Source organism: Ewingella sp. AOP9-I1-14 (genome assembly GCF_052375995.1).
In the GTDB taxonomy this organism is placed as follows: domain Bacteria; phylum Pseudomonadota; class Gammaproteobacteria; order Enterobacterales; family Enterobacteriaceae; genus Ewingella; species Ewingella allii.
Genome location: NZ_JBQSVA010000009.1, coordinates 1 through 57,097, shown reverse-complemented (window position 1 = coordinate 57,097; position 57,097 = coordinate 1). Strand labels below are relative to the sequence as shown.

53 protein-coding genes (1 of these 53 cut by a window edge) are annotated in these 57,097 nt (G+C 52.0%); 26 read left to right on the top strand and 27 right to left on the bottom strand.

The features are described 5' to 3' along the window. Together ACT3RT_RS19900 and ACT3RT_RS19895 are read left to right on the top strand one after the other, a co-directional pair. Positions 1-871, top strand: the 3' portion of a protein-coding gene (locus tag ACT3RT_RS19900; protein WP_353503831.1) for an O-antigen ligase family protein. Its footprint begins 392 nt before the window's first position; 871 of the gene's 1,263 nt are visible here — the last part of the coding sequence; its start codon lies beyond the left edge, outside the window; it ends in the stop codon at positions 869-871. Beyond that, entirely contained in the window at positions 858-1,847 is a 990-nt protein-coding gene (locus ACT3RT_RS19895; protein WP_441656054.1) for a glycosyltransferase family 2 protein, read from the top strand. The genes ACT3RT_RS19900 and ACT3RT_RS19895 overlap by 14 nt, the downstream gene beginning before the upstream one ends. A gap of 6 nt (positions 1,848-1,853) precedes the next feature. On the opposite strand, the gene ACT3RT_RS19890 is transcribed toward ACT3RT_RS19895, so the two are convergent. Both ACT3RT_RS19890 and ACT3RT_RS19885 read right to left on the bottom strand, forming a co-directional pair. Then, entirely contained in the window at positions 1,854-2,954 is a 1,101-nt protein-coding gene (locus ACT3RT_RS19890) for a glycosyltransferase family 9 protein (RefSeq protein ID WP_353503829.1), read from the bottom strand. Next, entirely contained in the window at positions 2,947-3,912 is a 966-nt protein-coding gene (locus tag ACT3RT_RS19885) for a polysaccharide deacetylase family protein (RefSeq protein ID WP_496203621.1), read from the bottom strand. Before ACT3RT_RS19885 ends, ACT3RT_RS19890 begins: the two co-directional genes overlap by 8 nt. A gap of 215 nt (positions 3,913-4,127) precedes the next feature. On the opposite strand from ACT3RT_RS19885, the gene rfaQ reads away from it, so the two are divergent. From rfaQ to ACT3RT_RS19870, 3 genes are read left to right on the top strand one after another with little or no spacing between them, the layout of a single operon-like run. Continuing rightward, positions 4,128-5,210: a putative lipopolysaccharide heptosyltransferase III gene (rfaQ, locus tag ACT3RT_RS19880; RefSeq protein ID WP_496203620.1), complete on the top strand. Its 1,083-nt coding sequence runs from the start codon at positions 4,128-4,130 to the stop codon at positions 5,208-5,210. Next, positions 5,207-6,334, top strand: a complete 1,128-nt coding sequence (locus tag ACT3RT_RS19875; RefSeq protein WP_485903815.1) for a glycosyltransferase family 4 protein — start codon at positions 5,207-5,209, stop codon at positions 6,332-6,334. The genes rfaQ and ACT3RT_RS19875 overlap by 4 nt, the downstream gene beginning before the upstream one ends. 2 nt (positions 6,335-6,336) lie before the next feature. Beyond that, positions 6,337-7,437 carry a glycosyltransferase gene (locus tag ACT3RT_RS19870; RefSeq protein WP_485903817.1) on the top strand — a complete coding sequence of 367 codons (1,101 nt, stop codon included), beginning with the start codon at positions 6,337-6,339 and terminating at the stop codon, positions 7,435-7,437. 26 nt (positions 7,438-7,463) lie between these two features. Here the strand turns inward: ACT3RT_RS19870 and ACT3RT_RS19865 are convergent, their stop codons facing one another. Further along, positions 7,464-8,480 carry a glycosyltransferase family 9 protein gene (locus tag ACT3RT_RS19865; RefSeq protein ID WP_496203619.1) on the bottom strand — a complete coding sequence of 339 codons (1,017 nt, stop codon included), beginning with the start codon at positions 8,478-8,480 and terminating at the stop codon, positions 7,464-7,466. 123 nt (positions 8,481-8,603) lie between these two features. On the opposite strand from ACT3RT_RS19865, the gene waaA reads away from it, so the two are divergent. From waaA to coaD, 3 genes are read left to right on the top strand one after another with little or no spacing between them, the layout of a single operon-like run. Continuing rightward, a complete protein-coding gene (waaA, locus tag ACT3RT_RS19860) occupies positions 8,604-9,881 on the top strand; it encodes a lipid IV(A) 3-deoxy-D-manno-octulosonic acid transferase (protein ID WP_353503823.1) in 1,278 nt (425 codons plus the stop codon). After that, on the top strand, positions 9,881-10,651 hold the full coding sequence (locus ACT3RT_RS19855) for a glycosyltransferase family 2 protein (protein ID WP_353503822.1): 771 nt from the start codon (positions 9,881-9,883) through the stop codon (positions 10,649-10,651). Before waaA ends, ACT3RT_RS19855 begins: the two co-directional genes overlap by 1 nt. Positions 10,652-10,657: 6 nt before the next feature. Beyond that, positions 10,658-11,143: a pantetheine-phosphate adenylyltransferase gene (coaD, locus tag ACT3RT_RS19850; RefSeq protein WP_353503821.1), complete on the top strand. Its 486-nt coding sequence runs from the start codon at positions 10,658-10,660 to the stop codon at positions 11,141-11,143. Positions 11,144-11,154: 11 nt separating this feature from the next. Here the strand turns inward: coaD and mutM are convergent, their stop codons facing one another. The 4 genes from mutM to radC form a co-directional block, all read right to left on the bottom strand. Beyond that, a complete protein-coding gene (gene mutM, locus ACT3RT_RS19845) occupies positions 11,155-11,964 on the bottom strand; it encodes a bifunctional DNA-formamidopyrimidine glycosylase/DNA-(apurinic or apyrimidinic site) lyase (RefSeq protein ID WP_496203618.1) in 810 nt (269 codons plus the stop codon). A 127-nt stretch (positions 11,965-12,091) separates the two neighbouring features. After that, positions 12,092-12,259 carry a 50S ribosomal protein L33 gene (rpmG, locus tag ACT3RT_RS19840; RefSeq protein WP_004392084.1) on the bottom strand — a complete coding sequence of 56 codons (168 nt, stop codon included), beginning with the start codon at positions 12,257-12,259 and terminating at the stop codon, positions 12,092-12,094. A gap of 11 nt (positions 12,260-12,270) precedes the next feature. After that, on the bottom strand, positions 12,271-12,507 hold the full coding sequence (gene rpmB / locus ACT3RT_RS19835; RefSeq protein ID WP_004931195.1) for a 50S ribosomal protein L28: 237 nt from the start codon (positions 12,505-12,507) through the stop codon (positions 12,271-12,273). A gap of 267 nt (positions 12,508-12,774) precedes the next feature. Then, the gene (radC, locus tag ACT3RT_RS19830; RefSeq protein WP_353503819.1) at positions 12,775-13,455 is read right to left on the bottom strand and encodes a RadC family protein; all 681 of its coding nucleotides are present in this window, start codon (positions 13,453-13,455) and stop codon (positions 12,775-12,777) included. Positions 13,456-13,634: 179 nt separating this feature from the next. Here radC and coaBC point away from each other — a divergent pair, with 179 nt between their 5' ends. From coaBC to slmA, 3 genes are all read left to right on the top strand, one after another. Continuing rightward, the gene (gene coaBC, locus ACT3RT_RS19825) at positions 13,635-14,843 is read left to right on the top strand and encodes a bifunctional phosphopantothenoylcysteine decarboxylase/phosphopantothenate--cysteine ligase CoaBC (RefSeq protein WP_496203617.1); all 1,209 of its coding nucleotides are present in this window, start codon (positions 13,635-13,637) and stop codon (positions 14,841-14,843) included. Further along, positions 14,830-15,303, top strand: coding sequence for a dUTP diphosphatase (gene dut / locus ACT3RT_RS19820; RefSeq protein WP_485903830.1), 474 nt, complete (start codon positions 14,830-14,832; stop codon positions 15,301-15,303). Before coaBC ends, dut begins: the two co-directional genes overlap by 14 nt. A gap of 214 nt (positions 15,304-15,517) precedes the next feature. Then, on the top strand, positions 15,518-16,114 hold the full coding sequence (gene slmA, locus ACT3RT_RS19815) for a nucleoid occlusion factor SlmA (protein ID WP_353503816.1): 597 nt from the start codon (positions 15,518-15,520) through the stop codon (positions 16,112-16,114). Positions 16,115-16,192: 78 nt separating this feature from the next. Here slmA and ACT3RT_RS19810 read toward each other — a convergent pair whose 3' ends face one another. The 4 genes from ACT3RT_RS19810 to rph all read right to left on the bottom strand — a co-directional run bounded on the left by ACT3RT_RS19810 (position 16,193) and on the right by rph (position 20,405). Next, a complete protein-coding gene (locus tag ACT3RT_RS19810; protein ID WP_486033730.1) occupies positions 16,193-16,726 on the bottom strand; it encodes a GDYXXLXY domain-containing protein in 534 nt (177 codons plus the stop codon). Further along, positions 16,716-18,929 carry a DUF4401 domain-containing protein gene (locus tag ACT3RT_RS19805; protein ID WP_496203616.1) on the bottom strand — a complete coding sequence of 738 codons (2,214 nt, stop codon included), beginning with the start codon at positions 18,927-18,929 and terminating at the stop codon, positions 16,716-16,718. The genes ACT3RT_RS19810 and ACT3RT_RS19805 overlap by 11 nt, the downstream gene beginning before the upstream one ends. 35 nt (positions 18,930-18,964) lie before the next feature. Beyond that, complete coding sequence (gene pyrE, locus ACT3RT_RS19800; protein ID WP_353503813.1) at positions 18,965-19,606, bottom strand: orotate phosphoribosyltransferase; 642 nt, start codon at positions 19,604-19,606, stop codon at positions 18,965-18,967. An 82-nt stretch (positions 19,607-19,688) separates the two neighbouring features. Then, entirely contained in the window at positions 19,689-20,405 is a 717-nt protein-coding gene (gene rph, locus ACT3RT_RS19795) for a ribonuclease PH (RefSeq protein ID WP_100935162.1), read from the bottom strand. 205 nt (positions 20,406-20,610) lie between these two features. Here rph and ACT3RT_RS19790 point away from each other — a divergent pair, with 205 nt between their 5' ends. After that, positions 20,611-21,474, top strand: a complete 864-nt coding sequence (locus tag ACT3RT_RS19790; protein WP_034794491.1) for a YicC/YloC family endoribonuclease — start codon at positions 20,611-20,613, stop codon at positions 21,472-21,474. 72 nt (positions 21,475-21,546) lie between these two features. Here ACT3RT_RS19790 and fabF read toward each other — a convergent pair whose 3' ends face one another. Then, the gene (gene fabF / locus ACT3RT_RS19785) at positions 21,547-22,821 is read right to left on the bottom strand and encodes a beta-ketoacyl-ACP synthase II (RefSeq protein ID WP_353503812.1); all 1,275 of its coding nucleotides are present in this window, start codon (positions 22,819-22,821) and stop codon (positions 21,547-21,549) included. A gap of 151 nt (positions 22,822-22,972) precedes the next feature. Then, positions 22,973-23,593, bottom strand: coding sequence for a TetR/AcrR family transcriptional regulator (locus tag ACT3RT_RS19780; protein ID WP_353503811.1), 621 nt, complete (start codon positions 23,591-23,593; stop codon positions 22,973-22,975). A 369-nt stretch (positions 23,594-23,962) separates the two neighbouring features. Here ACT3RT_RS19780 and ACT3RT_RS19775 point away from each other — a divergent pair, with 369 nt between their 5' ends. Then, on the top strand, positions 23,963-24,580 hold the full coding sequence (locus ACT3RT_RS19775) for a trimeric intracellular cation channel family protein (RefSeq protein WP_034794484.1): 618 nt from the start codon (positions 23,963-23,965) through the stop codon (positions 24,578-24,580). A 17-nt stretch (positions 24,581-24,597) separates the two neighbouring features. Here the strand turns inward: ACT3RT_RS19775 and ligB are convergent, their stop codons facing one another. After that, on the bottom strand, positions 24,598-26,403 hold the full coding sequence (gene ligB, locus ACT3RT_RS19770; RefSeq protein WP_496203615.1) for an NAD-dependent DNA ligase LigB: 1,806 nt from the start codon (positions 26,401-26,403) through the stop codon (positions 24,598-24,600). A 199-nt stretch (positions 26,404-26,602) separates the two neighbouring features. Here ligB and gmk point away from each other — a divergent pair, with 199 nt between their 5' ends. Genes gmk through recG form a run of 5 tightly spaced genes read left to right on the top strand, consistent with a single transcriptional unit; the run spans position 26,603 to position 32,463 of the window. After that, positions 26,603-27,226: a guanylate kinase gene (gene gmk / locus ACT3RT_RS19765; protein ID WP_353503809.1), complete on the top strand. Its 624-nt coding sequence runs from the start codon at positions 26,603-26,605 to the stop codon at positions 27,224-27,226. A gap of 54 nt (positions 27,227-27,280) precedes the next feature. Further along, entirely contained in the window at positions 27,281-27,556 is a 276-nt protein-coding gene (gene rpoZ / locus ACT3RT_RS19760) for a DNA-directed RNA polymerase subunit omega (protein ID WP_034794481.1), read from the top strand. 19 nt (positions 27,557-27,575) lie between these two features. After that, a complete protein-coding gene (spoT, locus tag ACT3RT_RS19755; protein ID WP_034794480.1) occupies positions 27,576-29,681 on the top strand; it encodes a bifunctional GTP diphosphokinase/guanosine-3',5'-bis pyrophosphate 3'-pyrophosphohydrolase in 2,106 nt (701 codons plus the stop codon). 5 nt (positions 29,682-29,686) lie between these two features. Next, complete coding sequence (trmH, locus tag ACT3RT_RS19750) at positions 29,687-30,385, top strand: tRNA (guanosine(18)-2'-O)-methyltransferase TrmH (RefSeq protein WP_396132704.1); 699 nt, start codon at positions 29,687-29,689, stop codon at positions 30,383-30,385. Beyond that, the gene (gene recG, locus ACT3RT_RS19745; protein WP_496203614.1) at positions 30,382-32,463 is read left to right on the top strand and encodes an ATP-dependent DNA helicase RecG; all 2,082 of its coding nucleotides are present in this window, start codon (positions 30,382-30,384) and stop codon (positions 32,461-32,463) included. Before trmH ends, recG begins: the two co-directional genes overlap by 4 nt. Positions 32,464-32,497: 34 nt before the next feature. Here recG and gltS read toward each other — a convergent pair whose 3' ends face one another. Then, entirely contained in the window at positions 32,498-33,709 is a 1,212-nt protein-coding gene (gene gltS / locus ACT3RT_RS19740) for a sodium/glutamate symporter (protein WP_396132702.1), read from the bottom strand. A 238-nt stretch (positions 33,710-33,947) separates the two neighbouring features. On the opposite strand from gltS, the gene ACT3RT_RS19735 reads away from it, so the two are divergent. Then, positions 33,948-35,339: a nucleobase:cation symporter-2 family protein gene (locus ACT3RT_RS19735; protein ID WP_353503805.1), complete on the top strand. Its 1,392-nt coding sequence runs from the start codon at positions 33,948-33,950 to the stop codon at positions 35,337-35,339. A gap of 154 nt (positions 35,340-35,493) precedes the next feature. Further along, entirely contained in the window at positions 35,494-37,179 is a 1,686-nt protein-coding gene (locus tag ACT3RT_RS19730; RefSeq protein WP_496203613.1) for an AsmA family protein, read from the top strand. Between the two features lie 81 nt (positions 37,180-37,260). Here ACT3RT_RS19730 and fabY read toward each other — a convergent pair whose 3' ends face one another. From fabY to typA, 5 genes are all read right to left on the bottom strand, one after another. Beyond that, positions 37,261-38,193 (bottom strand): fatty acid biosynthesis protein FabY, encoded by a 933-nt coding sequence (gene fabY, locus ACT3RT_RS19725; protein ID WP_353503803.1) that lies wholly within the window; start codon positions 38,191-38,193, stop codon positions 37,261-37,263. Positions 38,194-38,226: 33 nt separating this feature from the next. After that, the gene (gene dtd, locus ACT3RT_RS19720; RefSeq protein ID WP_034794473.1) at positions 38,227-38,664 is read right to left on the bottom strand and encodes a D-aminoacyl-tRNA deacylase; all 438 of its coding nucleotides are present in this window, start codon (positions 38,662-38,664) and stop codon (positions 38,227-38,229) included. A 23-nt stretch (positions 38,665-38,687) separates the two neighbouring features. Beyond that, entirely contained in the window at positions 38,688-39,566 is an 879-nt protein-coding gene (locus tag ACT3RT_RS19715; protein WP_353503802.1) for a virulence factor BrkB family protein, read from the bottom strand. Further along, positions 39,563-40,165, bottom strand: coding sequence for a glucose-1-phosphatase (gene yihX, locus ACT3RT_RS19710; protein WP_496203612.1), 603 nt, complete (start codon positions 40,163-40,165; stop codon positions 39,563-39,565). The genes ACT3RT_RS19715 and yihX overlap by 4 nt, the downstream gene beginning before the upstream one ends. A gap of 165 nt (positions 40,166-40,330) precedes the next feature. Continuing rightward, on the bottom strand, positions 40,331-42,154 hold the full coding sequence (gene typA, locus ACT3RT_RS19705; RefSeq protein WP_353503800.1) for a ribosome-dependent GTPase TypA: 1,824 nt from the start codon (positions 42,152-42,154) through the stop codon (positions 40,331-40,333). Positions 42,155-42,649: 495 nt separating this feature from the next. Between typA and glnA the strand changes: the two genes are divergently transcribed. From glnA to glnG, 3 genes are all read left to right on the top strand, one after another. After that, complete coding sequence (glnA, locus tag ACT3RT_RS19700; protein ID WP_034794466.1) at positions 42,650-44,059, top strand: glutamate--ammonia ligase; 1,410 nt, start codon at positions 42,650-42,652, stop codon at positions 44,057-44,059. A gap of 233 nt (positions 44,060-44,292) precedes the next feature. Continuing rightward, positions 44,293-45,342 carry a nitrogen regulation protein NR(II) gene (gene glnL, locus ACT3RT_RS19695; RefSeq protein WP_034794669.1) on the top strand — a complete coding sequence of 350 codons (1,050 nt, stop codon included), beginning with the start codon at positions 44,293-44,295 and terminating at the stop codon, positions 45,340-45,342. A gap of 7 nt (positions 45,343-45,349) precedes the next feature. Beyond that, a complete protein-coding gene (glnG, locus tag ACT3RT_RS19690; RefSeq protein ID WP_034794464.1) occupies positions 45,350-46,762 on the top strand; it encodes a nitrogen regulation protein NR(I) in 1,413 nt (470 codons plus the stop codon). Between the two features lie 77 nt (positions 46,763-46,839). Here glnG and hemN read toward each other — a convergent pair whose 3' ends face one another. Together hemN and yihI are read right to left on the bottom strand one after the other, a co-directional pair. Then, complete coding sequence (hemN, locus tag ACT3RT_RS19685; RefSeq protein WP_496203611.1) at positions 46,840-48,246, bottom strand: oxygen-independent coproporphyrinogen III oxidase; 1,407 nt, start codon at positions 48,244-48,246, stop codon at positions 46,840-46,842. Between the two features lie 188 nt (positions 48,247-48,434). Next, positions 48,435-48,992: a Der GTPase-activating protein YihI gene (gene yihI, locus ACT3RT_RS19680; RefSeq protein WP_353503798.1), complete on the bottom strand. Its 558-nt coding sequence runs from the start codon at positions 48,990-48,992 to the stop codon at positions 48,435-48,437. Positions 48,993-49,570: 578 nt separating this feature from the next. Here yihI and yihA point away from each other — a divergent pair. Then, positions 49,571-50,215: a ribosome biogenesis GTP-binding protein YihA/YsxC gene (gene yihA / locus ACT3RT_RS19675; RefSeq protein WP_353503797.1), complete on the top strand. Its 645-nt coding sequence runs from the start codon at positions 49,571-49,573 to the stop codon at positions 50,213-50,215. Positions 50,216-50,358: 143 nt separating this feature from the next. On the opposite strand, the gene ACT3RT_RS19670 is transcribed toward yihA, so the two are convergent. The 5 genes from ACT3RT_RS19670 to ACT3RT_RS19650 all read right to left on the bottom strand — a co-directional run bounded on the left by ACT3RT_RS19670 (position 50,359) and on the right by ACT3RT_RS19650 (position 55,773). Beyond that, on the bottom strand, positions 50,359-50,406 hold the full coding sequence (locus ACT3RT_RS19670) for a small protein SpfP (RefSeq protein WP_071892919.1): 48 nt from the start codon (positions 50,404-50,406) through the stop codon (positions 50,359-50,361). A 164-nt stretch (positions 50,407-50,570) separates the two neighbouring features. Beyond that, positions 50,571-53,375, bottom strand: coding sequence for a DNA polymerase I (polA, locus tag ACT3RT_RS19665; protein ID WP_496200926.1), 2,805 nt, complete (start codon positions 53,373-53,375; stop codon positions 50,571-50,573). A gap of 378 nt (positions 53,376-53,753) precedes the next feature. Next, a complete protein-coding gene (dsbA, locus tag ACT3RT_RS19660) occupies positions 53,754-54,377 on the bottom strand; it encodes a thiol:disulfide interchange protein DsbA (protein WP_353503795.1) in 624 nt (207 codons plus the stop codon). Between the two features lie 47 nt (positions 54,378-54,424). Further along, positions 54,425-55,411: a serine/threonine protein kinase gene (locus ACT3RT_RS19655; RefSeq protein ID WP_496203610.1), complete on the bottom strand. Its 987-nt coding sequence runs from the start codon at positions 55,409-55,411 to the stop codon at positions 54,425-54,427. Between the two features lie 92 nt (positions 55,412-55,503). Continuing rightward, entirely contained in the window at positions 55,504-55,773 is a 270-nt protein-coding gene (locus ACT3RT_RS19650) for a YihD family protein (protein WP_034794454.1), read from the bottom strand. Between the two features lie 149 nt (positions 55,774-55,922). Between ACT3RT_RS19650 and mobA the strand changes: the two genes are divergently transcribed. Beyond that, positions 55,923-56,507, top strand: coding sequence for a molybdenum cofactor guanylyltransferase MobA (gene mobA / locus ACT3RT_RS19645; RefSeq protein ID WP_353503793.1), 585 nt, complete (start codon positions 55,923-55,925; stop codon positions 56,505-56,507). After that, complete coding sequence (mobB, locus tag ACT3RT_RS19640) at positions 56,504-57,025, top strand: molybdopterin-guanine dinucleotide biosynthesis protein MobB (protein WP_496203609.1); 522 nt, start codon at positions 56,504-56,506, stop codon at positions 57,023-57,025. The genes mobA and mobB overlap by 4 nt, the downstream gene beginning before the upstream one ends. The last annotated feature ends 72 nt before the right edge of the window (positions 57,026-57,097 follow it).

Genomic DNA, 57,097 nt, shown 5'->3' with positions numbered 1-57,097 from the left:
CATCGCTGTAAACGGTTACGCTATATACCAGTCGATGCATGCTACCTCTTTACGTATTGAGTTAAATTTTGATAGAGCAACCGTTGCAGCTTATATAATAACGGCCATTAATATTTTAATGCTCTATTCCCTACTTCAGCTTAAAAACAAATTCAATGCCATCTTCTTTTCTTTGGGCTTCTTAATTAGCTTCGTTTCAATTATTCATACAGAGACACGCGCAGCAATACTTGTTTTCCCAGTAGTCAGTGTATTGATGTTCACCTTTTCTAGAAACGTCTCGACGAAACAGAAATACACTTACGGCATAGCCGTGGTTGTACTGATAGCCTTAAGCTCTTACTTTCTTAAAGATGTTATTGAAAAAAGAATAGCAGCATTTAGAGCAGATATAGCTCAACAATCGATCTCGACGCGTGAAAACTCAGTGGGGGATCGGATCGCGATGTTGAAAGCGGGGATTATTACCGGTAATAAACATTTACTTGGCCAATCGGCTGAACAACGCGGTAAGGATATCGCCGCGATAGCACTTAAAGACCCCGAATTAGCAGATGCCGTACCCTATGTAACTATTCACCTGCATAATGAGATTATTGATAACTACTCTCTTCGTGGCGTTTGGGGGGTGATTCTCTTATTAGCGCTGTATATAGCGTTGTTAATCCTTGCGTTTAGAGTACAAAAAAATGCCGCTCTCTTGGCGATAACATTAGCCATGATGACCTACGGTTTAAGTGATGTACTGTTCTTTAGCTCCGAAGCAGCTGCAATCTTTGGACTTGCGACAATTTTGAGTGTATTAATTGGTAATACGGCGATAAAAAAACAGTCGCAGCTTCGGGAAAATGAGAAAAATGTCGTTGTCTAAGCAACCATTGTTATCAGTTATCGTTCCTTTTTACAATAATGAAAACTTCATTGTAGATGCATTACGATCCTTGTTTTCTCAAATCAATGACGATGTTGAGGTTGTTATAATTGATGATGGGTCTACAGATAACTCTAAGACTTTAGTGGATCGTCTCCTTCAGACGCTGAAGGCCTCTAACTTCTCTTTCATCAGCCACGAAAATCAAGGCATTGCGGCGACGCGAAATGTAGGTTTACATCATGCAAAAGGCACCTATATCACCTTTTTGGATGGCGATGATATTCTGAGCCCGGATTACTATGCGACGCTAGCACCTTATTTACATCAAGGTGAGTTTGATATTATCGATTTCAACTTCCTGCAATTCACCGACACCGTGCCACCGGGTGTTTCAGATGAAACACATCGCTGTATACCCTATGACTGCTTGCAGCCCGAAAGTTATTACTTAAAGCCGGTATTTGAGCGTTCAAACTGGCATCTGTGGAGCAGGATCTTCCGCAGGGAAATACTCAATGGAGAGAGTTTTGAGAATGGCTGTCGTTACGAAGACGTGATTTTCACGCCCTTCCAATATTTTAAAACCAAGAAAATTGCTCATATAGACAAAGTACTTTATTACTATCGGGTCAATAACTCAGGTATTACGAGAAATATTCAAGCCAAAGACATTGATGATATCTTATTCGCGATGAGTAAGATGCTTGCATATATCCAAACATGTCCAAATCGCGATAAAGTTGCGGAGATTGTCGCGCCAATGATTGAAAATTGCTTTATTGAAGCAAAAAAAATGACTAAGAAAGTATATGGTTATTACTATTATACGCCTGAAAATATCGCGCTTTTCAAACTCGCTGCCGAGCTATGCAAAAACACATCTCTTTCTAAAAAGAAATATTACCAGATGAAGTATCCATTCATGGATACTTTCATCTCGAAAATAAATTATCACGTAAGACTTAGACGATAATTGCTCTCACTGTTTATTTTTTAGCCCAACGTGTGAAACCAGTTCAGCATAGACTCGCTCAGGCTGAATAACCCCCATAGGGCTAATTTCTTCCAAATCTATGGTGTAGCCGGTCCGTGATACCTGAATGATCCGATGCAACTCAGTATCCTGGATAGGACCAGTAGATCTTGAATCTGCGGTAACAAACAGGCTGATGGTTTTGGTCTTCACACCCACGGCAAGATGCAATGGGCCGGTATCGCCGGTGACTAAAACATCAAAACCATCAATCAAAGTGATCAGCTGCTGTAAGTCAGTCTTCCCAATTTGATTAGTCACGATTTCTTTATTTTTATCAGAAAGCTGGCGAAGCAGTTCTTCACCGCGAGCTGTGTCAGTGCCCCCGCCAATCAGTACTATTTTGACCGCCGAGTGACGCTGAGCAATCATATCAATCAGCTTCGCGAAATGAGCTATCGGCCAGCAACGCGACTCGGTGGAAGCGCCAATTTGCATACCAATGACCGTCGCGTCGGGATCTTTTATTCCGGGCTGATAAGGCGAGGGAATTTCCATTGCGACAGCATTCGGATCGCACCCCAGTACACTGACGAGTTCCATTTTTCTACGTACGAAGTGACCGTAATAATAAAAAACATAATTTGAAAGCCACTCTTCGAGCCCGCTAATACCATTCATATAATTATCTCTAATTATATATTTTACGCCCGCCATGACGGCGCTAATGACATCATAAGGCAGATGAGAATGGAGAATCAAAGCCAGGTCAGGCTGATGTTCTTTCAGTGACTTAACTAGAACCGGCAATGATTTAATCTTGTTATCCCAATAAACAACGCGATCGTAATGAATGCCATTTTCCACCAGTTGCTGATTTTTTTTATGAGCAACCAGGGTGATATAAGCGTTCGGATAACGCTGTCTAACTTCACGAATTGCTGGGGTGTTAAACATAAAATCACCCAGTGCCGTCGTAGAATAAATCACAATGCTGTCGAAATGCGTTTGTGCATTCAGGGTAGATTTATCGAGCAATCTACCTTTTCTTGGAACGTAACGACGCAAGAACCAATTGGTTAACTTTACTTTCCACTTTTTAGACATCTTGTTTCACTTTCGTCTGATAATATTCTGCCAGCGTCATACCTTGGGTACGTTCCTTAAGCCATTCAAACAAACTTTCTAAATCCTGATACAAGATCTCAATATCCTCTGGCGTCTTAAACGTCGGGCTGCCGCCGGGCATAAATTCAGAGGAATGGAGCATAAACTCAACAAAATCGTGGCCCTGCTGCAGACTTTTGGCAGCAACCCGCTTCATGTTTTCGGCATTGCCGCCCGAAGGGCGCAGCCAATGCACAGAATCAGGACGCTTCTTGCCGCGCAGTGCGTTAATGCCCTGCTTTAAGCCATTAATCCAATGTGGATATTTATACTGGATACTCATTGGGACTTCGAGCAGCGTTGACTGGCCTGATTGGGCAATATTTTCCGGATCGATAAAATAGGAATGAGAGGGGAAATGGCGATAGTCCGTCCCGCCTTTGCCCTCGGGCGCGCCAGGCGAAGTCTGCCAGTTCACCTTCGGCGTGACCGAACAATCGACCTGATAACCGAATTCCAGCAGCAATGAAGCATAATACTCATTCATCGCCCAGCGACCCGCGCGGTGACTCAGCATTTTTGTCTCGAATGCATCTTCCAGCAACCGCGTCATATACTCGACTTTCGCTCGGATTTCTTCACGAGGGAATTCGATAAGATAAGGCTTATGACGCCAGTCATCATCCGTCAGCGGAGAGATAGGTGGGCTGTTCCAGGCATGAAGATGCATACCCACTTCGCCCTGACCACGGGCAATCACGTCACGAGCAAACTCCACGTACTCGGCATCTTTCGCCATTTCATAATTGGTGAGGTAGACCGGCTTGAAGCCATAACGCTCACACAATGCCTGAAAACGCGGCAAAAAATGCGTGTTCTTCGTGAGAATATGCTCATGATTTTGCCAAAGATTGTCGCCTTCGGTGTCAATCGTGATGATAAATGCGGGTTTTGTCATAAAACATGCCTGATGAAAACTGTTGGGGCCAAATGACCCATTCGCACGGAATAATACATAATGTAGTGTGTCCATGAGTCGATTTGGACAACGCTCTGCACTTTTTGTTGCTTATTCTTTGGTATTTTCCCCAGCAAGGCAAGAAAGGCGTGGAAGTATGGCAACATCCTCCAGCGTCCTTTAGAATCAAGCTTTGATTTCATAGATAGTGATGAATGATGGCAAATGCCCAACCGATTAAGCAATTCGCGCCACCGCGGCGTATTCTGATCATCAAACTGCGTCATCATGGCGACATGTTACTGACGACGCCGGTCATCAGTACGCTGAAACAACACTATCCTGAAGCTGAAATTGACATGCTGATGTACCTCGAAACCCGGGATATGTTGGCAAGCGAACCCGATTTAACAAATCTGTTTACCATCGACCGTACCTGGAAAAAGCAGGGAACCCTCGCTCACCTGCGTCATGAATCGCGCCTTATCAAGCAGTTGACCGCACGTAAATATGATTTAGTGGTTAATCTTGCCGACCAATGGCGCAGTGCGTTGGGGGCGAAGCTCACGGGTGCGCCTGTCCGATTGGGCTTCGACCTGCCTAAACGCAAAGGCAAGTTATGGCAGTTTTGCCACACGCATTTGGTCGATGTGTCCAATCACCATCAACTGCATACCGTTGAGCAGAACCTTTCCATTCTAGCCCCTTTGCAACTCTCTTCGGTCGATACGCGCGTGACCATGAGCTATTCCCAAGAGGATGCTGCCTATGTCGCAAAATTATTGGAGAAACAGCAGGTTAATGGTGATTTCGTGGTGATTCAGCCCACTTCGCGCTGGTTCTTCAAATGCTGGACTGATGAAAAAATGGCCGAGACGATCACCGCCCTGCACGGTGAGGGTAAAACCATCGTTTTAACCAGCGGCCCGGCGGAAAACGAGCTACAAATGATCGACCGCATTCTGGCTCTCAGTCCAAAAGGCGGGGTGGTTTCCCTTGCCGGCCAGTTGTCATTACGCCAGCTGGCCGCGCTGATTGATAAAGCTAGCCTATTTATTGGGGTGGACTCCGTCCCAATGCACATGGCCGCCGCCCTGCAAACGCCACTGGTGGCGCTGTTTGGCCCATCAAAGCGCGTTTTCTGGTCGCCATGGCAGGCAAAAGGCGAGGTTATCTGGGCAGGGGATTTCTGCGAACTGCCGGACCCGGATGATATCGATACCCATACTTCCGAGCGATACCTTGACGCCATTCCGACGCAAAGGGTTATCGACGCAGCGAGAAAGCGACTCCTATGAAGCATTTTCGACTGGCGTTAGTTCGCCAAAAATATCGCCCAGACGGCGGCGCCGAGCGCTTTGTTTCCCGCGCTCTTGAGGCCCTTGAGGATCAAGACCTCGACTTAAGCGTCATCACTCGCGAATGGCAGGGCGACGTCAACCCGAACTGGCATATCCATCTTTGCGACCCAATGAAATGGGGCCGCGTCAGCCGCGAGCGCGGTTTTGCCAACGCCGCGCGCAAAATCTGGCAGCAGGAGAAATTCGATATAGTCCAAAGCCATGAGCGCATTCCCGGCTGCGATATTTATCGCGCAGGGGATGGGGTGCATCGCCGCTGGCTGTTGCAGCGTAGCCGCCTGCTGCCAGCATGGCGCGGTAAACGCCTGCTCACTGACAGATTCCACAGTTATGTGATGCGCGCCGAGCGAGAGATGTACGCAGCGCCGGAGCTGAAGTCGGTGATTTGTAACGCGCAAATGATTAAAAATGAAATCATGACCGACTTCGGTCTGCCTGATGAGAAAATCACCGTCATTTATAATGCGATCGACAATCAGAAGTTCCTGCCGGCGACTGAGGCGCTGCGTCATCAGCTGCGCCAGCAGTTCAACATTCCCCAACAGGCGCACTGCCTGATCTTTGTTGGCTCAGGTTTTGAACGCAAGGGGCTTGAGGCCGCCATTCGCGCCGTCGCGGCAACGAACAGCATTTTGCTGGTCGTGGGGCAGGATAAAGATGAAAAACGCTATCGCGGACTGGCGCAGTCTTTGGGCTGCGAGCAGAGAATTCGCTTTATGGGCGTGCAAAAGCAGACTTTGCCTTTTTATCAGGCGGCCGACGCGTTGCTGCTTCCAACTCTCTACGATCCCTTCCCGAACGTCATTTTGGAAGCCATGTCCTGCGGGCTGCCGGTGATCACCAGCCAGACCTGTGGCGGCGCGGAATTCATTCAACAGGGTGTAAATGGCTTTGTTTTTGATGCGCTGGATATCGCATCGCTGGCAGAATCCATCCGCGAACTGCCTGTCGTGGCTCTAGGCTCCGACATGGCCACCGCCGCCCGCGCAAGAATTATAGAAGAAACGCCTGCCCGCCTTTCAGGGCAACTCCTTGACCTCTATAGAAAAATACTGGATTAACCATGCGAGTTTTAATCATTATTGATGGGTTGCCCGGCGGCGGCGCGGAGAAAGTCGTATTGACGCTCTGTAAGGGTTTACAGTCGGCAGACACCGACGTGACGCTGATTTCGCTGCGCGATGTGTGCCAATATCCGATCCCTGAAAACGTGACTTACAAAGTCGTGGCGGATAATTCCCGTTCGCCATGGAGAAAATTGACTGAACTTTCGCGTCGCGCTAAGCAGTTAGACCAAGCCATTAATGAGTGCGAACAAGAGAAAGGGAAGTTTGATTTAATTTTATCCAATCTGCACAAAACCGATCGCATCGTGATGAAGAGCCATATTTATAGCTCCGACCGACTTTGGTTCTGTATTCACGGCATTCTCTCGACTACCTACCTCGGCCATCGAAAAGGATTCGATCGTTGGAATAAGCGTCGCAAAATGGCGGCGGTTTATAATAATAAAAATGTGGTTACCGTTTCTGAGGCCGTGGGTTTTGATTTAAAGAATAATATTCAGGCCACCATCAGAAAGTTGGAAGTGATTAATAATCCTTTTAATATCGATGAAATCGAGGCATTAGCCGACGAACCTTGCGAGATGGCGGGTCAAGATTATTTGGTTCACGTGGGTCGCTTCCATGTACAAAAAAGGCACGATCGCTTATTAGAAGCCTACGCGCAGACCAATCTGCAAACGCCTTTGATGCTCATCGGCACGGGAAGTGAAGATTACACTAATAAAATCAAAAAATTAGCCACGCATCTTAATATTGCCGATCGCGTGATTTTTGCCGGATTTAAGTCCAACCCCTTTTCCTACATTAAACACGCCCAGCAGCTCATTTTGAGTTCTGACAGTGAAGGCTTTGGTAACGTGCTGGTTGAATCCTTAATTTGCGGCACTCCGGTGGTCAGCACGGCATGCCCTGGCGGCCCGGTCGAGATCCTCGAAAAAACGGGAATGGAGAGAGGATTGGCAGAAGTCAATGCAGAATCACTGAGCCAAAAGATTCTGGAGGTTTATAACAACCCTCCCGAAATTCATAAAGAAAAGCTAGATGTGTATGGCATTGAGTATATTTGCGGAAAATATAAATCTTTAGTGAAAAAATAAAGCGAGGCGGGGAAACCCGCCTCATTTTATTTTGCGACGGCAATAAATGATTGCCAAACATCTTCGACGCTAACATCCATACATTCGCCCGAAGGGGTCTGTAAAATTTGATATTTACCGGACCAAGGGTGCCAGGCATCAATATCGGTATCGCCAAACAGCACTACCAGATTTTTATGTAATGCTGACGCTAAATGCATTTGCCCGCCATCACTACACAGAATGGTTTCACACTGTGCAAAGCCGCCAATAAGCTCGCGGATTGAACTTGTAGGATACAGCGCAACTTGTCGGCCAGCGCATAACTCCATCAAGCGATCAGCACGCACCCGATCACCAATATCATCGGGGGATAGCGTCCCCTGAGGTGACCAGAAAATGAGTACGCCAGCGTCTTTGTGCGCCGTGAGGCGATGAATAATCTCGGCGTAGTTCTCGGGTGACCAACGTCTTTTAGGGCTGCGGCTGCTGATATGGACACCATAAACCCTCTTCGCCTGAGGCAATAATGAGGCACATTTCTTCTGTGCATCGGCGAGTTCATGCTCCTCAGGGAAGACATTTACTTTAGGTATGCTAATGTTTTTATTAGTGATTGCACTTAGGTAGCTAAAGGTTTTCTCGACCTGATGTTTACCGGTAAAATCGGATTCAGTGAAAGCTTTGGTAAGACCTTTCCCGCCGGAATCCGCCCCAATAATATTTTTTACGCCAGCAAGTTTTGCCATACGAAGGCTGTATTTACAGGGGGTAGGGTTGGCGAGAATCGCAGCATCGAAACGGATAGATCTAAGTTTGAGGATAATTTTCGCGCGCTCTAAATAAACGCCTAAAGCCGTTTGATTTTTGGCTCTGTGTTTGGCTTTTTTATAAATATAGGTGCGGTAAATAAAAGGATTGTTCTTAATGACATCTTGACTAACTGAGTTAATCAATAAATAAACGTTAGCATTGGGATAGGCTTTTTTTACCCCTTCAATTAACGGCGTTGTACAGACTAAATCACCTATATTATCCCGCCGAATAATTAGTATATTTTTCATTCTACTCTCGTTAGCGATGTCAACATTGCCCCCCTTTCCCGCGGTGGAAACCACGCAAGGTTAGCGCCTTTCCTACTGAGGTATGATACTATTCCGATACCCCATATAAATGAAATTTAAAGCATGTTACTGCGTTTATATCAGGTATTAGTTTACCTTATTCAGCCCCTTATCTGGATCCGTTTGCTTTTACGTAGCCGTAAATCTCCGGCTTACCGTAAACGCTGGGCTGAACGCTATGGCTTCTGCAAAGGCAAGGTCGCTCCAGGCGGTATCATGCTGCATTCCGTCTCGGTCGGTGAAACGCTGGCGGCAATCCCTTTGGTACGCGCTTTGCGCCACCGCTACCCCTCTTTACCGATTACTGTGACCACGATGACGCCGACAGGTTCCGAGCGCGTCCAATCTGCTTTTGGTAAAGACGTACATCATGTTTATCTTCCCTATGATCTCGCTGGCTCCGTTAACCGTTTTCTGAACGAAGTTAACCCGAAGCTGGTGATTATCATGGAGACCGAACTGTGGCCGAACCTGATCCGCGCCCTGCACTCGCGACAAATCCCGCTGGTGATCGCCAACGCTCGCCTGTCAGAACGCTCTGGCAACGGCTACAAAAAGTTGGGCGAGTTTATCCGCAATATCATGCAAAAAATCACCCTGATTGCCGCGCAGAATGAAGAAGACGGTACTCGCTTCCTGTCACTTGGCTTGAAACGCAGCCAATTGGCGGTGACCGGTAGCCTGAAGTTTGATATTTCCGTGACGCCTGAGCTGGCCGCGAAAGCCATTGCTTTGCGCAGCCAATGGGCTTCGCGCCGCAAAGTGTGGATTGCCACCAGCACCCACGACGGGGAAGAAACCTTACTGTTAGAAGCCCATAAAGAGCTGCTGAAAACCTTCCCTAACCTGCTGCTGATTCTGGTTCCGCGCCACCCTGAGCGTTTCGCCACCGCGCGCGAACTGACGCAAAAAGCCGGTCTGACCTTCACTCAGCGCAGCACGGGCGAAGTACCCGCCGCGTCAACGCAGGTAGTTATTGGCGACACCATGGGCGAATTGATGCTGCTGTACGGCATTGCCGATTTGGCCTTTGTTGGCGGAAGCCTGGTCGAACGCGGGGGCCACAACCCTCTTGAAGCCGCCGCCCACGCTATTCCGGTATTGATGGGGCCGCACACGTTCAACTTCAAAGATATCTGTGCCAAGCTGACTCAAGCCGACGGACTGATCACCGTCACCGATACCGCATCGTTGGTGAAAGAGATCTCAACCTTGCTGACTGACGAAGACTATCGCCTGTACTACGGCCGCCACGCGGTGGAAGTTCTGCGCCAAAACCAAGGTGCATTGCAGCGCCTGTTGCACTTGCTGGAGCCTTACCTGCCTCAACGGAGCCACTGATGACCAACAGAAAGCGCCTTTCCGTGGTGCTCATCGCCCGCAATGAAGCCGATTTATTGCCTGATTGTCTGGCCTCGGTCTCTTGGGCCGATGAGATTGTGATTTTGGACTCAGGCAGTACCGACGCCACCCAACAAGTCGCCGAGCAGTTAGGTGCCAAATTTTACCAAAACGTTGACTGGCAAGGCTTTGGTAAACAGCGGCAACTGGCGCAAAGCTACGCCACCGGCGAGGTCATTTTGATGATCGATGCCGACGAGCGCGTCACGCCAGAGCTGCGTCAATCTATCGAATCCGTTCTGCAAGATTTTCCCACTGATACAGTCTACAGTCTGGGCCGCCTCAATCTGTTCCTTGGCCGCTATATGCGTCACAGCGGATGGTATCCGGATCGCGTAAACCGTTTATACAGCGCGGCTGATTTCCGCTACAACGACGATCTAGTGCATGAGTCGCTGAACACCGGCAGCGCCAAGGTTGTGTCGTTAAAAGGCGACCTGCTGCATCTGACCTGCCGCGACTTCTTCTCTTTCCAACGCAAACAGATGAACTATGCTCAAGCTTGGGCTAACCAGCGCCATCAGCAGGGCCGTCGCTGTGGCTTCTTCTCGATTATTAGTCATACCTTGGGCGCATTCTTTAAAACATGGATTTTGCGAGCTGGATTCCTCGACGGAAAGCAGGGTTTCATTCTGGCGGGCGTCAACGCACAATACACGTTCAACAAATATGCGGCCCTGTGGGCGCTAAGCCATCAACTGCAGAAGTGAGCCATTATGAGCACTAAGGCAATTTATCCCGGCACATTCGACCCCATGACTAATGGCCATCTGGACTTAGTCACCCGCGCCGCGCTGATGTTTGATCACGTGATTTTAGCGATTGCAGCCAGCCCGAGTAAAAAACCGATGTTCAGTCTGGATGAGCGCGTGGCGTTGGCAACGGCGGCAACCTCGCACCTGAGCAATGTCGAAGTGATTGGATTTGGTGACTTGATGGCGACGTTCGCCAAAAACCACAATGCGACCGTGCTGGTCCGTGGACTGCGCGCTGTGTCGGATTTTGAGTATGAGATGCAGCTGGCCAATATGAACCGGCATCTGATGCCAACGCTGGAAAGCGTGTTCATGATGCCGTCGAAAGAGTGGTCGTTTATCTCATCCACGCTGGTGAAAGAGGTGGCGCGCCACGGTGGTGATATCAAGCCCTTCCTGCCCGACAATATCACTAAAGCCCTGTTGAAGAAGATTGCTGAGGGCTGAGTATACTCATCCTATTGCTGGCATTTTGGGCAGTAAAAGGTGGTGCGCTGAGCATGTTTTTTACTCAGGATCGGCGTACCGCAGGCCCGACAAGGCTCCCCCGCCCGGCCATAAACCTGAAGTTCCTGCGCGAAATATCCTGGCTTGCCGTCCGACTGTAAGAAGTCCCGCAGCGTGGTTCCGCCTTGCTCAATGGAGCGCAACAGCACGGCTTTAATGGTGGCGACGAGAAGCGCGGCTTCATCTGGTTTAAGGCTATTCACCGGCCGGTCGGGCGAAATCCCCGCCACGAACAGCGATTCGCTGGCATAAATATTCCCCACGCCCACCACCAGCTTGTTGTCCATTAGCCAAGGTTTGATAGGCGACTTTTTGCTGCGCGATTTTTCAAACAGGTAATCAGCGGAGAAATCCTCACTCAGTGGCTCCGGGCCAAGATGCGACAGCACGCTGCTGCCTTCTAAGTCATCGGTCCACAGCCAGGCGCCAAATCGACGCGGATCGGTGTAGCGCAGGACATAGCCGGTATCCATCACCAAATCGACGTGGTCATGCTTGCCTGCTTCTGTCTCTTCACGCAGCATGCGCAAACTGCCCGACATACCGAGGTGAATGATGATCCAGCCGGTTTTCAGTTCAACCAGCAGATACTTGGCGCGCCGTTGCACGCTAATCACCGGCTGATCGCTCAATGCGAGAATTTCTTGAGAAACCGGCCAGCGCAGTCTTGGGTTGCGAACAATGGCATGGACAATGGAATGCCCGGCAAGATAAGGCTCGATGCCCCTGCGGCTGGTTTCTACTTCAGGTAATTCAGGCATTGTTTCTCCCACAGAACATTGAAAAAGTCACATCAGGCTAGCTGCTTGTAGCGCTAAAGCATACTTATCCACGAATAACAGGCAATAAAAAACCCGGCCGGAGCCGGGTTTTATTAATCCACTAAAATTATTTAATTTTAGCTTCTTTGTAGATCACGTGTTGACGGACAACTGGATCGAATTTCTTCAGTTCCAATTTTTCCGGCTTAGTACGCTTGTTCTTCGTAGTGGTATAGAAGTGACCAGTACCAGCAGAAGAAACCAGCTTGATCTTCTCGCGAACACCTTTAGCCATGATTCAGTTCCTTAATACTTCTCACCGCGGGCACGCAGATCGGCCAAGACCGTCTCAATACCCTTCTTATCAATAACACGCATACCTTTAGCAGATACGCGCAGAGTTACAAAGCGCTTCTCAGCCTCAACCCAAAAACGGTGTGAGTGCAGGTTTGGCAGAAAACGGCGTTTGGTCGCGTTCATTGCGTGGGAACGGTTGTTACCGCTCACCGGGCGCTTGCCAGTAACTTGGCAGACTCGGGACATGTCTATATCTCCAAAAATCAAATCAGCTCGAGCTTCGTATAGGGTATGGCCGCCTCGTCAGGCTTTTAGAGCCCATCTCAGCAAACTCCACTGAGAACCGACTCACTGTCGTCGGGTAAAAAACCAATTCATCAGGTACGAAACCTGCTGAGATAGGCTCTTAACGCCAAACCCAAGATTCTCAAAGGTGGCGTAGTATACGCTCTGTAGCGTAAGTGCTCAAGTCCCGAACAGCTAAAGATCCTCAAGGATCTTCAAAAAATGGGGCTACAGCCAACCGCGTTCGGCAAAAGACACCGTTTCTCCGTGACCTACGACCAGATGATCGAGGACGCGGATACCCAACAGTTGGCACGCTTTTATTATCTGTTCGGTTACCATTCTGTCCATTGTGCTCGGCTCAGCCACGCCGGACGGGTGATTATGCGCCAGAATTATGGCTGCCGCATTAACCTTCATTGCCTCGCGAACAATTTCACGGGGATGAATTTCGACGCTGCTAATGGTACCAGCAAACATCTCCTCATGGCGAATAACGCGGTGTTGATTGTCGAGAAAAAGTACCAAAAACACCTCTCTTTCTCGGTGACTGAGGATATTTTGCAGATACTGCTGGATTATTGACGGACTTAGCAACGCATTTTGGCTCGATAAATGGCAAGCGAAGCTGCGCCGGGACAGTTCTGACACCGCAGACAGCTGGGCAAATTTAACCAGACCGAGCCCTTTTACCTTGCTCGCGTCTTCGAAAGCTGCCGACATCAAACTGTGCAGCGAACCAAAATGCTCGAGCATATTCTTTGCCAGCGTCATCACGTGTAACCCTTTGCCACCGGTGCGCAAAAATATTGCCAACAGCTCCTGATCAGACAGGGCCGATGCGCCAAATTTCAGCAATTTCTCGCGCGGTGCGAGCTCTCCCTGCCAACCGTCATCTTTTATTTTCATGCGCTCTCCTTTTCGCGGCGACATATTGGCACGCCGCGCCGCATCTGTGTTCGCCGGTTTTAACTCCTGCGAGGCGCCACGCAAATAATTTATTCTCCTGCTGAGGAAAGCAGCGGATTGCTGTCATCAACCGCCGTTATGCTAAAATGTCGCATCTTTCGGCTTTGAATCGGACAATCATGATGACGGGGATCTCCGGCAAACATATTGTGCTCGGTGTGAGTGGTGGCATCGCCGCCTATAAAGCACCTGAGCTGGTACGCCGCTTACGCGACAGAGGTGCAGACGTTCGGGTAGTGATGACGGAAGCTGCTAAGTCCTTTATTACTCCGCTGAGTCTACAAGCAGTCTCTGGCTATCCGGTTTCAGACGACCTGCTCGATCCGGCTGCTGAAGCTGCGATGGGGCACATTGAATTAGGTAAATGGGCCGATCTGGTGCTGATTGCTCCTGCTACCGCCGATTTATTGGCGCGCATGAACGCGGGCATGGCTAATGACCTGCTGACCACGGTGTGTCTGGCAACGGCCGCTCCCGTCGCGGTGGTTCCGGCCATGAACCAGCAGATGTATCGCGCGGCGGTGACCCAGGAGAATCTGCAACAGCTGGCTCAGCGCGGTACCTTGGTGTGGGGGCCAGACAGCGGCAGCCAAGCCTGCGGTGACGTCGGCCTGGGCCGCATGCTCGACCCATTAGTTATCGTGGATATGGCGGTTGAGCACTTCGCCCCACGCCGCGACTTAGACCATCTTAATATCATGATCACCGCGGGCCCAACCCGCGAAGCACTCGACCCGGTTCGCTTTATCAGCAACCACAGCTCGGGGAAAATGGGCTTTGCTATCGCCAAAGCCGCCGCCGATCGCGGGGCGAAAGTAACCCTTATCGCCGGGCCAGTTAATCAGCCGACGCCTGCGCATGTCGCCAGAATCGACGTCGAAAGCGCACTGGAGATGCAACGCGCGGTTGAAGCCAGCATTTCGACTCAGCAGATCTTTATCTCCTGCGCCGCCGTCGCGGACTACCGCGCAGAAATAATCGCCGATGAGAAAATCAAAAAGCAAGGCGATGAAATGTCAGTGAAATTGGTCAAAAACCCCGACATCGTCGCCGGTGTTGCGGCAATGAAATCCCATCGTCCTTATGTGGTCGGGTTTGCCGCAGAAACCCAGAATGTGGAAGAATACGCTCGGCAAAAACGGATAAGAAAGAATCTCGACCTGATTTGCGCTAACGACGTTTCCCTTGCTGAGCACGGTTTTAATAGTGATACCAATGCTTTGCATCTTTTTTGGCAGGATGGGGAGAAAGTTTTACCGCTCAGCGATAAAGCACTTCTTGGCCAACGTTTACTTGATGAGATAGTCAGCCGTTATGAACACAACTAGTCCGTTAAAAAAAATCGACATTAAAATTCTCGACCCACGTATTGGTTCGACTTTTCCATTACCGACGTATGCCACTCCAGGGTCTGCAGGCTTAGATTTACGCGCCTGCCTTGATGCCGCGGTTGAGTTAAAACCGGGCGAAACCACCTTATTGCCGACCGGTCTGGCTATTCACATCGGTGATGCTAATCTGGCGGCGGTGATTTTACCGCGTTCGGGTCTTGGTCATAAACACGGGGTAGTATTGGGCAATCTGGTTGGCCTGATCGACTCTGACTATCAGGGCCAATTGATGATTTCAGTCTGGAACCGTGGTCAAACAACCTTCATGGTTGAGCCGGGCGAACGCGTCGCTCAAATGGTCTTCGTACCCGTTGTCCAAGCCGAGTTTAATCTGGTGGAAGACTTCGAAAGTAGCGAACGTGGCGCAGGTGGCTTTGGCCACTCAGGTCGCCAATAAGAACCTGTTCAGCACCGCGCTTGAAACGCGATATTGAACAGATTCTTATCACTATAGACCGCACTAAAAACCCAATGCTATCAATGCTAAGTGCATCGAATTCGAAGGGTAAACACGATAAGTGAACTAATAAGCCGCAGGATCTTCAAGATTCATGCGGCAATTGTGCGGTCTCTCATGTTTTAAGCCGTTTTTAGCAAGGGTCTATTCAGACATGGCAGAAAAAGAAACTACCAAAAGGAATCGGCGCGAGGAGATTTTGCAGGCATTAGCGCAAATGCTTCAGTCCAGCGACGGCAGCCAGCGGATAACAACGGCTAAACTTGCCGCCAACGTTGGGGTATCGGAAGCTGCACTTTATCGCCATTTTCCAAGTAAAACGCGGATGTTCGATAGCTTAATTGAGTTTATCGAAGACAGCTTAATCACCCGCATCAACCTGATTTTGCAAGATGAGAAAGAGACGCTGAACCGGCTGCGACTTATCCTTTTGCTAATTTTGGGTTTTGCAGAGCGCAACCCGGGCCTGACACGCATCATGACCGGCCACGCATTAATGTTTGAACAAGACCGCCTTCAGGGCCGCATCAATCAGCTTTTCGAGCGAATTGAGGTGCAGTTGAAACAGGTTTTGCGTGAAAAGAAAATGCGTGAAGGTAGTGGATACAGCACCGACGAGACGCTGCTGGCGAGCCAGCTTCTGGCTTACTGCGAAGGCATGCTGTCGCGCTTTGTGCGTTCCGAGTTTAAGTATCGCCCGACGCAGGATTTTGATGCGCGCTGGCCGCTTATTGCCGCGCAGCTGATCTAATGCGTTTGGCAGTTAAAGCGTTTGCAGTAAAAAGGGCCGAAAGGCCCTTTTTTATTGTTGAGAATTCAATGAGAAAGCTCAAGGGAGGATGCGCGCGCCCTTTTCATCGAGCATATAGGTCAGCAGCGCCGTGCCGTCATCAGCCACCCGAAACTCGCCATAGCGCGCCTTTTCAAAACGCTCGGCATGACCTTCCTGAAAGAAGTAACTCGGCGTACCGATATTCAAACGGGCTCCAGACAGATGATATTGGAGCAGCCTCTCCTGCTTATGCAAAGGCTGCCCTTGGTCCATCACCGCGCTCACCGCTCGCCGCTGCTCATCCAGGGTGACAACCAATTTGCCATTAGAGGGGAGGCACTGTTCGCCGGTGGTGCGGCAGGTTTCACCCTGCTCATACAGCCCCTGCTGCAAGGGTTGAACCAGCGCATAGTTTAGCGCCATATAATCCCCCTGCATCAGCGAGCGAGGGTCAACCGGCGCCAGCTCGAGAATAACCACCGCGCCGTGCTTGAGCAGTTGCTCCTTGTGATAAATAGAGAGGTTAGTCGCCGCGAGCACCAGCAGCACGACAGCTCCCGCCAGCCATTTCAGACTTTGTTTAGTTTTCATAAACTGCCCCCTCGCCTTTTGCTGGCAGTAACTTCTTCGCCGCCAGAGCCAGCCCCAGCAAGACCAACCCGGTCATCAATAACAGCAGTGATTTATGCAGCAGGCTGATGCCGAGGAAGTAGTACCAATAGGTGAGATAGAGCAGCAGGAATGCGCCAGCCATCGCCAGCCACTCTTTGCTGCCTTGATGGCGCGCGGCCAGCAGCAGCAATAGTCCAAAGCCCATGCCCGGCGAGAACAGCGCCACGCCAGCACAAACGCAGGCGGCGGACAGGTAAACCGCCGTCATTGGCGAGCGGAACACCACCGCCTGACATACTCCTGCCAGAATAAGGCCTGCCGCAATGCCCGCGCCCAAACTCATGGGCAAAAATATCGGCACGGAGCTATTCCAGAAGAAATCATCGAGCAGGTCGGAATGCACGCCAGCGAGGCATAGCAGCATCAAAGCTGCCGGAATGCCATGCAGCAGGCTGAGGGTCAGCTCGCTGCGGGCCTTAGTTTGCGGCTGGTCTTGCCGGGCAATGACGCCAATCCACGCCGCCACAATCATTGCCACCACTAGCGACGTGGCTGCTGTCGCAACAGCGGGATGAACCTGTAAGCTCATCAGGTAGTCGAGCGAGAACACCAGAATAAATAAGAACGCCGTCACCGCCATAAAACGGTAGGCGCGGTTCGGCATGAAAATCGCCATCGCCGCCAGCACCGGCAGGAACCACAGCGAATCAATAATAAAATGGCTGTTCCAGTCGGGATCGATAAATAGGTAAAGGCTAAAACATAGGCCATAGGTTGCGGCGATGGCCCACGCGAGGCCGATATGCTGTTGACCAATCCCCTTGGCGCGAAGCAGCCCGGCCGCCAGCGCGGCAATAATTAAGGAAGGCACCAGCAGCGTGATGCCATTCATCGAATCGAGCAGGTCGGTGGCGTATAGCAACAATGCCAGCAGGGCCAAAATAATCAGCGCGGCGGCCCAGCCCCCCAGAGCCAGCACCGCGCGCAGATACCAAGGCAGGTGCGAGGTGTGGTCGAAATTCTTCAGCTCGGCGCGCTGTTCTTCATTCAGTAACTGCCGCTGAGTCAGCTCTTGTAGCAGCTCGGTCATGGCGTCCGGCTTCACGTCATCCGCCTGCCGTTGGTATAACTGCCGCCGCCAGTGAAGCAGCACCGCGCCCCCGGCCACCAGCCATAACATCATTAAGCAGCAGGCGAAAAACAGGCTGCCAACATCCCAGAGACGGTCGAAAAGCTGCATGATAAGTATGCAGCCGATGAACACCACGCTAATTACGCCCAGCGTCAGCATGCATAAATCCGGGCGACGGTGGCGGTAGTAGAAATAGCCCACCAGAATCGTCATCGCCCACAGCAGTAAACCTAATTTAGTGCTGTAGTCCGCGGCGACGATGGCCTCGGCGGCCAGCGGCGTCAGGGTCAGCAATAGGTATGCTGCCATCAAACGCGGCAACCAGCGGCTGGTCAGCCAGCTATCGGGGCGGCGTTTTTGCGCATATTCCGCCAGAGCCTCACGCAGAATCAGGCAGCACGCCTGGATCGCAATGTAGATATAGAGAGTGGAGTCGCTGAACCAGCCGAGATTAGCGAAAGGTATATCGCTAAAGAAAGCTGAACTTCGGCCCACGTAATAGAGTTGGAAAGCCAGATTAGCAACCACCCAGAAGCAGAACCACAGGCCGTTCCGGCGGGCAATTAACGCCAGCGGCAACAGCACGATGGCCCACGCGCGGAACAGCTCCCAGCTATCGGCTCCGGTTTGATAGACCTGCCCATACAAGGCAAATAGGCCGCCAAAACTCAGCCCTAGCGCCAACAGGGCGGATTGCGCAACGCTGTCATACCAGCGCCACCAGACCACCACGGCCAGCGCGACTATCCACAATTCCACCACGGCGAACTTGGCCATCTTGGGCATCAATGCCCAGTTCCACGCAATGAAAAACACCACGCCGCAGGCCAAGGCTAAAAAGCCCAGCAGAGAGAGGCAAAGCAGGAGGAATCTGCGCCAGCCCGCAAGATCGGGCCGCACACCGCAGTAATGCAGAATTTTTTGATAGGCCGCCGGGCTGAGGCGATTTCCCTCAGACAAGGGGTTATTGCGAAGAGCTGAAAGGGAACGGCACAGGTTTTCTGCCGCCCCACTGGGCATTGCACCATGCTTATGCGACGACAAATCCATACTGATTCCCTTTCAGTGGCGATACTTAATAGAGTTTAGACCCCGTACTTCTGCTGGTAAGCACGCACGGCGGCCAGATGGTCGGCCATCTCCGTTTTCTCTTCCAGATAAGCAATCAGGTCTTGCAGAGTGATAATCGAAATCACCTTACAATGATAGTCGCGCTCGACTTCCTGAATCGCAGAAATATCGGCACGGCCGCGCTCTTGGCGGTCGAGAGAAATCAGCACGCCCGCGAGAGTGGCCTGATGCGCCGCGATAATCTCCATGGATTCACGGATCGCCGTTCCGGCGGTGATCACATCATCTACTAGCATGATTCGGCCCTGCAACGGGCTTCCCACTAGCAAACCGCCTTCGCCGTGATCTTTGGCTTCTTTACGGTTAAAGCAGTAAGGCACGTCTCGGTCGTGATGCTCGGCCAGCGCCACGGCGGTGGTGGTCGCAATCGGGATACCCTTGTAGGCTGGGCCAAATACTAAGTCGAAATCGATTTTAGAATCCATTAAGGCTTCGGCATAAAAACGGCCCAGCAACGCCAAATCGCGCCCAGTATTAAATAAACCGGCATTAAAGAAGTACGGGCTGATTCGGCCTGATTTCAAGGTGAATTCACCAAACTTCAAAACCTGTTTGTTTAATGCAAATTCAATAAACTGGCGCTGATAAGCTTTCATGGGGGTCTCCTGTCTACTCTGTTCTCAGTCGGTCGTCGGCCTTTAGGCCATAAAAAAGGCGACTTCTCAGTCGCCTTAAAAATTATTCCGCTAGCGCCGCTTTCTGCGCCTGGAAGATAGTGTCGATTCCCTCTCGTGCGAGGGTCAACAAGCTCAGTAGCTCTTCATGGCTGAACGGCTCACCTTCTGCGGTGCCCTGCACCTCAATCATGCGGCCATCTTCCATCATTACTACGTTCATATCCGTTTCAGCCGCAGAGTCCTCTACATACTCGAGGTCGCACAGCGCTTCACCCTTAACGATACCCACTGACACTGCCGCCACCAGACCTTTCATTGGGTTGGCTTTCAGCTTGCCAGCGGCAACCAGCGCATTCAGCGCGTCGGCCAGCGCCACGCAGGCGCCGCTAATAGAAGCAGTACGGGTGCCGCCGTCAGCTTGCAAAACGTCGCAGTCGAGCGTGATGGTGAATTCGCCGAGCTTTTTCAAATCTACGGCGGCGCGCAGCGAGCGAGCAATCAGGCGTTGGATCTCAAGCGTACGCCCGCCCTGCTTGCCTTTAGCAGCTTCACGGAAGTTACGCGTGTGGGTAGAGCGCGGCAACATGCCGTATTCGGCAGTGATCCAACCCTGCCCTTGGCCTTTAAGAAAGCGCGGAACACCTTCTTCAACCGTGGCGGTACAAAGCACTTTGGTATCACCAAATTCCACTAAAACTGAACCTTCAGCATGTTTGGTATAGTTACGGGTCAGTGTCAGGGGGCGCACCTGTTGTGCATTTCGGCCTGCTGGACGCATGGGTTGATCTCCGGGTCGCGAATCGTGTTTGGCTGCGCATTATACAGAAATTCACTCGCGTTGCATCTGGCGGGCTAGTGAGTAAATCGCCCGATAATATCTGTATAAAGAGCCTGAATATGCGCGCGGGTTTCAGGGAATGCCTATCATGACCCGCCCACGGAAGCTATAATCGCTCCATCTTTACATCAACAGGTACGCAGACATGATCCGTAGTATGACCGCTTATGCCCGACGTGAAATCAAGGGCGACTGGGGCAGCGCAGCGTGGGAACTCCGCTCGGTGAACCAACGTTATCTCGAAACCTACATCCGTCTGCCAGAGCAGTTCCGCAGCCTCGAACCGGTGATCCGCGAGCGTCTTCGCTCCCGCCTGACCCGTGGGAAAGTCGAATGTAACCTGCGTTTTGATCTCGACCCAAGCGCACAAAGCACCCTGCAACTGAATGAAAAACTGGCTAAACAGCTGGTTGCCGCCGCCCAGTGGGTCAAAATGCAGAGCGACGAAGGCGAAATCAATCCGCTAGAAGTCCTGCGCTGGCCGGGCGTAATGCTGGCCGAAGAGCAAGATTTAGATGCGATCAGCAATGAACTGCTGGTTGCGCTGGAAACCGCCATCGACGATTTCATCACTGCCCGCGAAAGCGAAGGCGCCGCCCTGAAGACGCTGATTGAAACGCGCCTCGACGGCGTCAGTGCTGAAGTGGTCAAAGTGCGCGCCCAGATGCCAAACGTGCTGCAATGGCAGCGCGAGCGTCTGGTCAGTAAACTGGAAGATGCGCAAGTTCAGCTGGAAAACACCCGTCTGGAGCAGGAGCTGGTGTTAATGGCTCAGCGCGTAGACGTGGCAGAAGAGCTGGACCGCCTTGATGCGCATGTAAAAGAAACGCATAAAATCCTCAAAAAGGAAGAAGCCGTCGGCCGCCGTCTGGACTTCATGATGCAAGAGTTCAACCGCGAATCAAACACGCTGGCTTCCAAATCCATCAATTCTGACGTCACCACCTCAGCCATCGAGCTGAAAGTGCTGATCGAGCAGATGCGCGAGCAGATTCAGAATATTGAGTGATTTCGCCCCCAACAAAAAGCCCGCTTTCGCGGGCTTTTTCATATCTGCTTCATGTGTAAAGCTCAGTTTTGCTTAGTCTTCCCAGCGTTTTAACAGCACGCAGGCGTTAACACCGCCGAAGCCGAAACCGTTGGAGAGCGCGTAGTTGATCGCGTATGGCAGAGCTTTGTTGCCAACGATATTCAAACCTTCGGCTGCCGGGTCTTTATTGTCCAGATTCAGCGTTGGTGGCACGATCTGGTCACGAATAGCCAGAATGGTGAAGATGGTTTCAAGACCGCCCGCCGCGCCCAGCAGGTGGCCGGTTGCAGATTTAGTTGAGGTTACCGCCAGCTTGCCGTCGGTGCCGAACAGGGTTTTGATGGCGTTAATTTCACCGAGATCGCCCACCGGAGTCGACGTCGCGTGCGCATTCAGGTGTTGGATGTCGGATGGCTGCAAACCAGCCTGGCGCAGAGCAATTTTCATTGCGCGGCCAGCACCGTTGCCGTCTTCGGCGCCGGATGTCATGTGGTATGCATCGCCGCTGGTGCCGTAACCGACGATTTCTGCCAGAATTTTTGCACCACGGGCTTTCGCATGTTCCAGCTCTTCAATCACCAGCATGCCTGCGCCTTCGCCCATCACGAAACCATCACGCGCGCTATCAAACGGGCGAGAGGCTTTTTCAGGATGATCGGTGTGGCCTGAGGACATTGCCTTGGCTGCAGCAAAACCACCCAGACTTACAGTATCGATGGCTGCTTCCGCGCCACCGCAAAGGGCTACGTCTGCTTCATCGTTGCGAATCAGACGCACGGCATCGCCGATAGCCTGAACGCCAGCTGCGCAAGCCGTTACCGGCGCGCCAATTGGGCCTTTAAACTGATGTTTAATCGAAACTTGGCCAGAGGCCAGATTAACCAAGAATGAAGGAATAGTGAAAGGCGACAAGCGTTTAGCACCACGGCTGTCATTCACGCGCACGGCGTTAGCAATCGCCGGGAAGCCGCCGATACCAGAACCAATAATGGTTGCGGTGCGCTCTTGCTGCTCTGCGGTTTCTGCTTTCCAGCCGGAGTCTGCAATGGCTTTATCTGCTGCGGCCATCGCAAAAAGAATGAAACGGTCCATCTTTTTCTGGTCTTTAGGCAAGACTGATTCATCGGGATCAAAGCCTGATTCCGGGTCCTGCTCTTTCGTTAAGACCTGACCGCCAATTTTCACAGACAGGGTTTCTACGATTTCATCAGGTAAAACGCGGATGCCTGACTGACCAGCCAGTAAACGCTTCCAGATGGTTTCAATGTCGCAGCCAAGAGGACTCACAGCCCCCATGCCGGTAATAACCACTCGACGATGAGTCATAAAACGTTCCTCTTTCGTTCTTAAAGTTCATATTGCCTTGCCGGTTTTTTATCGCAAACCAGCGTCGGCGGGATTATTGTCACCTTGAGTGACAGTATGTGATGAATTACGATTTTGTAAACTCGTAACCTGCAAATTTTTGTATCCTTTCTTAATTCGAAAGGCTGCGCAGCACTAAACTTGTGATAGCTATCACGCGTTCTTCCAGTTGTTCAGGCGTTTTTTGCTCAAGCATCAACGGGTGGGAGAAAGGCGTCATCACGCTGGTTATCGCCAGACAGACTTCATCTAAAGGTGTCTTGCGCTCAAACTCTCCAGACTCGCGGCCATCTGTTACCACTTGCTGAACAATGCTGTAAAGCTCCGCGCGATGGTTAAGGGCAGATTTCCAATGCTGGGCTGCAGCTACGGCGGCAATGTCATGCAACTTTCTGTCTTCAAAGAATAAATCCAGGCTTTTCGTCATCAAGGCTTTAAAGATGGTGCGTAAGCGCAAAGTGGCAGTTTGGTCGCTGTCAGCAATTTCGCGCAATGCCAGCCCAATCTGCCCTACACGCTGGGAGCAGACCGCCTCGCCAATCGCCTGTTTTGATTCGAAAAACTTGTAAATATAGGCACTTGAGACACCAATCGCCTTAGCCAAGTCGGCCACCGAGGTTTTGGCATATCCAAAATGACGAAAATGGTCAAAAGCAGCATTGATTATCTGCTCACGTCTTTCATGTTCAGCTGGTCCGCGCTGCGTTAACGCAACTGGATTTTCAGGTTTCATGCATTCCTCCAGACGAGCATGTCAGTAACTCAAGGCAACACCAAACATCAATGTTATGAGTGATGATTTTTAATAATCGTAACCTGCACAGCGACTTTGCGCTACCGGTAAAGTGCAAAAGGCACTATGGAAGTTGATTGAAGGGGGATTAGGTCAGCCTATCGGGATAAAATTTCGATTTATTATTTCTAATGTGAAGATGGACCAATCTTTGTGTATCCTTTTAAAGAAAGGGATTATCTGTGCCCACGGATTATTTTTTATAATCCGATGAGCCATCTGTCAGAAAAACTCAATCGCTCAAACAATCAAACCTCTCTACTCTGAGCGCCGACCCACACTTCACCTTTTTTAAGACCAGCGAAAACTATGTTGCTTACCGTTCTTTATATCATTGGTATTACAGCCGAAGCGATGACAGGTGCCTTAGCGGCCGGACGTCGCAAAATGGATACCTTTGGCGTCATTATCATCGCTGCGGCGACCGCCATTGGCGGCGGTTCGGTCCGCGACATGCTGCTGGGCCACTACCCGCTGGGCTGGGTGAAGCATCCTGAGTACATTGTGATTGTGGCGGCAGCGGCACTGCTGACAACTTTCCTCGCGCCGCTGATGCGTCACCTGCGCCGACTGTTCTTGGTTTTAGACGCCCTTGGCCTAGTGGTCTTTTCTATTATAGGTACCCAAGTTGCGTTGGATATGGGGCACGGCGCCATCATAGCCTCGGTGTGTGCGGTGATAACCGGCGTCTTCGGCGGCGTACTGCGCGATATGATGTGCAACCAGATCCCGCTGGTTTTCCAAAAAGAGATTTATGCCGGTATTTCCTTCGCGTCGGCTTGGATATACATCGGTTTGCAGTACTTCTCTTTGCCACACAATTTGGTGGTAATTATCACCCTGCTGGTTGGCTTTATTGCCCGTCTGATCGCCCTGCGTTTCCGTCTGGGGCTGCCGGTATTTAACTATCCGCATTCCGATCACTGAGAAACCCAACTCAATTGCTATTCGGGCATACCTGCCAAATCAAAGGCAGGTATGCGCTGTTGGCCCAGAAACTCAGCCAACTCTTGGACGTCTGGGTGATGGATGAACGCTAAAATATCCCCGACTCTCTTTTTGCCAATTCCCACCGATTTTTGCCAACCTTCTGCCGTCAGGCTTTCAACTTCCCGCCAGTGCTTCTGAGTTGCAGCCACGTTCAGTGCAAAGGTGGGGAAGCCAATGGCCGAAAGCCACTGCCTGAAGGTTTTCTGTTTAGCGAGTTGCAACTCAGCATAAATGTTCTGCCCCTGCTTCGGACCTAGCCCAGGCAATGCAGCAATGCTCTCAGGCGTCAGACTCAACCAATCTGCCAAATCCGTCACTTTCTTATCATTCATCAGTGACCGCCAAGTGGCCTCCCCCAGCCCTCTCAATTTTAAGGCGTTCGGGCCACTCAGCCATGTGAGGCGAGATAGGAATTGCTGCTCGCAGCCCGCCGTGGGTTTAAAGCAGGTGAGCGGCGTGTAATCGTTCATGAGGATAGCATCTGAGTTAGGCCGCTGCTTCACCCGCCAAACAACCTTCTCCAGCACGGGTATACCCTGCCCGGCCAGAACAATAGAAACGTGGTCGCCCGGCGCGAGATCCCACTCCCGAAGCTTCTGTGGAGAACCAATACTGACTTTTGTGACCCTTTTGTCATCAAGCTTTATCGCTTTGAGATGCACGATCACCGTCAGTTTGCCTCGCCTGCCGACCAGCGTTTCAATACTCCTGATTTCGGCAAGCTGGGCCTCGGGCGGGTATTTCCAGGCAATTGCCCAGTCTGCCGTATTATTTTTCCAATAGCGGCCAGCGGGTTCTTGCCCCTGCCTCACCACCACGCCGTCTGTGACAAAAGGCAAAGGCTGGTTGAACCACGCCTCTCGCCAGTGGGCTATATCCTGAGAGGTGGTCACTGGCTGGGAAAAGGATTCCGCGAGAGGGAAACCTAATTTTGTCAGCTCGCTGAGCCTTACCTCCATTGTTTTCGGCCCATCCGGCCAAGACCAGATGAACAGTCCCAACTGGCTTAAGGTCGCTGATGGAGAATGGCGCATCATGGCACCCGCGACTTTCGAGCGAGCATTCACACCCCCCGACTCTTTCTGTTGATGACCGTTCATCAGCAGAAACAGCTCACCTTGCAGAGTCAACTGTTCGCGGGTGTCGGCAATCTTCGGCAAAATAGCGGGAATAAATGCCGCTTTGGATGTCCAGTTCTGCCCCATCAGGCCATCGCCACGGCTCATTAGAGAAATCAGCTTTCCTTTCTGGTAAACCAAAGTCACAGCAACACCGTCTATTTTCGGCTGCACCCAAAGGTCTTGACGACCAATGATCCAGCGAGCCAGAGCCGATTCGTCGCGCAGCTTCTTCAATCCGGTATGAGCAAAAGGATGCTGAATCAGAGGGCTTGAGGCTGAAGAGGCGTCGCGCGGTGGGTTAGCCTCAGAGAGTGGCCGGCCCGCGCATCGCAGCCAGTCACTCTGCTTATGGCGCAAACTGTCGTAGGTCGCGTCGTTTATCAGGCTCTGCCCATATTGGTGATAACGCGTATCCCAATGTAATAGCTGCTCGGTCAGCGCCTGAGTTTCGAGGTCTAATCGTGACTGAGGCCAGTCTGGGCAACTGGAAAAACTCTGGGTTGGCAGAAAACACAGCAAGAGCAGCAATTTAACTATCCAGCGCATCGGCACCTCCTTGTGGGCCTGACTTAAGCCCAGTGAGTAGATACCGAACTGCTTTGTCCCGCCATCGCCGATGAATAAGCTTGCGATATGCATTCCTGACATTCGACTTTGTTGCTGCAACAGGAAAAAAATTTGGAATCCATCGTGGAAAAATGACTTTTAGCGCTGTTTTATCCACAGATGTTGCGATGAAATACGTCTCAACGCTGCACCAGAAGCGGCTAGCGTGTATACTGTGCGGAAGATCACTCTTCGCACACTTCCTATCAACCTATTCAGTTGAAACGTCATCATGGTCCAAGGCACGCTATATATTATCTCCGCACCCAGTGGAGCAGGTAAATCAAGTCTGATTCAGGCTTTGCTGAAAACTCAGCCTCTTTACGATACTCAAGTTTCCATTTCCCATACGACTCGCGCAGTTCGCCCGGGAGAGAAACATGCAGAACACTATTTCTTCGTCTCGAAAGAAGAATTCTGCGAGATGATCGCTAAAGATGCTTTCCTCGAACACGCTGAAGTTTTCGGTAACCACTACGGAACTTCGCGCGAAGCGATTGAGCAAGTTCTGGCATCAGGCGTTGACGTGTTTTTGGACATCGACTGGCAAGGCGCGCAGCAAATTCGTAAAAAGATGCCGCAAGCGCGCAGCATTTTTGTATTGCCGCCGTCGAAAGACGAACTGGATCGCCGCCTGCGTGGCCGCGGACAGGATAGCGAAGAAGTCATTGCTAAACGCATGGCGCAAGCCGTCGCGGAGATGACCCACTTTGCTGAGTACGACTATTTAATTGTGAACGATGATTTTGATCTGGCTTTATCGGATTTAAAAACCATTATTCGCGCCGAACGTCTGCGTCTGAGCCGTCAAAAGCTTCGCCATGACGGATTAATCACCAAACTATTGGCAGACTGAAGTCACTTTCAGTATTATGCCCAGTCTTTCGTCACCCTGTGGAGTAGCACATATATGGCACGCGTAACTGTTCAAGACGCTGTAGAGAAAATTGGTAACCGTTTTGACCTGGTGTTGGTGGCTGCTCGTCGCGCACGCCAGCTGCAATCTGGTGGTAAAGATCCACTGGTCGCTGAAGAAAACGATAAATACACTGTTATTGCCCTACGTGAAATCGAAGAAGGTTTGATTACTAATCAGATCCTCGACGTTCGCGATCGTCAGGAGCAACAAGAGCAGGAAGCCGCAGAGATTCAGGCAGTGACTGCCATCGCTGAAGGCCGTCGTTAATTAACGAAACGGATCTCACTTGTACATCTTTGAAAGCCTGAATCAACTGATTCAAAAATACCTGCCAGAGGAGCAAATCAAGCGCCTCGTGCAGGCTTACCTCGTCGCGCGGGACGCGCACGAGGGGCAGACTCGCTCGAGCGGTGAACCTTACATTACTCACCCGGTAGCGGTAGCCTGTATTTTGGCTGAAATGAGGCTCGACCACGAGACTCTGATGGCGGCGTTATTACATGACGTCATCGAAGACACGCCTGCGACATATCAGGATATGGAGCAACTGTTCGGCAAAAGCGTTGCCGAACTGGTCGAAGGCGTTTCAAAGCTGGACAAGCTGAAGTTCCAAGATAAGAAAGAAGCGCAGGCGGAAAACTTCCGCAAAATGATCATGGCGATGGTGCAAGACATCCGCGTCATTCTGATCAAACTCGCCGACCGTACCCATAACATGCGCACGCTGGGCTCTTTGCGCCCGGATAAACGTCGCCGTATTGCCCGCGAAACGCTGGAAATTTACAGCCCGCTGGCGCACCGTTTGGGTATTCACCATCTGAAAACTGAGCTCGAAGAGCTAGGTTTTGAAGCCCTGTATCCAAACCGTTATCGCGTCATTAAAGAAGTGGTGAAAGCCGCTCGCGGTAATCGTAAAGAGATGATTCAGAAGATACTTTCTGAAATTGAAGGGCGTCTGACCGAAGCCGGAATTCAGTGTCGGGTGAGTGGTCGCGAAAAGCACCTCTATTCTATCTACTGCAAGATGCACCTGAAAGAGCAGCGCTTCCATTCGATTATGGATATCTATGCTTTCCGGGTCATCGTCAAAGAACTCGACACCTGCTACCGCGTCTTAGGCCAGGCTCATAGCCTGTACAAACCGCGCCCGGGCCGAGTCAAAGATTACATCGCCATTCCAAAAGCCAACGGCTATCAATCTCTGCATACTTCACTCATTGGCCCGCACGGCGTGCCAGTTGAAGTGCAAATCCGTACCGAAGATATGGACCAGATGGCCGAAATGGGTGTTGCCGCTCACTGGGCCTACAAAGAGAATGGTGAAAATAGCACGACGGCGCAGATCCGCGCCCAGCGCTGGCTGCAAAGCCTGCTTGAGCTCCAGCAAAGTGCCGGTAACTCATTCGAATTCATTGAAAGCGTAAAATCAGACCTCTTCCCTGATGAAATTTACGTCTTCACCCCAGAAGGCCGCATTGTTGAACTGCCTGCTGGCGCGACGCCTGTCGACTTCGCCTACGCAGTTCACACTGACATCGGCCACGCCTGTGTCGGTGCGCGCGTCGACAGACAGCCTTACCCGCTTTCGCAACCACTGACCAGCGGCCAGACTATCGAGATCATTACGGCACCTGGCGCGCGTCCTAATGCGGCATGGTTAAACTTTGTGGTGAGCTCACGCGCTCGCGCCAAAATCCGCCAAATGCTCAAGAACTTGAAACGTGATGACTCCGTTTCACTCGGTCGCCGGTTGCTCAATCACGCATTGGGTAGTGGTAAAAAGATTTCCGACCTGCCGCCAGAAAACATCAAAAACGAGCTGGATCGCATGAAGCTCACCGCGATGGATGACCTGCTGGCTGAAATCGGCTTGGGTAATGCCATGAGCGTGGTGGTTGCCAAAAATCTCATGGGCGACCAGTCGTCTATGGCGAGCAGCGGCACGCGCAATCTGCCAATCAAAGGCGCAGATGGCGTACTGATCACCTTCGCGAAGTGCTGCCGCCCTATTCCTGGCGACCCGATTATTGCCCACGTCAGCCCGGGTAAAGGTCTCGTTATTCACCACGAATCCTGCCGTAACATTCGCGGATACCAGAAAGAGCCTGAGAAATTCATGGCTGTAGATTGGGATGACCAAGAAACAGACCAAGAGTTTATCGCGGAAATCAAAGTTGATATGTTCAATCATCAGGGCGCGCTGGCGAACCTGACGGCTGCTATCAATGCTGCCCAGTCGAACATTCAGAGTCTGAGTACCGAAGAAAAAGATGGCCGGGTTTACAGCGCCTTTATTCGCCTGACGACCCGCGACCGCGTGCATCTGGCAAATATCATGCGCAAAATCCGTATCATGCCGGACGTGATTAAAGTCAGCCGTAATCGAAACTAGCCGTCATGACTCCTGAACGTTATGCGCGCATCTGCGAAATGCTTGCAGCCCGGCAGCCAGACCTGACGGTATGCATGGAAGAAGTGCATAAGCCGCATAATATCGCTGCGGTTATCCGCACGGCAGATGCCGTTGGCGTTCACGAAGTCCACGCGGTTTGGCCCTCAAGTCGCATGCGTACGCTGGTTTCCTCCGCTGCCGGAAGTAACAGCTGGGTGCAGGTGAAAACTCATCAAACCATTGAATCCGCCGTCGCCAAAATGAAAGCGAAAGGGATGCAAGTGCTGGCCACTCACCTTTCCGACAAAGCGGTAGACTTTCGCACCATCGACTACACTCGCCCGACCTGCATTCTGCTCGGTCAGGAAAAAACCGGTATCAGCCCCGAAGCCTTAGCGTTAGCCGATAGCGATATCGTTATCCCCATGGTGGGCATGGTTCAGTCGCTGAATGTCTCCGTCGCCTCTGCACTCATCCTGTATGAAGCACAGCGCCAGCGGCAAAATGCCGGGATGTATCAGCGTGAAATCAGTCCGTTAGCTCACAAAGAGCAGCAGCGCCTGCTTTTTGAGGGGGGTTATCCTGTATTATCTAACGTCGCGAAACGCAAAAAACTTCCTCGCCCGCTGATCGACGAAACCGGGCAAATCGTGGCTGATGACGAATGGTGGTCCGCAATGCAAATGACGGTTAAAAGAAGATGAAGGGCCGCCTGCTCGATGCCATCCCTCTGACGTCGCTTTCCGGCGTTGGGGCTAGTCAGGCTGATAAGCTGGCTAAACTCGGCCTCGAAACCATTCAGGACTTACTGCTCCACCTTCCCCTACGCTATGAAGATCGCACCCGCCTCTATGCCATCAATGACCTGCTTCCGGGCATTTTTGCGACCATAGAAGGGGAAGTATTGCGCAGCGACATCAGCTTTGGCCGACGCCGAATGCTGACCTGCCAGATTAGTGACGGCACGGGCATGGTCACTTTGCGTTTCTTCAATTTCAATGCGGCGATGAAAAACAGCCTCGCTCCCGGAAGGCGCGTTACCGCCTATGGCGAGATTAAGCGTGGCACCATCGGCGCAGAAATCATTCACCCTGAATATCGTATTCAGGGCGAAAACAGCGAAGTCGTGCTGCAAGAGTCTCTGACTCCGGTCTATCCGACGACGGAAGGTATCCGCCAGGCAACCCTGCGTAAACTTACCGATCAAGCCCTTGAGCTGCTCGACACCGTGCCGATTGCCGAACTGCTGCCCGATGAACTCAGCCGGACGCTGATTTCACTGCCGAAAGCCCTGCATCTTCTGCACCGGCCGCCCCCAGATATTCAGTTAGCCGATTTGGAAAAAGGCCAGCACCCCGCGCAGCGCAGGCTGATTATGGAGGAGTTACTCGCTCATAACCTCAGCATGCTCGCCGTCCGGGCCGGCACTCAAAGCTATAAAGCCTTGCCGCTTAAGCACGATGACCGCCTGAAAGATAAGTTTTTGGCTTCGCTGCCTTTCAGCCCTACCGGCGCGCAGCAGCGCGTGGTGGCCGAAATCGAACAGGACTTAGCCAAAAACTACCCGATGATGCGATTGGTTCAGGGCGACGTTGGCTCGGGTAAAACGCTGGTTGCCGCACTGGCCGCGCTCTGCGCCATTGCGCAAGGTAAACAGGTTGGGCTGATGGCGCCGACGGAGCTGCTGGCCGAACAGCATGCCAATAACTTCCGCCAGTGGTTCGAACCGCTGGGTATTAAGGTGGGCTGGCTCGCTGGAAAGCAGAAAGGCAAAGCCCGCCAGGCTCAGCAAGAGGCTATCGCCAGCGGCGAAGTTTCCATGGTCGTCGGCACGCACGCCATATTTCAAGAGCAGGTCCTCTTCTCCTCTCTCGCCTTAGTGATTATCGATGAGCAGCACCGTTTCGGGGTTCATCAACGTCTGGCGCTGTGGGAAAAAGGCAAACAGCAGGGATTCCACCCGCACCAGCTGATCATGACCGCCACGCCCATCCCGCGAACGCTGGCGATGACTGCCTATGCCGACCTTGATACCTCCGTCATCGACGAACTGCCGCCGGGCCGAACGCCGGTGACCACGGTCGCCATTCCAGACACTCGCCGCAGCGATATCATTGCGCGGGTGAAAAGCGCCTGTGAGCAGGAAAATCGTCAGGCTTACTGGGTGTGTACGCTGATTGAAGAGTCGGAAATGCTGGAAGCCCAGGCTGCCGAAGCGACGTGGGAAGGCTTAAAAGAAGCCCTGCCCGAACTAAAAATTGGGCTGGTTCATGGGCGAATGAAAGCTCAAGAAAAACAGGCGGTAATGCTGGCTTTCAAGCAGGGCGAAGTGCAATTACTGGTCGCCACCACGGTGATTGAAGTAGGGGTTGATGTACCAAATGCCAGCCTGATGATTATTGAGAACCCTGAGCGACTAGGTCTGGCGCAGCTTCACCAGTTGCGCGGGCGCGTCGGCCGTGGCGCTGTCGCCTCGCACTGTGTGCTGCTGTATAAAACGCCGCTGAGCAAAACGGCGCAGATTCGCCTGCAAGTGCTGCGCGATAGCAACGACGGCTTTGTGATTGCTCAACAAGATTTAGAAATTCGTGGGCCGGGCGAGTTACTGGGCACCCGACAAACCGGCAGTGCAGAGTTTAAAGTGGCAGACTTACTGCGCGATCAAGCGATGATCCCCGAAGTGCAGCGCATTGCGCGTTACCTGCAACAGCAGTTCCCGCAACATGCACACGCGCTGATTGAGCGCTGGCTGCCTGAAAGAGTGCGCTACACCAACGCCTAGATGAGTTAAGTGCCGTCCCTGGCACTCAATCACATCACGCCACGCTTGGGAAAATAGGCAGCAGTAAGAACAGCTTGATGACAATCGCGTTCGCGATATCAATAAAGAATGCTCCTACCATTGGAACCACCAGAAACGCCAAATGCGACGGGCCAAAACGGTTGGTGATCGCCTGCATGTTGGCGATCGCGGTCGGCGTTGCTCCCAGACCAAAGCCACAGTGTCCCGCCGCCAGTACCGCCGCGTCGTAGTTACGCCCCATCACCCTGTAAGTCACAAAAATCGCGTACAGTGCCATCGACAGAGTCTGAACGCCGAGGATTGCCATCATCGGCAGCGCCAACGACGCCATCTCCCACAACTTCAAACTCATCAAAGCCATCGCAAGGAACAGCGAAAGGCTGACGTTACCCAGTACGGAAACCGCGCGGTCGAAGACGCGATAGAACCCCAACCACGCCAGCAGGTTACTGAGGATAACCCCGACGAACAGCACGCAAACAAAGGTCGGGATTTCGAAGGCCGAGCCTTGCAGCAGCTTGGAAACGTGAGTGCCCGCCGTCAGGCAGATAGCAATCAGGGCAATGGTTTCCAGCAGAACCATTGAGCTTATCATGCGCCCGACGGCCGGTTTTTCGAATGCGCTAGGGTCAGCCGCGTCGTCCGGCGTGCCGTTGGGTGTCGAAGAGTGGCTCACCAGATAGCGCGCTACCGGGCCGCCAATAATGCCGCCCAGCACTAAGCCGAAGGTGGCGCAGGCCATCGCGACTTCGGTGGCATTCTCAAAGCCGTATTTCTCTACGAACAGCTTGCTCCACGCCGCCCCCGTTCCGTGCCCGCCGGAAAGGGTGATAGAGCCAGCCAGCAGGCCCATCAGCGGGTCGAGACCGAGCAGTTTCGCCATGCCAATGCCGATGGCGTTTTGCAGCAGCAGTAACCCGAGCACCACGAATACCAGCAAGGCCAGCGCCTTACCTCCCGCCCGCAAACTCGCAAGGTTGGCATTCAGGCCGATGGTGGCGAAGAAGGCCAACATCAGCGGTTCTTTCAACGACATATCAAAACTCACTTCCCAATCAAAGAGTTGGTTAGCAAGTAAAAGTAAGAAAGCCACCAGCAAACCGCCCGCAACGGGTTCGGGAATGGTGTACTTTTTAAGGAAAGAGATTGATTGGACGCACTTACGGCCTAAAAGGAGGACTAACGTCGCGGCGACCAGCGTGCCATAGGTATCGAGATGAATCATTGAAATGCTCCATGTGTGCAAAAATCCATAATTATTATTGAGTTATAAGAACTCCGGATCGCTGTTGTTTTCTTGAGAGGGAATTAGAAGTCAGATAGGCAATTCAGTGCAAGAAAAACAGTGTCAACGTGCGACGAAAATTAGCGTTTTCTCTCAAAAAATTGGTTTAGCAATCGATTGCTTTTGGAAAGGTTTTCATGAAAAATGCCCGCTTTGCCGCTTAATGGACGCCCAAATCATGAGTACGCAATCTGCCGAGACAGACGCACAGCACGCCGAACTTTCCCGCCCACAGCACAGTGAACTGATTTATCGCCTTGAAGATCGCCCGCCGCTGCCGCAAACCCTGTTTGCCGCCTGTCAGCACTTATTGGCGATGTTCGTGGCCGTAATCACCCCCGCGCTGCTTATTTGTCAGGCACTCGGCCTGCCGGCGCAGGATACTCAGCACATTATTAGCATGTCGCTGTTTGCGTCCGGCCTCGCATCCATTTTGCAAATTAAAACCTGGGGGCCGGTCGGCTCCGGGCTGCTCTCCATTCAGGGCACCAGCTTTAACTTTGTCGCGCCGTTAATCATGGGCGGTATGGCGTTGAAAAACGGCGGCGCGGATGTCCCAACCATGATGGCGGCGCTGTTCGGCACCCTAATGGTGGCGTCCTGCACCGAAATCATTCTTTCCCGCTTCCTGCATCTGGCCCGCCGGGTGATCACGCCCCTGGTGTCGGGCATTGTAGTAATGATTATCGGCCTGTCGCTGATTCAAGTTGGCCTGACGTCAATTGGCGGCGGCTACACGGCGATGAGCGATCACACCTTTGGCGCGCCGAAGAACTTGCTGCTGGCCGCCGTGGTTCTGGTAGTAATTATCCTGCTCAACCGCCAGAAAAACCCTTACCTGCGCGTCGCCTCGCTGGTGATCGCAATGGCCGTGGGCTACGTCGCCGCGTGGTTGATGGGCATGCTGCCAGACTCGGCTCCGGCGACACAGACCAATCTGGTTACGCTGCCGACCCCGCTGTACTACGGGCTGGGCTTCGACTGGAACTTACTGATTCCTTTGATGCTGATTTTCATGGTGACCTCGCTGGAAACCATCGGCGACATTACCGCCACCTCTGACGTTTCCGAGCAGCCGGTCAGCGGCCCGCTGTATATGAAGCGCATCAAAGGCGGCGTATTAGCCAATGGCCTGAACTCGATGCTTTCAGCCGTGTTCAACACCTTCCCTAACTCCTGCTTCGGCCAGAACAACGGCGTGATTCAGTTAACCGGCGTTGCCAGTCGCTATGTCGGGTTTGTGGTGGCATTGATGCTGATCGCGCTGGGCCTGTTCCCCGCCGTGGCGGGCTTTGTGCAGCATATTCCTGAGCCGGTGCTGGGCGGCGCGACCATCGTGATGTTCGGTACCATCGCGGCATCCGGTGTGCGCATTGTTTCCCGCGAGCGCCTGAATCGCCGGGCGATTATGATCATGGCGCTCTCTTTGGCCGTCGGCATGGGCGTTTCCCAGCAGCCGCTGATTTTGCAATTCGCCCCGGACTGGCTGAAAACCCTGCTCTCCTCGGGTATTGCGGCTGGCGGCATTACCGCCATTGTGCTGAACCTGATTTTCCCGCACGAAAAATAAACATCCGCTGTAACCCCTGCAACTGCGGCGAGAGGTCTGGAACCCTCGCCGCATTTTCTTGTCTCTGTCATGCTAACCTATTGAGAAAGGCCACTGTTTACGGCATAAACAAGGTACTCTTACACTCCTTTCCCGACGGATACGGATTTAGACGATGAAATTTATCGGTAAAGTTTTGCTGACATTAGTCCTGCTGTTGGTGCTGGCGGTTGTGCTGCTCTATGTGCTGTTGCAAACGCGCTGGGCGGCGACGCAAGTCAGCCAATGGATCACTGGCAACAGTAACTACCACCTATCAGTCGGAAAAATAGACCACGGCTGGTCAGAACCAGGCCGCATTGTGCTCAATGATGTGACATTGGGGGCCAAAAACCAGCCGGACGCGCTGAATGCGGCACAGGTAAATCTCGACCTGAGCTGGCGCCAAATCACCGATCCCAAATTCTTCGATCGCATCACGCTCATCAACGGGCGTCTCAATCTCAACCCTTCCGCGTTGAATTTGCCGATTCAGGCCAACACGCTTCAGTTGAGCAAAATGGCGCTGGTCGGTGATGTGAACGACTGGGAAATTGATGGCCAAAAAGTGAATGCTGGCATCTATCCTTGGCAGCCCAAGGCCGGGCGCGTGCTTGGCGAAAATGCCGAGTTCCAGCTTAGTGCCTCTGCGCTGACCCTCAACGGCATTCCTGCTGAAAACATTCTGGTTCAAGGTCAGATTAACAATAATCAACTCACGCTGAACAACTTCGGCGGCGACTTGGCTCGCGGCCAGTTAACCGGTAAGGCAAGCCGAGCGGCAGATGGCAGTTGGACTATCGACAACGTGCGTTTGAGCAATGTCCGCCTGCAAACCGCCGAGCCGCTGTCGGTGTTCTTACAAGACGCTCACAAGTTACCAAAAGTCAGTATTAAGCGTTTTGACCTGATTGATGCTCGCCTGCAAGGGCAAGACTGGGCGTTCAGCGATGTCGACCTGTCAGTGAAAGATGTCAATCTGCAAGACGGTGACTGGCAGAGCGAAGATGGTGAAATCTCACTCAACGCCACCGAGATGATCAATGGCAGTCTGCATGTCATCGACCCGTTAGTGAATTTGGACCTTTCGCCGCAGGGCATCGCCATTCGCCAAGTGAGCGGGCGCTGGGAAGGCGGCCTGCTGCGCACAACCGGCAGCTGGACTCGCGCCAACAAGCGCTTACAGTTAGATGAACTGACGGTTGCCGCGCTGGAATACACTTTGCCGCAAAACTGGCGCCAGCTTTGGCTGCAAACCCTGCCGTCTTGGCTGTCCGAGGTGTATGTCGGCAAGTTGATGACCAACCGCAATCTGATCATCGATATTTCGCCGCAGTTCCCCTTCCAGCTCACCGCGCTCGACGGCTACGGCAGCGATTTACTTCTGGCGCGTAACCACGAGTGGGGCATCTGGTCCGGCAAACTCAACCTTAATGCCAGCGACGCAACCTTCAATAAAGTCGACGTTCGTCGGCCCTCTCTGGCACTGGAAGCCGCAGGCAATCAGGTCAAAATCACCGAAATGAGCGCCTTCACTAAAGAAGGTCTGCTGGAAGCCACGGGCAACGTTGACCAACAGCCGCAGCGCAATTTCTCCCTCAATCTGACAGGGCGCGCCGTGCCGTCGAACGTGTTAGAAAACTGGGGATGGCCTCACCTGCCGCTAGAGGGCAATGCTAACTTGCAGCTCAATCTGCAAGGGCAGCTTCCGGCGAATGTCGATTTCAAACCGACGCTCAACGGCAAGCTTCACGCCCTCAGCGCCGATGGTAAGCAAATCGACCAGCAAATGAGTCAGGGAATAGTAGCAGGCAGTAACTGAATGACTTCCAGTCACTTACACCGTAAGTGACTGGAATGATTGAAGTGCCCAAGGCAGGCGCGGCTCGCAGGATGACAGTTATCAGTTGATCTGCGGCTCGAGTGGAGCATCAGGTGACGCCGGTAAAACGAGATAGGTCCCTTCAAAAATTGCTCCGTTAGGCTCATCGCCTAACAGATTCACTTCCAACTGAACGCGGGCCCTGCGCCCCTTCGCCAGCCGGTCGAGATCGCCACTGATAGAGCTGAGGTCGGCGATGGCGCGTGGACGGCCGGTGACTGGCGCGCTGTAGCGAATATGGGCATCGGCCAGAACAATGGTTCCCCCCAAGTGGCGCTCGCGTAGCAGCAACCAGATTAACCCCCAGCCGGTCAGCGTCGCCAATGAGAACAGGCTGCCGGCGAACAGCGTATGATGCGGATTCTGATTTCCTGCTTCCGGCATGGTGGTGACGAAACGCTGGCCGGTGTACTGGCTAATGCGCACACCCATTTTCTCACTCAGCGGAATATGGTCATACCAAGCTTGTTGCAACTGCCCGCACCAATCGGGGCGGTGCAGAATGTCGTCCAACGTCTCAATCGGTTTGATCATTAAGAAGTGGCGCACTGGCGTGGTCTGCGGGGTAGTAATTTCCCCCTGGTTAACGAAACCCAGTTTGGCAAAGAATGCCTCAGCGTCTTCGCGCGCACTACACACCACGCGCTTCACTCCCTCCTGACGAGCAACGGACTCCAGCGTCATCGCCACCAGCGTCCCCAAGCCTTTACCTTGGACGTTCGGGTCTACGGCCAGAAAGCGAATCGACGCCTCGTTATCCGCATTAATATACAAACGCCCCACGGCCACGGTGTTGCCGTGCTCATCCACCACCATTTGGTGGTGTGCCATGGCGTCATAGGCATCACGTTCTGAGCCTTCGGGCTGATGCAGCGGCTTACGCAACATCTCCCAGCGGAAGGAGTAATAAGCCGCCAGTTCTTTTTCGGTTACAGGAACTCTCAAATGATACATAGGTAGATTCTCTCCGGCGCGATGCCTTTTAAATCAGACTTGTAGCCAGAAGGTCACGGGTCCGTCATTCACCAGTGCCACTTTCATGTCGGCGGCGAAGCGCCCTGTTTCAGTCGGAATGCCTTTCTCCCTGCATTCCCCGCAGAAGTAGTCATACAGTCTTTCAGCTTCTTGAGGCGCTGCGCCTCGCGAAAAGCCCGGGCGATTGCCCTTTTGGGTATCGGCCACCAGGGTGAATTGCGAAACCACTAGCAGGCTGCCCCCTGCCTGTTGCACGTTAAGGTTCATCTTGCCGTTCTCATCACTGAAGATACGGTATCCGATCACCTTATCGCACAGTTTTTTTGCCTTTTGCTCATCGTCACCCTGTTCGACACCCAGCAAAATCAGTAATCCTGGCCCAATCTCACCGCAAACTTCGCCATCAACCGTCACGCTGGCATTCAGCACGCGTTGAATTAATGCAATCATAAAAATCCTTTCGTGTTACGCCATTAGGGTTCTTTGATATTTAAAGCCGCGGTGTCCGAAGTGCGCAGTTTGCGCAGTGAGCGGTATTCACCCAGCGTGACGGTGATCTCCGCCCCCAGCAGCACAATACACCAGCTCACATAGACCCATAGGAACAAGATCGGAATCACCGCCAGCACGCCATAAATCAGCTGATAAGAGGGGAAAAGCTGGATATAGAGCGCAAACACCTTCTTGCCTAGCTCAAATAATATGCCTGAGACCAAAGCGCCGATTAACGCGTCTTTTGGCGGCACGCGCACCGTCGGGACGACCTGATAAAGCAGCCAGAAGGAGATCCACGAAATCAGCAGAGGCAACACGCGTAACACGCGGTCGATAACCGAATGCACGTCCGTGACGTTGCTTAGCCAGTTGAGCGAGAGCAGATAGGAGCTGATCGCCACGCTGGCCACCAGCAAGATGGGGCCGAGGGTCAGCACCATCCAGTAGACGGCAAAGGAGAAGACGATCGGGCGTTTGTTTTTGCTGTCCCAAATCTTATTCAGCACGCTGTCCACCGAGGCGATCAGCAGCAGCGCGGTGATAATCAGCCCACAGGTACCGACGGCGGTCATTTTGCTGGAGTTGGCGACAAACTGCTCGAGGTAGCGCTGGATCACGTCGCCGGTGGCGGGCATGAAATTATTGAAAATAAAGGCTTTAAGCTGCTCGCTTATCTCGGAAAATACCGGAAAAAGGGCGAACAGCGAGAAAACAACCGCGATTAATGGCACTAATGAGAGCAGCGAAACGTAGGCCAGATGGCCCGCCAGTAACGTCAGGCCATCCTTATCGGCACGCTTAAGCAGCAGGTGTACAAAATGCCCGCCCGCTTTTACTCGACGCCACAGTACTCTCATCCATGCTCCGCGGCAGAAAACCAGGTTGGTACGGTTTTTTTGTCTTCCACCAGCACGGCTATGATACCCACGGACTGTGCGGCCTCGACGTTCTCGAGCACGTCGTCGAAGAACACCGCCTCGCTGGCGCTAACGCATTCTTTATTCAGCACGTATTCGAAAATGCGGGTTTCGGGCTTACGCATCCCTAAGTCTTGCGACAGATAAATAGCATCCGTATTTTCTGCGATTTCAGGGAAGTGTTTTGGCCAGTAGTCGAGATGCAGGCTATTGGTGTTAGACAGCACTACCACGCGATGGCCCTGCTGGCGCAGCGTTTTGAACAGCTCAATCACCTCTGGGCGCAGCCCAACAAACACCGCGTGCCAGCCCGCGCTGAATTGCTCAAAGCTGAGCGCAATGCCCATTTCTTCGCACAGCGAGGTGGCGAACTCTTCGTCGCTGATTTCGCCGCGTTCGTGCTTCTTGAACACGTCGCCCATTGAAAATCTTTCATTGAGTATCGCCAAAGGCGTACCGCTGAGGTTGCTCCACACCCCAAGCACACGTTTGAAATCAATATCAATAATGACGTTTCCCATATCAAAAATGTACAGCATTGCACGCTCCTGATTTCAAAGATGATGCTTAACTTTAGCGGGAAAAGGGTCGTATGAACAGGGAGAGGCCCACAGGGTTGCGAGGTAAATTGAGTAAAAAACACAAAAAAAACAGGGCACCCAAAGGCGCCCTGTTCGATTGAAAACGTCTAGCGAGGAAGAAAATTAACTTTCTTTAGGACCACGCATTGCACGTTTACGATCGTTCTCAGTCAGGTGACGTTTACGGATACGTACAGACTGAGGAGTCACTTCTACCAGTTCGTCATCATCGATGAATTCCAGAGCTTGCTCCAGAGACATTTTGATAGCAGGAACCAAGGTAGTCGCTTCGTCAGTACCGGACGCACGCATGTTGGTCAGCTTCTTACCGGTCAAGCAGTTCACGGTCAGGTCGTTAGAACGTGAGTGAATACCGATGATCTGGCCTTCATACACTTCTGCGCCGTGGCCCAGGAACAATTTGCCGCGGTCTTGCAGGCTGAACAGTGCGAACGCTACAGCTTTGCCCTGACCGTTAGAAATCAGAACGCCGTTCTGGCGCTGACCGATTTCACCCGGACGAACGTCGTCGTAGTGGCTGAAGGTGGAGTACAGCAGGCCAGTACCAGAAGTCATGGTCATGAACTCAGTACGGAAGCCAATCAGGCCACGCGCTGGGATCAGGTAATCCAGACGGATACGACCTTTGCCGTCAGGGATCATGTCCTTAACGTCGCCCTTACGCTCACCCATGGCTTGCATGACTGAACCCTGGTGCTGTTCTTCGATATCCAGCGTTACGTTTTCGAATGGCTCTTGTTTACGACCATCAATCATCTTGTTGATAACTTTTGGACGAGAAACAGCGATTTCGAAACCTTCACGACGCATGTTTTCAATCAGAACTGACAGGTGAAGTTCACCACGGCCAGATACGCGGAACGCATCAGCATCTTCAGTTTCTTCAACACGCAGTGCCACGTTGTGCACCAGTTCTTTGTTCAGACGGTCAAGGATCTGACGTGAAGTCACATACTTACCTTCTTTACCACAGAACGGAGAGGTGTTTACGTTGAAGTACATGGTAACGGTTGGTTCATCAACGCTCAGTGGAGTTAGCGCTTCGACGTTCTGTGGATCACAGATGGTGTCGGAGATGTTCAACTCGCCCAAGCCGGTGATAGCAATGATGTCGCCTGCTTCAGCCAGTTGAGTTTCGATACGCTCCAGACCCATGTGGCCCAGTACTTTACCGACTTTACCGTTACGGGTTTTGCCTTCGCTATCGATGATAGTGACTTGTTGGTTAGGCTTAACCACGCCGCGTTTGATACGGCCGATGCCGATAACGCCAACGTAGTTGTTGTAGTCCAGCTGAGAGATTTGCATCTGCAGTGGGCCGTCACGGTCAACTTTAGGTGCTTCAACGTGGTCTACGATTGCCTGGTACAGCGGGGTCATGTCTTCGGCCATATCAGCATGGTCGGTGCCCGCGATACCCATCAATGCAGATGCATAGATGATTGGGAAGTCGAGTTGCTCGTCAGTCGCGTCGAGGTTAACGAACAGGTCGAAGACCTGGTCAACAACCCAGTCAGGACGTGCGCCCGGACGGTCAACTTTGTTGATTACCACGATCGGCTTCAGACCATTAGCGAATGCTTTTTTGGTCACGAAACGGGTTTGCGGCATTGGGCCATCCATTGCATCCACAACCAGCAGCACCGAGTCGACCATAGACATCACACGCTCTACCTCACCGCCGAAGTCGGCGTGTCCTGGGGTATCAACGATGTTGATGCGGTAGTCTTTCCAATTAATGGCGGTGTTTTTTGCGAGGATGGTAATCCCACGCTCTTTCTCCAAATCGTTGGAGTCCATTACGCGTTCAGTTGCTTCTACACGCTCTCCGAAAGTACCGGATTGTTGCAGCAACTTGTCGACCAGGGTGGTTTTACCATGGTCAACGTGGGCAATAATGGCGATGTTACGCAAATTTTCGATCACAGCTTTGCCTCAGGCATTAGAAATAGCGCGCTATTGTACACGTATTAAGCGAGGTTCTAAACAAGATCACAATGATCTTATCGAAACAACTCGATGATGGTTACTTTGTGATCCCTTTCACGGTGCAAACGGGCCTCTGCACTCGCTTTGCGCACCAATTTGGTGCTTCAGATCTGGCCACTAGCACCAAAAAGGTGCAAAAACTCCGTTATGGTGCATACTCAAAAGGTGCAAAAGCCCTTTAAAATGGCGTTGTTTGCATTTTCTCAAAGTTGGCACAGATTTCGCTATTACTTTTAAGGGTGAAAAAAGTCTTATCAGAGCTATTCCCCAGTACGTTGAAGTTGCCACCCAGGCGGCAACCTAAAATTACGCGGGATAAATAAAAGCTGTTTAGGCCACACGCCAGTTCCACTAGGGTTGTTGTTTACAAATAAATGCCAACTAATTGGTTATTCGTTCCACGACGATAATGAGAATTTCGGGAGAACTAGTATGTCCGCTGAACACGTTTTGACGATGCTGAATGAGCATGAAGTGAAATTCGTAGATTTACGTTTCACTGATACCAAAGGCAAAGAGCAGCACGTCACCATTCCATCTCACCAAGTGAGCGCTGACTTCTTCGAAGAAGGCAAAATGTTTGATGGTTCTTCAATCGGTGGCTGGAAAGGTATTAACGAATCTGACATGGTTCTGATGCCAGATGCCAGCACTGCTGTTCTTGACCCATTCTACGAAGAAACCACGCTGATCATTCGTTGCGACATCCTTGAGCCAACTACGCTGCAAGGTTATGACCGTGACCCACGCTCTACTGCAAAACGTGCAGAAGACTTCCTGCGCTCTTCAGGCATCGCGGACACCGTTCTGTTCGGACCTGAGCCAGAGTTCTTCCTGTTTGACGATGTGCGCTTCGGCAGCAGCATCTCCGGTTCCCACGTTGCTATCGACGATATCGAGGGCGCATGGAACTCCAGCACCAAATACGAAGGCGGCAACAAAGGCCACCGTCCAGCGGTGAAAGGCGGTTACTTCCCAGTGCCTCCAGTTGACTCCTCTCAGGACCTGCGTTCTACCATGTGTTTGACCATGGAAGAAATGGGTCTGGTTGTTGAAGCTCACCACCACGAAGTGGCAACAGCTGGTCAGAACGAAGTGGCAACCCGCTTCAACACCATGACCAAAAAAGCTGACGAAATCCAAATCTACAAATACGTGGTTCACAACGTGGCTCACGCATTTGGCAAAACTGCGACCTTTATGCCAAAACCAATGTTTGGCGATAACGGTTCAGGTATGCACTGCCACATGTCTCTGTCTAAGAACGGTAACAACCTGTTCTCTGGCGACAAATACGGCGGCCTGTCTGAAATGGCACTGTTCTACATCGGCGGTATCATCAAGCACGCGAAAGCGATCAACGCCTACGCTAACCCGACTACCAACTCCTACAAGCGTTTGGTCCCGGGCTACGAAGCGCCAGTTATGCTGGCTTACTCTGCGCGTAACCGTTCTGCATCTATCCGTATTCCACACGTATCTAGCCCTAAAGCAGTACGTATCGAAGCTCGCTTCCCAGATCCAGCGGCTAACCCATACCTGGCTTTCGCCGCTCTGCTGATGGCTGGCCTGGATGGCGTTATCAACAAGATCCACCCTGGCGATGCGATGGACAAAAACCTGTACGACTTGCCACCGGAAGAAGAAGCAGAGATTCCAAAAGTTGCAGGTTCTCTGGAAGAAGCCCTGAATGCGCTGAACGAAGACCGTGAGTTCCTGACTCGTGGCGGCGTGTTTACTGACGATGCTATCGACGCTTATATCGCTCTGCGTAAAGAAGAGATGGATCGTGTTCGCATGACTCCACACCCAGTTGAGTTCGAACTGTACTACAGCGTTTAATCGCTACTGAGCGCCGGGCAACTGGCGCTCAAGAAACACCCGACTGAAGGCCAGCAGTGTGAAGACCTTCAGCGTCTTAAAATAAGTAAGACATTTTTTTGTTGCCGTGGAAACTTTCAGCCCATCTTCGGATGGGCTTTTTTCTCCACACTCTTTCCTGCTTAACCAATCTGACCCGTGAATCTGCCGGGTAGCCGGATAAAATGCACCACGACGGTGCGGGAGACAGCGGTATGGCAACTGGTAAGCTGCCTGATTCGGGGCAGATTTTGAATTCTCTAATCAATAGCGTTCTGCTATTGGATGACGAACTGGCTGTGCATTATGCCAACCCTGCCGCACAACAATTGTTGGCGCAAAGCTCCCGGAAACTGTTTGGCACGCCGCTGCCGGAACTGGTGGGCTATTTTTCACTCAATATTGAGTTGATGCGCGAAAACTTACAGGCAGGTCAAGGATTTACAGACAGTGAAGTGACGTTAGTGGTTGATGGTCGGGCACACGTCCTGTCCTTGACGGCGCAGGCTTTGCCAGAAGGTTTTATTCTGGTCGAACTGGCCCCGATGGACAATCAGCGTCGCCTGAGCCAAGAGCAGCTGCAACACGCCCAACAAGTGGCCGCCCGTGATTTGATTCGCGGATTGGCGCACGAGATTAAAAACCCGCTGGGTGGATTACGCGGCGCGGCGCAGCTTTTATCACGCGCCCTGCCCGATCCCGCCCTGCTGGAATACACCAAAGTCATCATCGAGCAGGCAGACCGGCTGCGCAATCTGGTGGACCGACTGCTCGGCCCACAGCGCCCGAGCCAGCACGTAACTCAGAGTATCCATCAGGTGGCTGAGCGCGTTTGCCAGCTGGTCTCGATGGAAAAGCCGGACAATGTTGAGCTAATACGTGATTACGATCCGAGCCTGCCCGAGCTGGCGCACGATCCTGATCAAATAGAACAAATTCTGCTGAACATTACCCGCAACGCCTTGCAGGCTCTGGGTGAGGAAGGCGGAACCATAACATTGCGCACACGCACCGCCTTCCAGATAACCCTGCATGGCGTGCGTTACCGCTTAGCCGCCCGTATCGATATCGAAGATACCGGTCCCGGCGTGCCGGCGCATTTGCAGGATACACTTTTTTACCCAATGGTCAGTGGCCGCGAGGGGGGAACAGGACTGGGCCTGTCTATCGCGCGCAGTTTGATTGACCAGCATTCGGGTAAAGTTGAATTTAACAGTTGGCCAGGACATACCGAATTCTCGGTTTACCTGCCTATTCGCCAGTGAGGTTCTTATGCAACGAGGGATAGTCTGGATCGTCGATGACGATAGCTCCATCCGCTGGGTTCTTGAACGAGCGCTCACTGGGGCGGGCTTAAGTTGCACCGCTTTTGACAGCGGCAATGATGTGCTCGAAGCCATCGCCACCCAAACCCCTGACGTGTTGTTGTCCGATATTCGCATGCCCGGCATGGACGGTTTAGCGCTGCTAAAGCAGATTAAGCAGCGCCACCCGATGCTCCCGGTCATCATAATGACAGCGCATTCTGATTTGGATGCGGCGGTTAGTGCATATCAACAGGGTGCCTTCGACTACCTGCCAAAACCTTTTGATATTGATGAAGCCGTGGCCTTGGTCGAGCGCGCTATCAGCCACTATCAGGAGCAGCAGCAGCCACCGCGCAGCCAGCCTGCCAGCGGCCCAACCGCAGATATCATCGGCGAAGCCCCTGCCATGCAGGACGTGTTTCGCATCATTGGTCGCCTTTCACGCTCCTCCATTAGCGTGCTGATCAACGGTGAGTCTGGTACCGGTAAAGAGCTGGTGGCGCACGCTTTGCATCGCCACAGCCCGCGCGCCAAAGCGCCGTTTATCGCGCTGAATATGGCGGCTATTCCGAAAGACCTGATTGAGTCCGAACTTTTCGGCCATGAAAAAGGCGCGTTTACCGGCGCAAACACCATTCGTCAGGGGCGTTTTGAGCAAGCCGACAACGGCACGCTGTTCCTCGATGAAATCGGTGACATGCCGCTCGATGTGCAAACTCGCCTGCTGCGCGTGTTGGCCGACGGCCAGTTTTACCGCGTAGGTGGCTACGCGCCGGTTAAGGTCGATGTGCGCATTATTGCCGCGACGCACCAAAACCTTGAGCTGCGCGTGCAGGAGGGCAAATTCCGTGAAGACCTGTTCCACCGTCTGAACGTGATTCGCGTCCATCTTCCGCCACTGCGCGAGCGCCGTGAGGATATTCCACGCCTGGCGCGCTACTTCCTGCAAGTGGCAGCCAAAGAGCTGGGTGTGGAGGCTAAAAACCTTCATCCTGAAACCGAAACTGCGCTGACTCGCCTGCCTTGGCCGGGGAACGTGCGCCAGTTGGAGAACACTTGCCGCTGGTTGACCGTAATGGCCGCCGGGCAAGAAGTGTTGATTCAGGACCTGCCGAGCGAACTGTTTGAAAGCTCCGCGCCGGAGTCTAGCGGGCAAAGCCTGCCGGACAGCTGGGCGACGCTGCTGGCACAGTGGGCGGACCGCGCGCTGCGTTCCGGTCATCAAAACCTGCTGTCGGAAGCTCAACCTGAAATGGAGCGCACGCTGCTAACCACCGCGCTGCGCCACACTCAGGGCCACAAACAGGAAGCCGCACGGCTGCTGGGCTGGGGGCGTAACACCCTGACCCGCAAGCTGAAAGAGCTGGGAATGGAGTAAAGCGGGCCGCAATAACCCGTTGCTCGCAGACAAAAACAGCCGCATTAGCGGCTGTTTTCATTTCGGCGGAACGCAGGTCAAATCACGCGAGAGAATTGCTGCTGGCGCACCTGTTTGCGCAAATAGATATCAAAACACATGCAAACGTTGCGGATTAACAGACGCCCGCGCGGCGTAACTTGAATGCCGGTTGGGCTGATGTCCACCAGCCCGTCTTTGGTTAACGGCTGCAGCAGCGTTAGGTCATCGGCAAAGTAGCTTGAAAAATCAATGCCATAACGCTGTTCGATTGGCTCGAAATCCAGCACGAAGTGGCAAATCAGCGACTTAATTACCTCGCGGCGCAGGCAGTCATCGTCGGTCATCTCTAAGCCGCGCCACAGCGCGTGGCCGTCGGTTGCGACGCGCCGATAATAGGTTTTTAAGTCTTTCTCATTTTGCGCGTAAGTATCGCCAAGCATGCTGATGGCCGAGACGCCAAGTCCTAGCAGGTCACTGTCGCCTTGGGTGGTGTACCCCTGGAAATTGCGGTGCAGTTTGCCTTGCTGCTGGGCGATAGCCAGCTCGTCGTCCGGGCGCGCAAAGTGGTCCATGCCGATAAAGCGATAACCCGAGTCGGTCAGCGAAGAGATGGTTTCTTGCAGAATGCGCAGTTTCTCTTCGGCACCCGGCAAATCCTCATCTTTGATTTTACGCTGGGCGGCAAACAGTTTGGGCATATGGGCATAGTTAAACACGCTGAGGCGGTCGGGGCTGAGTTCAGCCACGCGCTGCAAGGTGTAGGCGAAGCTCTCCGCCGTCTGCTTCGGCAAACCGTAGATCAGGTCGATATTGGTCGAATTGAATCCCAGCGCTTTAGCCCGGGCAATCAAGGCGAAAATAAAGTCTTCGTCCTGTTCGCGATTCACCAGTTGCTGAACTTCTTTATTGAAATCTTGCACGCCCATGCTCAGGCGATTAAAGCCTTCGGCGCGCAGGTGATCGAGCACGTCCAGCTCGATTTCACGCGGATCCAGCTCCAGCGACATCTCGGCGTCGGGCTGGAAGTCGAAATGACCCCGCAGAAGGCCCATCAAACGGCTTATCTGCGCTTTATCCAGATAAGTGGGCGTACCCCCTCCCCAATGCAGCTGACTCACCTGACGGCCTTTAAACAGCGCGGAGCGTTGACGAATCTCTTGCTCTAAGACATTGAGGTACTCTTCCGCTTTATGCTGCTGGCGAGTGACCAGCTTGTTGCAGCCGCAGAAATAGCAAAGCTTGTGGCAAAACGGGATGTGGACGTACAGGGAGAGTGAGCGATCGGGGTAGCGCTGGGCGGCGCGACGAAAAGCAGCGTCGTCGTAGGTTTCGCTGAATTCGAGAGCCGTGGGATAAGAGGTATAGCGCGGACCGGAATAGTTATATTTTTGGATCAGGGCCAAATCCCACACGGCGGTGGATGGCGATTCAGAAGCCGATGACGCAGCGCTGGTTGAGATCATGATGCTCACTCCTTGCGACGTCTGCTCCTGCGCGAACGCATAACGGGCAGGTGTTTAGCCTGCCGCATCGTGCTCGCATGACGCAAACGTGCTTTGGTTTTCGATAACCGGCGTAGTTTAACGAATAACCAAAGCATATAACATGCAAAGAGTAAGGCTATTGCCGTTGGGATGACCCAGCGCAATTTTTAGAAATCTTCTTTCGGATTCCCGCGCTTAAGCAGCTGCATCATGTCTTCTTTTTTCTCTTCTTCGTCAACTTCGTCGTCTTCATCGCCAAGTTCAATACCCAGCAACTCCATCAACACGTCGATACGGTCAAGAGTCTGATCAACATAAGACTGATCTTCTGCGCTCAGGGTTTCGCCGTCGTCCAGCTTATCCAGCAGGCTATCGAGGCGCGGATCGTTCTCCAGCAGCGTCAGCTCTTCTTCTGGCGGCAGCTGAGGTTTGGCTTCGGCCTGAGGTTTTGCGGTTTTCTTGGCTTTAGTCGCGTTATTGAAAACAGTTTCAACCACCAGCGGCACGGCTTTCTTGCTGCCAATGCGCGGGTCAGCCTTCTTGCCGCCTGCTGCATTCTGGTCTTTTGCTGCATCTGGGTTAGCCCGTGAACCCGCTTTACGGCCACGGCGTTTGTTATCACGCTTGCGTTGGCGCGCTTCGATATCGAGTTCAACGCGATTTTTTTTCTTCTTAGGTTTTGCTGTCGCGGTATTGGCGCTCGGCGCTTTCGCTGGCTGTTTCATGGCATCTGCTCTTAGGTGTGTTCAATTAGTATAGATTTGCGGCGGAATCTAGCAGAAAGCGAACAAAGAAAAAAGGCAGCAAGTAAGCCTTGCTGCCTTTTTATCTCCTTCCGAAGAAGGTTATTCTTACATTACGTTCCATGTTTGGTCTCAACGTCCCAATTTTTCCCTTACCTTTCAAAGCGTCCAGCTTTGTTCATCCATGATTGCGATGCAGTTCCTATGATCCATGAAGGCTGATTCATCCGTGCTTCCATTCTTTCCTTCATCGCGTAAGAATTACTTTACCCCACTCAGCTTAAGGCTCAAGATACGCAGCATATGAAGAGAGTGTGATTTCTTGGGTGTTCTGATATCTCACTGAATTTAAATATTTTTATAAATCACGGCGCGAAATAAAGCGTGATAGCCCGCATTTTGAATGGCAAATGTCTTACATCGTGAAGGAATATTTTCTACACCTTCATTTCTATGACCCCTTCTCATCATCATTCGGATCACAAAAACAGAAACGCATCCCGCCCCTGTTGCAGCTATAATCGCCAGCCAGATACCTAAGCATTTCGGAGAAGCACGTTTTGACCAGCCAAACTTACAACTATCATATGACCCATTTCGTCATGAGCGCCCCGGACATCCGGCATCTGCCAAGTGATGAAGGCATTGAAGTCGCATTTGCTGGTCGTTCAAACGCCGGCAAATCCAGTGCGCTTAATACCCTGACCCAGCAAAAAGCGCTGGCACGTATCAGTAAAACGCCGGGCCGTACTCAGCTGATTAACCTGTTTGAAGTGGAGCCGGGCATTCGTCTGGTCGACTTACCGGGCTATGGCTACGCGCAGGTTCCGGAAGAGATGAAGATCAAATGGCAGCGCTCTTTAGGTGAATACCTGCAGATGCGTAACTCCCTGAAGGGTCTGATCGTACTGATGGACATTCGCCACCCGCTGAAAGACCTCGACCGCCAAATGATTGAATGGGCTGTCGCGGTGGGCACGCCAGTTATGCTGCTGCTGACCAAGGCCGATAAACTGGCGTCCGGCGCGCGTCAGGCTCAGGTCAAAATGGTTCGCGAAGCCGTTAAAGAGTATATGGGCGATATTCAGGTCGAAGCTTTCTCTTCGCTGAAAAAGCAGGGCGTCGATAAACTGAGTCAAAAGCTGGACACCTGGTTCAGCGAGCTGCCGCCTGAAGTGCTGGAAGATGGCCTGTCTGGCGAGTAATGCTGTGTTAGAGATTTGCTAGAGATAGCGAAGAGAAAGGGTGGCCTGCGGGTCGCCCTTTTTTGTGGCGAAAAGCCGCGAAAAGGTCGCAAAAGCACAATAAAAAACGCCCCAGACATAAATGCCTGGGGCGGCTAAAATATTCAGCCAAATCCGATTACGTGAAGTAAAAGGTCTGAAAGATAGAACATCTTACCTCTGTACCCTACGAGCGAGACTTTACCCTATTTCTAAAAAAGGAAAAAGACTTTTTTGTAGTTTACTTACACAAAAATTGTATTTTATGCGATCACCCTCATGAAATGACCGCACTATTATGTAGCTTAATTACAGAATGAGATCAAAAGTTGCACTATTAGTGTGCTTCGTCCCAATTCTTACCGACGCCCACTTCAACCTTCAGCGGCACGGCCAGCTCCATACTTCCTTCCATCAGGCTGCGGACCTTCTCGCTAACGGCCTCAACATCGTCGTTGTGGACTTCAAATACCAATTCATCGTGCACCTGCATGATAATGCGCGCTCGTGGGGCATCGGGCTGCAGTAACCAATCGGCGACTTTGATCATCGCGCGTTTGATGATGTCAGCCGCGGTACCCTGCATTGGGGCGTTGATTGCTGCACGCTCGGCGCCTTTGCGACGCATCGCATTGCTGGATTTGATATCTGGCAGATACAGGCGACGACCATCGAGGGTTTCAACATAGCCCTTTTCGGAAGCCTGAGTGCGCGTGCGCTCCATATACTCAAGCACGCCCGGATAGCGTTCGAAGTACAAATCCATATAACGCTGGGACTCTTTACGCGGAATATTCAGCTGGCGAGACAGGCCGAACGCGCTCATGCCGTAAATCAGACCAAAGTTGATGGCCTTGGCGCTGCGACGCTGCTCGCCGGTAACGTTATCCAGCGGCGTGCCAAACACTTCTGCCGCCGTGGCTTTATGGATATCTTTGCCTTCGGCGAACGCTTTCAGCAGACCTTCATCCTTGGAAAGATGAGCCATGATGCGCAGCTCGATTTGCGAGTAGTCCGCTGCCACGATGCAGTGGTCTTTCGGCGCGATAAACGCCTGACGAATACGCCGCCCTTCCTCATTGCGCACCGGAATGTTTTGCAGATTTGGATCGCTCGAAGACAAGCGCCCGGTTGCCGTCACCGCCTGATGGTAAGAGGTGTGTACGCGGCCGGACTGCGGGTTAATCATCAGCGGCAGCTTGTCGGTATAGGTCGATTTGAGCTTGGCTAAGCCGCGATACTCGAGAATGACTTTCGGCAGTGGGTAGTCCAGCGCCAGTTCCGCCAGCACTTCTTCATTAGTCGAAGGCGCGCCGCCCGGCGTTTTTTTCAGAATAGGCAGTTTCTGTTTTTCATACAGAATGGCCTGTAGCTGCTTGGTGGAAGAGAGGTTAAATGGCTCCTCCGCCAGTTCGTGCGCTTTGGTTTCCAGCTCGGCCAGGCGAATTGTCAGCTCTTTGGAGTGAGCCGCCAGAATATTTTGGTCAATCAACACGCCCGTGCGCTCAATGTGCGACAACACCGGCACCAGTGGCATTTCAATCTCATTGAATACCGTGGTGAGCGTGGCGCTTTCCTGAATCTTTGGCCACAGGGCCTGATGCAGTTGCAACGTGACATCAGCATCTTCTGCGGCGTAAGGGGAAGCCTGCTCGAGTGCAATCTGGTTGAAGGTCAGCTGGTTCTTACCTTTACCGGCAATTTCTTCGAAGCTGACTGTCTTATGGCCTAAGTAGCGATCGGCCAGGCTGTCCATGTCATGGCGGCCGGATACGCTGTCCAGCACGTAAGACTCGAGCATGGTGTCGAAAGCGATGCCTTTCAGCTCGATGTCATAGCGCAACAGAATGCCGCGATCGAACTTCAGGTTCTGCCCCACTTTCAGCTGCTTTTCATCCTCAAGCAGAGGCTTGAGCTGGGCCAGTACTTCACTGCGGTCGAGCTGGGCTGGCGAATCAAGGTAGTCATGGGCCACCGGCAGGTAAGCGGCCTTGCCCGGCGCGACGGCAAATGACAGGCCAATCAGGTTGGCTGTCAGGGTATCCAGACCATCGGTTTCGGTATCAAAAGCAAAAACGTCGGAAGCTTTGAGATAGCCAATCCACTCATCCAAAGTCTCTTGATCCAGAATGGTGACATAGCCCTCTTGAGACAGCTGGGCGCGCTCCACCGGCTCGCCGACGGCAATCTCAATCTCTTCACCGCCCTTTTTTTTGCTGGCCGCGGGTTTAGCCGCGCCTTTCTTGCCAGACAGCCAAGTGCCGGCTTCCACATCGGCCAGCCAGCGTTTGAACTCATAGCGGGCGAACAGGCCTTGTAGCTCGGCGGCGTCAGGTTCGGCGACAGTCAGCTCGCCACAGGTGATGTCCAGCTCAACGTCAGTTTTGATGGTAGCCAGCTGGTAAGAGAGGTAAGCCACCTCTTTATTCTCACCCAATTTCGCACCCATGGTTTTAGCACCACGGAAGCTCAGCGTTGCGATTTTATCGAGATCGGCATACAGCGCATCCAGGCCGCCAATCCCCTGTAGCAATGCCTGCGCGGTCTTCTCGCCAACGCCTGGAACGCCGGGGATGTTGTCGGAAGAGTCTCCCATCAGTGCGAGGAAATCGATGATCAGCTCAGGTGGAACGCCATACTTCTCAACCACTTCGTCTGGGCCAAGAATCGCGTTATTCATGGTATTGATCAGGGTCACGCCCGGCGTCACCAGCTGCGCCATGTCTTTATCGCCGGTACTGATCAGCACGGCATGGCCAGCCTTTTCAGCTTCCAATGCCAAAGTGCCGATGACGTCATCGGCTTCAACCCCAGAGACAACCAGCAGCGGCAGGCCCATGGCTTTCACCATCTGGTGCAGTGGCTCGATTTGAGCCCGCAGGTCGTCCGGCATTGGAGGACGGTGCGATTTATATTGATCGAAAAGTTCGTCACGGAAGGTTTTGCCTTTCGCATCAAAAACGACGGCAACGTGGCTCGGAGTGTATTGCAGCAGCAGACTACGCAGCATGTTCAGCACGCCGTACATCGCACCGGTTGGCTCCCCGGCCGAGTTGGTCAGCGGAGGGAACGCGTGGTAGGCGCGGTAAAGGTAAGACGAACCGTCTACCAGGATAAGTGGGTTTTCTGCTATCTGGGCCATAACTCTTCTTTATTCGTGATCTGACATGCTCTAAGGATGCCATAGCTGAGGATAAAGGCGAACCTTGAGAGATAAATTGATAACAAACTTGCGAGGGATCTCGCGGGATCACCCTGTGGATAACTTTGTGAGTAAAATTCATATCAGGGAAATTATTATGAAATCGAGTGAGAGGGTATTAATTTTTAGCTACGGGTTTCATGCAGTTAAACCGTTTTAAATCTAAAAAAAGTTGTCATAGAAGTTTAACGGTTAATGTGGATATTATAATTCTCCATTATTAATATGCTGCGGTTTTATATTTCTATGGCATCTATTTAATGGGTAATGCCTGGATAAAAGAAATGCCAGCTTAATGCTGGCATTTCGATTTAGAAATTACTTCTGCTTCGCTAAGAAGTTAACAACATCAGAGAATTGCTTAGTGTAGATATCCATAGTGGTGGTATCCAGACCATCATTTTTGACCATGTATTTACCGTTCACGAATACAGATGGCACACCCTGCAGATTCAAATCTTGTGCTGCTTTCTCTTGCTGTACGACCAGAGATTTCACCACGAAGCTGTTCAGCGCCGCGTCATAATCTTCGCCTTTAACACCCGCCTCAATAAAGACTTTGCGAATATCATCAGCGTTTTGAACCGTCTGCTTTTTTTGCACCGCTTCAAACATCAGCGGGCTAACTTTATCTTCAACACCCAGCGCAATGGCCACAGCCCAAGCTTGGGTCAGCTGTTTGCCTAATGGGCCAAGGAATTCAGCATGATATTTAGCGTATTTAACCCCCTCTGGCAGGTTCTTACGAATATTGTCAGATACATGCCAAACTTGTTCGAACTGATAGCAGTGCGGGCAATAGAATGAGAAGAACTCAAGAACCTGAGGCTCACCGGCCGCTGGCTTATCAAGCGTTACGTACTGCGTGCCATTAGAAAATTGTGCAGCTGATGCGCTGAAGGCCATAACCATACCAATCAGTGCCAGGAATATCTTTTTCATATCAAACCTATCTCCATTTAATTAAATATTTAGCGTTTATTCACGACTCAGTACATTGGCATCAGCTGTAAAGGTGGCGCCTGTAATTTCTTAATCTGCTCGTTAAATACGGCAGACTGATTAAACCAAAAGTCTTCATCTTTCATCCAAGGGAAGCTCTTTGGAAAAGCAGGATCTTCCCAACGACGCGCAACCCATGCGAGATAATAGACCATCCTCATTGCTCGCAAAGGTTCGATGAGTGATAACTGACTGGCGTCGAAGTCAGCAAATTCGCTGTAAGCTTCAAGAAAGATATCCAGCTGTAGCCGCTGATCGCTTTGGTCTCCATGCAACAGCATCCACAAATCCTGCACTGCCGGGCCGTTTCTCGCATCATCCAAATCGACAAAAATCGGACCGTCACGCCAAAGGATATTTCCCGGATGACAATCGCCGTGCAGGCGCAGTGGCCTCCAATCCTGATGCCAATACTCACCAATGGTGGCGATCAGGCTGTCGGTCGTTGCAAGGAATGCCGCGCGCTGGCGTGCAGGAATTAAAGATGAGTTTTCGAGAGTAATGCGAGGTTGATTCAGATATTCATCCAACCCCATGGTTGGCCTGGACACAAACAGGCTTTCACTGCCTACCTGATGTATACGCCCAAGAAAACGCCCAACCCATTCTAATTGGTCGAGATTATCAATTTCATACTGACGCCCGCCAACGCTTGGGAACACCGTAAAGAGGAAGCCTTGGTAAGAATGGAGAGTCGTTCCCTGAATACTTAGGGGAGCAACTGCTGGAACTTCCGCATCGAGCATATCCTGCGAGAAAGCGTGCTCCTCAAGGATTTGTTCTTCACTCCAGCGTTCCGGCCGGTAAAACTTCACCACATAACGTTTTTTGTCTTCACCAAGAAACTGGTAGACGCGGTTTTCATAACTGTTTAATGCGGTGAGGCCAGATTCTGCCATTAATCCGACGCTTTCTAACGCATCGAGGATCAGATCTGGCGACAAGGCCTGGAAATTGAAAGCGGAATTGTTCATAACTTCATTCAGATAGGCCGTACGGAAAAATGACAATACGAAATAGTATCATCGATTTTTGGCGAGTCGCATGAAGTTCACATAAGTTTACATCAATCCTTAATAATTCCACGTGCACGTAAAATGGCGGTTTTGAAATCATCCTCATAATCTTTCTTGAGGCCCGGAATTTCTGCCGTGCTTTCGCTACCGCGCATTTTGAGGTGATATATCAACATATCATCGCTTAGCTCAGCGAGCGGCCCCTGATATCCACACTCGGTGGCCAGTTTCTGCAAAAATTGCAGCAAATTCATATCAGAATCGTTCTTCCATGCTGGATGAAGCAGTTCAATAAGCTCATTTAGGCGATGCTCTTTCATAATAATGTCCTTTTATTGGCAGTAGTCACACAAAATATCAGGCTTATTTCCTCAGGGGAAGGGAGAGTTAAAACAGCCGATTAAAACCTGATTCATCACAATGTTTGGCGTTACAATCGCAGGAAAGAGGGTCGAGAAGGGTGAAGAGAATGAGCACGGACGAGATAACGGGGGTCATTTTAGCTGGCGGGCGCTCGACGCGGATGGGGCAGGATAAAGGCACGATCCGAGCCGCAGGTAAGATGCTTTTTGAGCATATTGCCGAAAGGCTACGCCCGATGGTGGGTGATATCGTGATTAATTCGAACCAAAATCCACGGGTTTATGGTCAACACTTCACCGTGATTCCTGATATCACTCAAGATTATGCCGGCCCTCTTGCCGGGATGCTGGCAGGTTTAAAAGCTGTTAATACTCAATGGGCGCTGTTTGTCCCGTGCGATGTCCCATCGTTCCCACGTGACTTGGCCGAGCAATTTACTGCGCATAGCTGCCAACACTCTGCTGTCTATGCGCGAGACGTTTCAAGAGATCACCCCACACTGTGCTTGCTGGACAAAAGAATCATTCCTGAGCTGGAGAGCTATTTAGCAAAAGGTGAAAGAAAGGTCATGTTTTTCTTCAAGCAGATCAACGCGCTACCCGTGATATTCGATGATCCTAAGGCTTTCGCTAATCTAAATACTCCAGCAGATGTCGCCCTGTGGGAAAAGACATTAGGCCAGTTACCATGAATAAGTTATCTATCCCACTACTTGGCGTCGTGGCTTACAGCGGCACGGGTAAAACAACGCTTCTCAAGCAACTCATCCCTTATTTAAAGGCTAAAGGAGTGCGAGTCGGACTTATCAAACATACCCACCATGACGTAGATGTCGATACACCCGGCAAAGATAGTTTTGAGTTAAGGAAGGCGGGTGCCCATCAGACCATGGTTGCCAGCAGCCAGCGCTGGGCATTAATGACAGAAACGCCAGAGGCTGACTCCCTGGATCTTCACTATCTTGCCAGCCGTTTCGACAGCAACTCATTAGATTTGATCTTGGTTGAAGGCTTTAAGCATGAAGAGATAGATAAAATCGTCTTGTATCGGCAGGGCGCCACTAAAGCATTTGAAGGGCTGATAGACAACAATGCTATCGCGGTATGCAGCGATACACCACTCGACAACACTCTCCCATCCTTAGATATCAATAAGATAGAGGACGTTGGCCAGTTTGTGATCCACTGGCTTAACAATCGCGCGCGGTGATCACTAAGCCATAACGCAAGAAGCCCCCCGGCTCGCCAGAGCAGGGGGGCTTCTTTGTTTTGCACTTTGCCG

Excerpts from the sequence above, each read along its gene's own strand:
- ACT3RT_RS19895 (WP_441656054.1), top strand. The coding sequence starts at position 858 with ATGTCGTTGTCTAAGCAACCATTGTTATCAGTTATCGTTCCTTTTTAC.
- ACT3RT_RS19890 (WP_353503829.1), bottom strand. The coding sequence starts at position 2,954 with ATGTCTAAAAAGTGGAAAGTAAAGTTAACCAATTGGTTCTTGCGTCGT.
- ACT3RT_RS19885 (WP_496203621.1), bottom strand. The coding sequence starts at position 3,912 with ATGACAAAACCCGCATTTATCATCACGATTGACACCGAAGGCGACAAT.
- rfaQ (WP_496203620.1), top strand. The coding sequence starts at position 4,128 with ATGATGGCAAATGCCCAACCGATTAAGCAATTCGCGCCACCGCGGCGT.
- ACT3RT_RS19875 (WP_485903815.1), top strand. The coding sequence starts at position 5,207 with ATGAAGCATTTTCGACTGGCGTTAGTTCGCCAAAAATATCGCCCAGAC.
- ACT3RT_RS19870 (WP_485903817.1), top strand. The coding sequence starts at position 6,337 with ATGCGAGTTTTAATCATTATTGATGGGTTGCCCGGCGGCGGCGCGGAG.
- ACT3RT_RS19865 (WP_496203619.1), bottom strand. The coding sequence starts at position 8,480 with ATGAAAAATATACTAATTATTCGGCGGGATAATATAGGTGATTTAGTC.
- waaA (WP_353503823.1), top strand. The coding sequence starts at position 8,604 with ATGTTACTGCGTTTATATCAGGTATTAGTTTACCTTATTCAGCCCCTT.
- ACT3RT_RS19855 (WP_353503822.1), top strand. The coding sequence starts at position 9,881 with ATGACCAACAGAAAGCGCCTTTCCGTGGTGCTCATCGCCCGCAATGAA.
- coaD (WP_353503821.1), top strand. The coding sequence starts at position 10,658 with ATGAGCACTAAGGCAATTTATCCCGGCACATTCGACCCCATGACTAAT.
- mutM (WP_496203618.1), bottom strand. The coding sequence starts at position 11,964 with ATGCCTGAATTACCTGAAGTAGAAACCAGCCGCAGGGGCATCGAGCCT.
- rpmG (WP_004392084.1), bottom strand. The coding sequence starts at position 12,259 with ATGGCTAAAGGTGTTCGCGAGAAGATCAAGCTGGTTTCTTCTGCTGGT.
- rpmB (WP_004931195.1), bottom strand. The coding sequence starts at position 12,507 with ATGTCCCGAGTCTGCCAAGTTACTGGCAAGCGCCCGGTGAGCGGTAAC.
- radC (WP_353503819.1), bottom strand. The coding sequence starts at position 13,455 with ATGAAAATAAAAGATGACGGTTGGCAGGGAGAGCTCGCACCGCGCGAG.
- coaBC (WP_496203617.1), top strand. The coding sequence starts at position 13,635 with ATGATGACGGGGATCTCCGGCAAACATATTGTGCTCGGTGTGAGTGGT.
- dut (WP_485903830.1), top strand. The coding sequence starts at position 14,830 with ATGAACACAACTAGTCCGTTAAAAAAAATCGACATTAAAATTCTCGAC.
- slmA (WP_353503816.1), top strand. The coding sequence starts at position 15,518 with ATGGCAGAAAAAGAAACTACCAAAAGGAATCGGCGCGAGGAGATTTTG.
- ACT3RT_RS19810 (WP_486033730.1), bottom strand. The coding sequence starts at position 16,726 with ATGAAAACTAAACAAAGTCTGAAATGGCTGGCGGGAGCTGTCGTGCTG.
- ACT3RT_RS19805 (WP_496203616.1), bottom strand. The coding sequence starts at position 18,929 with ATGGATTTGTCGTCGCATAAGCATGGTGCAATGCCCAGTGGGGCGGCA.
- pyrE (WP_353503813.1), bottom strand. The coding sequence starts at position 19,606 with ATGAAAGCTTATCAGCGCCAGTTTATTGAATTTGCATTAAACAAACAG.
- rph (WP_100935162.1), bottom strand. The coding sequence starts at position 20,405 with ATGCGTCCAGCAGGCCGAAATGCACAACAGGTGCGCCCCCTGACACTG.
- ACT3RT_RS19790 (WP_034794491.1), top strand. The coding sequence starts at position 20,611 with ATGATCCGTAGTATGACCGCTTATGCCCGACGTGAAATCAAGGGCGAC.
- fabF (WP_353503812.1), bottom strand. The coding sequence starts at position 22,821 with ATGACTCATCGTCGAGTGGTTATTACCGGCATGGGGGCTGTGAGTCCT.
- ACT3RT_RS19780 (WP_353503811.1), bottom strand. The coding sequence starts at position 23,593 with ATGAAACCTGAAAATCCAGTTGCGTTAACGCAGCGCGGACCAGCTGAA.
- ACT3RT_RS19775 (WP_034794484.1), top strand. The coding sequence starts at position 23,963 with ATGTTGCTTACCGTTCTTTATATCATTGGTATTACAGCCGAAGCGATG.
- ligB (WP_496203615.1), bottom strand. The coding sequence starts at position 26,403 with ATGCATATCGCAAGCTTATTCATCGGCGATGGCGGGACAAAGCAGTTC.
- gmk (WP_353503809.1), top strand. The coding sequence starts at position 26,603 with ATGGTCCAAGGCACGCTATATATTATCTCCGCACCCAGTGGAGCAGGT.
- rpoZ (WP_034794481.1), top strand. The coding sequence starts at position 27,281 with ATGGCACGCGTAACTGTTCAAGACGCTGTAGAGAAAATTGGTAACCGT.
- trmH (WP_396132704.1), top strand. The coding sequence starts at position 29,687 with ATGACTCCTGAACGTTATGCGCGCATCTGCGAAATGCTTGCAGCCCGG.
- recG (WP_496203614.1), top strand. The coding sequence starts at position 30,382 with ATGAAGGGCCGCCTGCTCGATGCCATCCCTCTGACGTCGCTTTCCGGC.
- gltS (WP_396132702.1), bottom strand. The coding sequence starts at position 33,709 with ATGATTCATCTCGATACCTATGGCACGCTGGTCGCCGCGACGTTAGTC.
- ACT3RT_RS19735 (WP_353503805.1), top strand. The coding sequence starts at position 33,948 with ATGAGTACGCAATCTGCCGAGACAGACGCACAGCACGCCGAACTTTCC.
- ACT3RT_RS19730 (WP_496203613.1), top strand. The coding sequence starts at position 35,494 with ATGAAATTTATCGGTAAAGTTTTGCTGACATTAGTCCTGCTGTTGGTG.
- fabY (WP_353503803.1), bottom strand. The coding sequence starts at position 38,193 with ATGTATCATTTGAGAGTTCCTGTAACCGAAAAAGAACTGGCGGCTTAT.
- dtd (WP_034794473.1), bottom strand. The coding sequence starts at position 38,664 with ATGATTGCATTAATTCAACGCGTGCTGAATGCCAGCGTGACGGTTGAT.
- ACT3RT_RS19715 (WP_353503802.1), bottom strand. The coding sequence starts at position 39,566 with ATGAGAGTACTGTGGCGTCGAGTAAAAGCGGGCGGGCATTTTGTACAC.
- yihX (WP_496203612.1), bottom strand. The coding sequence starts at position 40,165 with ATGCTGTACATTTTTGATATGGGAAACGTCATTATTGATATTGATTTC.
- glnA (WP_034794466.1), top strand. The coding sequence starts at position 42,650 with ATGTCCGCTGAACACGTTTTGACGATGCTGAATGAGCATGAAGTGAAA.
- glnL (WP_034794669.1), top strand. The coding sequence starts at position 44,293 with ATGGCAACTGGTAAGCTGCCTGATTCGGGGCAGATTTTGAATTCTCTA.
- glnG (WP_034794464.1), top strand. The coding sequence starts at position 45,350 with ATGCAACGAGGGATAGTCTGGATCGTCGATGACGATAGCTCCATCCGC.
- hemN (WP_496203611.1), bottom strand. The coding sequence starts at position 48,246 with ATGATCTCAACCAGCGCTGCGTCATCGGCTTCTGAATCGCCATCCACC.
- yihI (WP_353503798.1), bottom strand. The coding sequence starts at position 48,992 with ATGAAACAGCCAGCGAAAGCGCCGAGCGCCAATACCGCGACAGCAAAA.
- polA (WP_496200926.1), bottom strand. The coding sequence starts at position 53,375 with ATGGCCCAGATAGCAGAAAACCCACTTATCCTGGTAGACGGTTCGTCT.
- dsbA (WP_353503795.1), bottom strand. The coding sequence starts at position 54,377 with ATGAAAAAGATATTCCTGGCACTGATTGGTATGGTTATGGCCTTCAGC.
- ACT3RT_RS19655 (WP_496203610.1), bottom strand. The coding sequence starts at position 55,411 with ATGAACAATTCCGCTTTCAATTTCCAGGCCTTGTCGCCAGATCTGATC.
- ACT3RT_RS19650 (WP_034794454.1), bottom strand. The coding sequence starts at position 55,773 with ATGAAAGAGCATCGCCTAAATGAGCTTATTGAACTGCTTCATCCAGCA.
- mobA (WP_353503793.1), top strand. The coding sequence starts at position 55,923 with ATGAGCACGGACGAGATAACGGGGGTCATTTTAGCTGGCGGGCGCTCG.
- mobB (WP_496203609.1), top strand. The coding sequence starts at position 56,504 with ATGAATAAGTTATCTATCCCACTACTTGGCGTCGTGGCTTACAGCGGC.